The sequence below is a fragment of the Mycobacterium sp. genome, assembly GCF_046330795.1.
Classification (GTDB): domain Bacteria; phylum Actinomycetota; class Actinomycetes; order Mycobacteriales; family Mycobacteriaceae; genus Mycobacterium.
The window spans coordinates 114,309-158,340 of the sequence record NZ_JAXLSA010000007.1 but is presented as its reverse complement, the minus strand read 5'-3'; the positions used below and the strand labels follow the sequence as shown (position 1 = coordinate 158,340).

The 44,032-nt window shown below is 68.5% G+C and carries 41 protein-coding genes, 1 tRNA gene and 2 pseudogenes (1 of these 44 running past the window's edge); 25 read left to right on the top strand and 19 right to left on the bottom strand.

The window, feature by feature from the left end:
• Window positions 1–318, top strand: a pseudogene (locus U0R18_RS19670) (amino acid permease); the annotation flags it as partial.
• 102 nt (window positions 319–420) lie between these two features.
• On the opposite strand, the gene U0R18_RS19665 reads toward U0R18_RS19670, so the two are convergent.
• Window positions 421–1,647 carry a cytochrome P450 gene (locus tag U0R18_RS19665; protein ID WP_526371563.1) on the bottom strand — a complete coding sequence of 409 codons (1,227 nt, stop codon included), beginning with the start codon at window positions 1,645–1,647 and terminating at the stop codon, window positions 421–423.
• 167 nt (window positions 1,648–1,814) lie between these two features.
• On the opposite strand from U0R18_RS19665, the gene U0R18_RS19660 reads away from it, so the two are divergent.
• The gene (locus U0R18_RS19660) at window positions 1,815–2,360 is read left to right on the top strand and encodes a TetR/AcrR family transcriptional regulator (protein WP_526371579.1); all 546 of its coding nucleotides are present in this window, start codon (window positions 1,815–1,817) and stop codon (window positions 2,358–2,360) included.
• Between the two features lie 91 nt (window positions 2,361–2,451).
• Here the strand turns inward: U0R18_RS19660 and U0R18_RS19655 are convergent, their stop codons facing one another.
• Together U0R18_RS19655 and U0R18_RS19650 are read right to left on the bottom strand one after the other, a co-directional pair.
• A complete protein-coding gene (locus U0R18_RS19655) occupies window positions 2,452–4,611 on the bottom strand; it encodes an acyl-CoA dehydrogenase family protein (protein ID WP_526371561.1) in 2,160 nt (719 codons plus the stop codon).
• 46 nt (window positions 4,612–4,657) lie between these two features.
• A complete protein-coding gene (locus U0R18_RS19650) occupies window positions 4,658–5,416 on the bottom strand; it encodes an SDR family NAD(P)-dependent oxidoreductase (RefSeq protein ID WP_526371559.1) in 759 nt (252 codons plus the stop codon).
• Window positions 5,417–5,571: 155 nt separating this feature from the next.
• On the opposite strand from U0R18_RS19650, the gene U0R18_RS19645 reads away from it, so the two are divergent.
• The 7 genes and pseudogenes from U0R18_RS19645 to U0R18_RS19615 all read left to right on the top strand — a co-directional run bounded on the left by U0R18_RS19645 (window position 5,572) and on the right by U0R18_RS19615 (window position 14,668).
• Window positions 5,572–7,083, top strand: coding sequence for a molybdopterin-dependent oxidoreductase (locus U0R18_RS19645; RefSeq protein ID WP_526371557.1), 1,512 nt, complete (start codon window positions 5,572–5,574; stop codon window positions 7,081–7,083).
• A 2-nt stretch (window positions 7,084–7,085) separates the two neighbouring features.
• Window positions 7,086–8,604: pseudogene (locus tag U0R18_RS19640) on the top strand (ATP-dependent DNA ligase).
• A 22-nt stretch (window positions 8,605–8,626) separates the two neighbouring features.
• Window positions 8,627–9,538, top strand: a complete 912-nt coding sequence (locus tag U0R18_RS19635) for an alpha/beta fold hydrolase (RefSeq protein ID WP_526371555.1) — start codon at window positions 8,627–8,629, stop codon at window positions 9,536–9,538.
• 212 nt (window positions 9,539–9,750) lie between these two features.
• Window positions 9,751–12,048 carry a carbon starvation CstA family protein gene (locus tag U0R18_RS19630; RefSeq protein WP_526371553.1) on the top strand — a complete coding sequence of 766 codons (2,298 nt, stop codon included), beginning with the start codon at window positions 9,751–9,753 and terminating at the stop codon, window positions 12,046–12,048.
• Entirely contained in the window at window positions 12,048–12,185 is a 138-nt protein-coding gene (locus tag U0R18_RS19625; protein ID WP_526371551.1) for a CstA-like transporter-associated (seleno)protein, read from the top strand. Before U0R18_RS19630 ends, U0R18_RS19625 begins: the two co-directional genes overlap by 1 nt.
• Before the next feature lie 34 nt (window positions 12,186–12,219).
• A complete protein-coding gene (locus U0R18_RS19620; protein ID WP_526371549.1) occupies window positions 12,220–13,137 on the top strand; it encodes a hypothetical protein in 918 nt (305 codons plus the stop codon).
• Between the two features lie 199 nt (window positions 13,138–13,336).
• A complete protein-coding gene (locus U0R18_RS19615) occupies window positions 13,337–14,668 on the top strand; it encodes a DEAD/DEAH box helicase (protein WP_526371547.1) in 1,332 nt (443 codons plus the stop codon).
• Here U0R18_RS19615 and U0R18_RS19610 read toward each other — a convergent pair.
• Window positions 14,629–15,087 carry an SRPBCC family protein gene (locus U0R18_RS19610; RefSeq protein WP_526371545.1) on the bottom strand — a complete coding sequence of 153 codons (459 nt, stop codon included), beginning with the start codon at window positions 15,085–15,087 and terminating at the stop codon, window positions 14,629–14,631. The genes U0R18_RS19615 and U0R18_RS19610 overlap by 40 nt on opposite strands.
• Here U0R18_RS19610 and U0R18_RS19605 point away from each other — a divergent pair.
• Window positions 15,062–16,000 carry an LLM class flavin-dependent oxidoreductase gene (locus tag U0R18_RS19605; RefSeq protein ID WP_526371543.1) on the top strand — a complete coding sequence of 313 codons (939 nt, stop codon included), beginning with the start codon at window positions 15,062–15,064 and terminating at the stop codon, window positions 15,998–16,000. The genes U0R18_RS19610 and U0R18_RS19605 overlap by 26 nt on opposite strands.
• Here U0R18_RS19605 and U0R18_RS19600 read toward each other — a convergent pair whose 3' ends face one another.
• Both U0R18_RS19600 and lhgD read right to left on the bottom strand, forming a co-directional pair.
• Window positions 16,001–16,609, bottom strand: coding sequence for a hypothetical protein (locus U0R18_RS19600; RefSeq protein WP_526371541.1), 609 nt, complete (start codon window positions 16,607–16,609; stop codon window positions 16,001–16,003).
• Between the two features lie 566 nt (window positions 16,610–17,175).
• Entirely contained in the window at window positions 17,176–18,372 is a 1,197-nt protein-coding gene (gene lhgD / locus U0R18_RS19595) for an L-2-hydroxyglutarate dehydrogenase (protein WP_526371539.1), read from the bottom strand.
• Window positions 18,373–18,496: 124 nt separating this feature from the next.
• Between lhgD and U0R18_RS19590 the strand changes: the two genes are divergently transcribed.
• The 6 genes from U0R18_RS19590 to U0R18_RS19565 all read left to right on the top strand — a co-directional run bounded on the left by U0R18_RS19590 (window position 18,497) and on the right by U0R18_RS19565 (window position 24,292).
• On the top strand, window positions 18,497–19,729 hold the full coding sequence (locus U0R18_RS19590) for an acyl-CoA dehydrogenase family protein (RefSeq protein WP_526371537.1): 1,233 nt from the start codon (window positions 18,497–18,499) through the stop codon (window positions 19,727–19,729).
• 14 nt (window positions 19,730–19,743) lie between these two features.
• Entirely contained in the window at window positions 19,744–20,841 is a 1,098-nt protein-coding gene (locus U0R18_RS19585) for an acyl-CoA dehydrogenase family protein (protein WP_526371535.1), read from the top strand.
• 56 nt (window positions 20,842–20,897) lie between these two features.
• Window positions 20,898–21,716 (top strand): mycofactocin-coupled SDR family oxidoreductase, encoded by an 819-nt coding sequence (locus tag U0R18_RS19580; protein WP_526371533.1) that lies wholly within the window; start codon window positions 20,898–20,900, stop codon window positions 21,714–21,716.
• Between the two features lie 110 nt (window positions 21,717–21,826).
• Complete coding sequence (locus U0R18_RS19575) at window positions 21,827–22,618, top strand: crotonase/enoyl-CoA hydratase family protein (RefSeq protein WP_526371531.1); 792 nt, start codon at window positions 21,827–21,829, stop codon at window positions 22,616–22,618.
• Between the two features lie 78 nt (window positions 22,619–22,696).
• Window positions 22,697–23,455: an SDR family oxidoreductase gene (locus U0R18_RS19570; RefSeq protein ID WP_526371529.1), complete on the top strand. Its 759-nt coding sequence runs from the start codon at window positions 22,697–22,699 to the stop codon at window positions 23,453–23,455.
• 12 nt (window positions 23,456–23,467) lie between these two features.
• Window positions 23,468–24,292, top strand: a complete 825-nt coding sequence (locus tag U0R18_RS19565) for an SAM-dependent methyltransferase (protein WP_526371527.1) — start codon at window positions 23,468–23,470, stop codon at window positions 24,290–24,292.
• Window positions 24,293–24,308: 16 nt separating this feature from the next.
• Here the strand turns inward: U0R18_RS19565 and U0R18_RS19560 are convergent, their stop codons facing one another.
• Window positions 24,309–25,370 (bottom strand): hypothetical protein, encoded by a 1,062-nt coding sequence (locus U0R18_RS19560; RefSeq protein ID WP_526371525.1) that lies wholly within the window; start codon window positions 25,368–25,370, stop codon window positions 24,309–24,311.
• A 19-nt stretch (window positions 25,371–25,389) separates the two neighbouring features.
• The gene (locus U0R18_RS19555; protein ID WP_526371523.1) at window positions 25,390–26,019 is read right to left on the bottom strand and encodes a TetR/AcrR family transcriptional regulator; all 630 of its coding nucleotides are present in this window, start codon (window positions 26,017–26,019) and stop codon (window positions 25,390–25,392) included.
• 91 nt (window positions 26,020–26,110) lie between these two features.
• Here U0R18_RS19555 and U0R18_RS19550 point away from each other — a divergent pair, with 91 nt between their 5' ends.
• Window positions 26,111–27,082 (top strand): alpha/beta hydrolase, encoded by a 972-nt coding sequence (locus U0R18_RS19550; protein WP_526371521.1) that lies wholly within the window; start codon window positions 26,111–26,113, stop codon window positions 27,080–27,082.
• On the opposite strand, the gene U0R18_RS19545 is transcribed toward U0R18_RS19550, so the two are convergent.
• The 3 genes from U0R18_RS19545 to U0R18_RS19535 all read right to left on the bottom strand — a co-directional run bounded on the left by U0R18_RS19545 (window position 27,083) and on the right by U0R18_RS19535 (window position 29,928).
• Window positions 27,083–28,003 carry an alpha/beta hydrolase gene (locus U0R18_RS19545; RefSeq protein ID WP_526371519.1) on the bottom strand — a complete coding sequence of 307 codons (921 nt, stop codon included), beginning with the start codon at window positions 28,001–28,003 and terminating at the stop codon, window positions 27,083–27,085. It abuts the gene before it with no gap.
• Between the two features lie 168 nt (window positions 28,004–28,171).
• The gene (locus U0R18_RS19540) at window positions 28,172–28,933 is read right to left on the bottom strand and encodes an SDR family NAD(P)-dependent oxidoreductase (protein ID WP_526371517.1); all 762 of its coding nucleotides are present in this window, start codon (window positions 28,931–28,933) and stop codon (window positions 28,172–28,174) included.
• Entirely contained in the window at window positions 28,930–29,928 is a 999-nt protein-coding gene (locus tag U0R18_RS19535) for an alpha/beta fold hydrolase (RefSeq protein WP_526371515.1), read from the bottom strand. The genes U0R18_RS19540 and U0R18_RS19535 overlap by 4 nt, the downstream gene beginning before the upstream one ends.
• Before the next feature lie 231 nt (window positions 29,929–30,159).
• Between U0R18_RS19535 and U0R18_RS19530 the strand changes: the two genes are divergently transcribed.
• Window positions 30,160–31,059 (top strand): LysR substrate-binding domain-containing protein, encoded by a 900-nt coding sequence (locus U0R18_RS19530; RefSeq protein ID WP_526371513.1) that lies wholly within the window; start codon window positions 30,160–30,162, stop codon window positions 31,057–31,059.
• Window positions 31,060–31,090: 31 nt separating this feature from the next.
• On the opposite strand, the gene U0R18_RS19525 is transcribed toward U0R18_RS19530, so the two are convergent.
• Both U0R18_RS19525 and U0R18_RS19520 read right to left on the bottom strand, forming a co-directional pair.
• The gene (locus U0R18_RS19525) at window positions 31,091–31,732 is read right to left on the bottom strand and encodes a TetR/AcrR family transcriptional regulator (protein WP_526371511.1); all 642 of its coding nucleotides are present in this window, start codon (window positions 31,730–31,732) and stop codon (window positions 31,091–31,093) included.
• Entirely contained in the window at window positions 31,725–32,978 is a 1,254-nt protein-coding gene (locus U0R18_RS19520; protein ID WP_526371509.1) for a cytochrome P450, read from the bottom strand. The genes U0R18_RS19525 and U0R18_RS19520 overlap by 8 nt, the downstream gene beginning before the upstream one ends.
• 295 nt (window positions 32,979–33,273) lie before the next feature.
• Here U0R18_RS19520 and U0R18_RS19515 point away from each other — a divergent pair, with 295 nt between their 5' ends.
• The gene (locus U0R18_RS19515; RefSeq protein WP_526371507.1) at window positions 33,274–34,233 is read left to right on the top strand and encodes a DUF7159 family protein; all 960 of its coding nucleotides are present in this window, start codon (window positions 33,274–33,276) and stop codon (window positions 34,231–34,233) included.
• A gap of 29 nt (window positions 34,234–34,262) precedes the next feature.
• On the opposite strand, the gene U0R18_RS19510 is transcribed toward U0R18_RS19515, so the two are convergent.
• The 5 genes from U0R18_RS19510 to pgm all read right to left on the bottom strand — a co-directional run bounded on the left by U0R18_RS19510 (window position 34,263) and on the right by pgm (window position 38,791).
• Window positions 34,263–34,520: a DUF3297 family protein gene (locus U0R18_RS19510; RefSeq protein ID WP_526371505.1), complete on the bottom strand. Its 258-nt coding sequence runs from the start codon at window positions 34,518–34,520 to the stop codon at window positions 34,263–34,265.
• Window positions 34,521–34,664: 144 nt separating this feature from the next.
• Window positions 34,665–34,737 (bottom strand) — tRNA-Ala (locus U0R18_RS19505).
• Between the two features lie 76 nt (window positions 34,738–34,813).
• On the bottom strand, window positions 34,814–35,869 hold the full coding sequence (locus tag U0R18_RS19500) for a cupin domain-containing protein (RefSeq protein WP_526371503.1): 1,056 nt from the start codon (window positions 35,867–35,869) through the stop codon (window positions 34,814–34,816).
• Between the two features lie 31 nt (window positions 35,870–35,900).
• Window positions 35,901–37,160, bottom strand: a complete 1,260-nt coding sequence (locus U0R18_RS19495) for an MFS transporter (RefSeq protein ID WP_526371501.1) — start codon at window positions 37,158–37,160, stop codon at window positions 35,901–35,903.
• On the bottom strand, window positions 37,157–38,791 hold the full coding sequence (pgm, locus tag U0R18_RS19490) for a phosphoglucomutase (alpha-D-glucose-1,6-bisphosphate-dependent) (protein WP_526371499.1): 1,635 nt from the start codon (window positions 38,789–38,791) through the stop codon (window positions 37,157–37,159). Before pgm ends, U0R18_RS19495 begins: the two co-directional genes overlap by 4 nt.
• 66 nt (window positions 38,792–38,857) lie before the next feature.
• On the opposite strand from pgm, the gene crcB (U0R18_RS19485) reads away from it, so the two are divergent.
• The 6 genes from crcB (U0R18_RS19485) to mbtN are packed head-to-tail and all read left to right on the top strand — an operon-like array spanning window position 38,858 to window position 43,756.
• On the top strand, window positions 38,858–39,256 hold the full coding sequence (crcB, locus tag U0R18_RS19485) for a fluoride efflux transporter CrcB (RefSeq protein WP_526371497.1): 399 nt from the start codon (window positions 38,858–38,860) through the stop codon (window positions 39,254–39,256).
• Window positions 39,253–39,618 carry a fluoride efflux transporter CrcB gene (gene crcB, locus U0R18_RS19480; protein ID WP_526371495.1) on the top strand — a complete coding sequence of 122 codons (366 nt, stop codon included), beginning with the start codon at window positions 39,253–39,255 and terminating at the stop codon, window positions 39,616–39,618. Before crcB (U0R18_RS19485) ends, crcB (U0R18_RS19480) begins: the two co-directional genes overlap by 4 nt.
• Entirely contained in the window at window positions 39,615–40,655 is a 1,041-nt protein-coding gene (locus U0R18_RS19475; protein WP_526371493.1) for a putative PII-like signaling protein, read from the top strand. Before crcB (U0R18_RS19480) ends, U0R18_RS19475 begins: the two co-directional genes overlap by 4 nt.
• 40 nt (window positions 40,656–40,695) lie before the next feature.
• The gene (gene mbtL / locus U0R18_RS19470; protein ID WP_526371491.1) at window positions 40,696–40,965 is read left to right on the top strand and encodes a mycobactin biosynthesis acyl carrier protein MbtL; all 270 of its coding nucleotides are present in this window, start codon (window positions 40,696–40,698) and stop codon (window positions 40,963–40,965) included.
• On the top strand, window positions 40,962–42,548 hold the full coding sequence (gene mbtM / locus U0R18_RS19465) for a long-chain-fatty acid--ACP ligase MbtM (RefSeq protein WP_526371489.1): 1,587 nt from the start codon (window positions 40,962–40,964) through the stop codon (window positions 42,546–42,548). Before mbtL ends, mbtM begins: the two co-directional genes overlap by 4 nt.
• On the top strand, window positions 42,545–43,756 hold the full coding sequence (mbtN, locus tag U0R18_RS19460) for a mycobactin biosynthesis acyl-ACP dehydrogenase MbtN (protein WP_526371487.1): 1,212 nt from the start codon (window positions 42,545–42,547) through the stop codon (window positions 43,754–43,756). Before mbtM ends, mbtN begins: the two co-directional genes overlap by 4 nt.
• Here the strand turns inward: mbtN and U0R18_RS19455 are convergent.
• Window positions 43,681–44,032 carry the 3' portion of a hypothetical protein gene (locus U0R18_RS19455; RefSeq protein ID WP_526371485.1) on the bottom strand. The gene runs 89 nt beyond the window's last position, so only the last 352 of its 441 coding nucleotides appear in the window; its start codon lies beyond the right edge, outside the window; its stop codon occupies window positions 43,681–43,683. The two genes, mbtN and U0R18_RS19455, sit on opposite strands and share 76 nt — an antisense overlap.

The window sequence follows — 44,032 nt, the reverse complement described above, 5'->3', positions numbered from 1 at the left end:
CTGATGGTGACGGTGCCCGCGCTGATCCACCGCATGCGCGGCACCAGCCTGTCGCACGGCAAGCCGGTCATGGACCTGGGCCGGTGGGGCATCCCGGTGAACCTGATCGCCGTCGTCATGGGCACGCTGCTGGTGATCAACATCGGCTGGCCGCGCGCCGAGGTCTACAACCCCGCCGGGGACTCGTGGGTGTTGCAGTACTTCGCGCTGATCTTCGTGGCCCTGACGCTGGTGGTGGGCTACGTCTGCTACCGCGTGGTCCGCGATCGTGAGGGCGCACCCGATCCCGTCGACGCCCTGGTCGGTAGGAAGACGTAACCCGCACCGGCGCACCGCCCAATCCACCGCGAGCGTCCGTGTTTGTACCCGACACACCGATCGGCGAGGTACAAACGCGGACGCTCGCCGGGTTCGCGTGCGTCAGCTTCGGACCGTCAGCACAAGTCTGCTCCGCCGGCGCACCAGGATGCTCGACAACCACGGCCCGGCTTCCTGCGCCCCGATCCACTCCGTCCGGTCCAGGAGCAGCCGCAACACCACCGTCGCCTCCAGCCGGGCCAGCGCCGCGCCGACGCAGAAGTGCACGCCCTTCCCAAAAGTGATGTGGCCCTTGGCCGGACGGTCCAGCCGGAACTCGCCGGGGTTGTCGAACTTTGCCGGATCGCGGTTGGCCGCACCCCACAGCAGCAGCAGCCGCGAGTTGGCCGGCAGCGGCACGCCGGCGAGTTCGGTGTCGACCCGCACATGCCGGTAGTGCCCGCGGAACGGCGGCTCGAAGCGCAGGCATTCCTCGATGAACGGACCCAGCAACTGCGGATCGTCCCGCAGGCGCCGCTGGATCTCGGGCCGCTCTGCCAGGATGCCGACCGCGCTGCCCAGCAGCGACGCGGTGGACTCCCCTCCCGCGCTGAACAGGATCACCATGATCACCGCGGCGGTCACCTGATCGATGTCGCCGTGGGCGTAGGCGGTCGCCATGTCGCCGAGCAGATTGTCCTGTGCGCCTTCGTCGATCGCCCGTTGGAACTGTTCGAAGATGTACCCCGACAGCTCCACGGCGGCCCTGCCGGAGGCCGCCAGCTTGTCATCGTCGGCAATGCCGTCGAGCGTCTGCACGCTGGCGTACGCCTTGGGGATCAGCAGGTCGACATCGCCGTCGGGTACCCCGATCAACCGCGTGACCACCATCATCGGCAGCCGGTTGGCCACCGCGCTCATCCACTCGATCCGTCCGTCGCGCAGATTGTCCGACCACAACCAGTCGAAGGTCTCGGCGATGAAGGGCTCGGTCGCGCGAATTCGCTTGGCGGCCAACTGCGGAACCAGCATCCGCCGGTGCACGGCATGACCGGGATCGTCGGCCGTCGCCAGCACCTGCACCGGCCCGTCCAGCTCCCCCATCGGGAACGCCGAGACGGTGCCGTCCGAGTACAACAGCGTCGCGGTCAGATTGGCGGAGAACTCGTCGACGCGCGAGAGGGCGTCCTCGACCGCATCCCAACCGCACACCAGGTAGAAGTCGGAGTCGCCGACGCGATGGACCGGACCGCCGGCGCGCAACCGGTCGTACAGCGGATAGGGGTCCTGGATAGCGGCGTCGCCGAAGAACTCGGCCGGGTCCACCCCGGCGGCACGGGCTGTGGTCACCGCTCCAGCCTGCGCATCGACGCCACCCGGGTCAACGCCGTCCGCGCAGGTCGAGAGCCCCGCGTCGGGCGGCCCGCGACATGCCGTCTCGAGCCGGCGTTCTGATCAGCGGCGTCGTTGAAACATTAGTGTGATTTCGTCTCATGGCGAGATAAAATTGCTGAGTGATGTCACGGCACGACTGGCTGGTCGACGGGGATCGCGGCGCCGCAGCCGCCGACCGGATCTACGCCGGGGCGGCCGAATTGATCTACCGCGACGGGTATGACGCCTTCAGCCTGGAGGCGCTGGCGAACCACGTGCACTGCTCGCGGGCCACCATCTACCGGCACGCCGGCGGCAAGTCGCAGATCCGCGAACAGGTCACCATCCGGCTGGCCACCCGGATCGTGACGGTGGTGCGCGCGGCCGTGGACGGACTCTCCGGCGCCGCGCGGGTGCTGACGGCCGTCGGGGTGGCCGTGACCGAGATCAGGGCCGACCCGGCCGGACAGTTGTTCGTCGACACCATGCGCGACGGCCGCGGATCCACCTGGCTGACCGGGTCACCGGCGGTCGCCGCGTTCGCCACCGAACTCGCCGGCCTCGACGACGACCCCGAAGCCGCCCGGTGGATCGTGCGCCTCGTGCTCTCGCTGCTGATGTGGCCGGGGGACAATCCGGACGCCGAAACCGCACTGCTGCAACGGTTTGTCGCGCCGGCGTTCGACTGAGCGCCGCACTCCGGCGCGAGCGTGCATGAAAGTACGTGACACGCCGCGCGAGAGCGGGCCGACACGCACGCTCGGCGAGGAAAGCGGGCCGCTACTTGATCAGCGGGTCGCGGGGCATGCCGAGAATCCGCTCGGCGATCTGGTTGCGCGTGACCTCCGACGTGCCGCCGGCGATCGCCATTGCCCGCGCGCCCATCGCCATCATCACCGGCAGCGCGGACGGTCCGTCCACCAGCGCGGCGTCCTGCCCGTTGAGCAGGCACATGATGGCCGCCGACTCACCCATGTGCTCGGCGAGCTTGAGCTTGGTGATGTTGCCCTCCGGGCCCGGGCCGGCGCCCTCGATACTGCGCACGGCGCTGCGCAGATTCAGCAGCCGGATCGCGTGATCGTCGGCCAGGAAATTGCCGACGCGAATCTTGGCCCCCGCCAACCGATCTGCGTGCTCACCGGCGAGCGCAACCAGCGCCGCGGGGTCGACGCCGGCCACTCCGGACCCGCCGCCGATGCTCACCCGCTCGTTGCCGAGGGTCGCCCGCGCGACCGTCCAGCCGCTGTTGGGCTCGCCCACGACGTCCTCGTCGGGGACGAACACGTCGTTGAAGAACACCTCGTTGAACTCCGAGCCGCCCATGATCATCCGCAGCGGGCGCACCTCGACCCCCGGCGCATTCATGTCGATGATCACGGTGGTGATGCCCGCGTGCTTGGCCGCGTCGAAGTCGGTCCGCACGGTGGCCAGACCGCGCTGCGCGTAGTGCGCCCCCGACGTCCACACCTTCTGGCCGTTGATCTTCCAGCCGCCGTCGACGCGCACCGCGCGGGTCTTGATGGCCGCCGCATCCGATCCGGCGCCGGGCTCGGAGAACAGCTGGCACCAGACCTCGTCCTTACGCAGGGCCTTATCGACGAATCTTTCGATCTGCGATGGGGTTCCGTGCTGAACCAACGTCAGGACGACCCAGCCGGTGATGCCGTAGTCCGGCCGCTTGACGCGGGCGGACCGGAACTCCTGGTCGATCACCACCTGTTCGATGGCGCCGGCGGCCAGGCCGAACGGCTTGGGCCAATGCGGCTGCACGTAGCCGGTGCTGATCAGCCGGTCCAGCTGAGCCTGCCCGTCCAGCGCCGCGATCTCGGCGACGTCGGCACGCACACCGGCACGCAGCTCCTCGGCCGACGCCGGCAGCTCCAGGCTGTTGAGCCGGGTCACGCCGGCAGCGGAGAGCTCGAACAGGTCGGCGGCGGGCCCGTCGCCACCGAGCAGCGCCCGCAGCGTCATGGCGCGCCGCAGGTGCAGGTGCGCGTCGTGCTCCCAGGTGAACCCGATGCCGCCGTGCACCTGGATGTTCAACTCGGCGTTGCGCAGATAGGCCGGGAAGGCCGAGGCGGCGGCCGCGGCGGCCATCAACCGGAACTGGGCGGGATCGTCGTCGTCGGCGGCCCGGGCGGCGTCCCACACCAGCGCGGTGGCGCTCTCGGCGGCCACCGCCATGTTGGCGCAGTGGTGCTTGATGGCCTGGAATGTGGCGATGGTGCGGCCGAACTGCTCACGGACCTTGGCGTATTCGACGGCGGTCCGCAGGCAGTCGGCGGCCCCGCCGGCCGCTTCGGCCGCGAACAGGGTGCGCGCATGGGCCAGCGCGTCGGCCGCGGCGCCCGGCAGCACGTCGACCGGCGCGCCGTCGAGGCGTACCCGGCCGGAGCGCCGGGCCAGGTCGAGGTTCGTCGGGATCTCGACGGTGACCCCGTCGGCGGTGCGGTCGACCAGCAGCACGTCGTCGCCGGCGGCGATCAGCAGCAGATCGGCCAGGCCCGCGCCCAGCACCACCCCGGCATCGCCGGTGGCGGTCGCGCCCGAGACGGTGACCGAACCACCGAAACCGACCCCGGCGGCGGTGCTGCCGTCGGTGAGTCCACTGAGCAGCCGGGACTTCTGATCATCCGACCCGTGCCGGGCCAGCACCGCGGAGGTCACCACCGTCGGGACGAACGGGCCGGGCGCGACGGCGCTGCCGAGGGCCTCGATCACCACCACGAGTTCGGGCAGCCCGAATCCCGAGCCGCCGTGCGCTTCGTCGATGTGCAGCCCGAGCCAGCCGAGTTCGGCGATACCCGTCCAGAACGGCGGCCGCTCCTCGGCGGGGGCCTCGAGCAGGTCGCGCGCCGCGGCGCGGGCCTTCTGCGCGGCGAGGAAGTCCTCGGCTACCTTGCCGAGTTCCCGATGGTCATCTGTGAGTGCGATCGCCATGAAAAGTCATAGTGCCGGGAGTCACAGGAACTCCCGGCACCGGGTGTCACTTCGGGGCGAAGCGCTGCCCGGCGTCCAGCCGGATGCACTGCCCGTTGAGCATCGGGTTGTCCACGATGGCGTAGACCAGCTTGGCGAACTCCTCCGGCCGGCCCAGCCGCTTCGGGAACGCCGCGTCCTTGGTCAGCATGGCCGCGAACTCGTCGGGGATACCCTTGGTCAGACCGGTAGCGAACAGGCTCGGCGCGATGGCCAGCGCCCGGATCCCCAGGGGTCCGAGGTCGCGCGCCATGGTCAGGCACATGCCGGCGATGCCGGCCTTGGCCGCGGTGTAGGCGACCTGGCCGATCTGGCCCTCGAACGCCGCGATGGACGCGGTGTTGATGATGACGCCGCGCTCCTCGTCCTCCGGCTCGTTCTTGGACATGTGCTCGGCGGCCAGGCGGCTGATGTTGAAGGACGCGATGAGGTTCAGGTTGATCGTGTTCTGGAAGGTCTCCAGGCTGTGCGGGCCGTTCTTGCCGAACGTCTTCTCGGCGACGCCGCCGCCGGCGGTGGTCAGCACCACGTGCAGGCCGCCGAGCTCGTTGACAGCCGCGGCCAGGGTGTCGCCGGTGCCGGCGAAATCGGTGACGTCGACGGGCAGGAAGGTTCCGCCGATGGCGCTGGCCACGTCCTTGCCGTCGGTGCCCTCGCGGTCGAGGACGGCCACCTTGGCGCCCTTGCTGGCGAGCAGCTCCGCCGAGGCCCGGCCGAACCCGGACGCACCGCCGATGACGACGACCTTCTTGCCGTTGATCTCCATGTTCCAATTCCTCCCAAGACTTGTGTGCTTGCATGACAAAATACCGCGCCGATGTAAACCCCGGTCGTCCGGGTTCGGCGAGCGGTGCAGTCCCGCGAGCACGAGGCCCGGCGCCACCAGCCCCGCCGGGTCCCGAAGTGCGTACCTTGGACGGCATGGCCTCCCGGGCGGCTGCGGGTATCGCGGCGGCGGCGGTTGCCCTGGGTGTGACGCAGCTGCTCGCGGCGCCGCTGGGGTCCGGGGCCGACGCCCGCACCGCGGTGGGTTCGACGATCATCGACCTGACGCCGGGTGCGGTGAAGGAATGGGCCATCCAGACCTTCGGCACGCACGACAAACTGTTCCTGACCATCACGGTGTTGGCGGTGATCCTGCTGGTGGCGGCAATCGCCGCCCGGTGGGAGACGAGGCGCCGCCCGGTGGGCAGCGTGGTGCTCGCGCTGGCCGGTGCCGCCGGGGCCGTCGCGGTGCTGTCGCGGCCCGGTGGCGGCGTCGTCGACATCCTGCCCGTCCTGGTCGGCGCGGGGTGCGGCATCGCCGTGCTGCGGCGCCTCACCTCCCGGCGATCCCCGACGGCGACGCCCGGGCCGGGCCGGCGCGACGCATTGTTGACGCTGGGGCTCACGGGTGCCGGGGCCCTGGCGGGTCTGGCCGGCAGCGCGTGGAGCCGGCGGTGGCATTCGGTGGCCCCGGACCGGCAGGCATTCAGCGCCCCATCCGTGCAGGTGCCCGCTCCCCCGATTCCCGCACAGGTCCAGCCCGCCAACGTCGCACTACCCCCGTTCGTTACCCCCAACGACGAGTTCTACCGGATCGACACGGCGCTCAGTGTCCCGCAACTCGCCCGCCAGGACTGGCGCCTACGGGTGCACGGCATGGTGGACCGGGAGATCACCTTCGACATGGCCACACTGGCGGCCCTGCCGGTGGTGGAAAAGGTGGTGACGCTGACCTGCGTGTCCAATCCCGTTGGCGGAGAACTGATCTCGAACGCAAGGTGGACGGGCTACCGGGTCCGGGACATCCTCGCCGGGGTCGGCGTGCACCCCGACGCCGACATGGTGCTCTCGAAGTCGATCGACGGGTTCACCGCGGGCACTCCGGTGGAGGCGCTGACCGACGGTCGCGACGCCCTGCTGGCCATCACCATGAACGGGCAGCCGCTGCCCGCCGAGCACGGCTACCCGGCCCGTCTGGTGGTGCCGGGTCTGTACGGCTACGTGTCGGCCACCAAGTGGGTCGTCGATCTCGAGCTCACCCGGTTCGACCGGGCGCAGGGGTACTGGACCGGGCTGGGCTGGTCGGCGCGCGGTCCGATCAAGACCGGGTCCCGAATCGACGTGCCGCGCGACAGCGCCGAGATCGACCGCGGGCCAGTCACCTTCGGCGGGGTCGCATGGGCGCAGAACCGCGGTGTGCGCAACGTCGAGGTGCGCATCGACTCACCCGCTGGGTCCGGGGTGTGGCAGCCCGCCGACCTGGGCGCCAGCTACACCGGCGACACTTGGCGGCTGTGGCGTTTCCCTTGGCGGGCAACCGAATCCGGTCTGCACACCATCACCGTCCGGGCCACCGACAACACCGGCGCCGTCCAGACCGAGGACAGTGCGCCGCCGCCTCCCGACGGCGCCACGGGCTGGCACCAGGTCGAATTCTCGGTGCGGTGACGCTGCCCCTGTCGGCAGTGGCCGCCGCGTCGGCCGATGTCGGCGCCGAACGTTCGCGGCTGGCCAAGATCGGGCGCATCGCCGATCTACTGACGCAGGCGGCCGACGATGCGGACCAGATCGCGGTCGCCGTCGCCTGGTTGTCCGGCGAACTCCCCCAACGCCAGATCGGGGTGGGATGGGCCGCGCTTCGCGCGCTGCCCGCACCCGCCGATACGCCGATGCTGACGGTGCCCGGTGTTGATGCCACCCTGACCGAGATCGGGGCGTGCGCCGGACCTGGATCTCAGAACCGCCGGGCCGCACTGCTTTCCACGCTGTTCGGCTCGGCCACCGTCGACGAGCAGACGTTCCTGCGCCGACTGCTCGGCGGTGAGCTGCGCCAGGGCGCACTGGCCGGAGTGATGGCCGACGCAGTGGCCCGCGCCGCGGGGATCCCGGCCGCGGACATCCGGCGCGCGGCAATGCTCGGCGGAGATCTGCCGTCCGTCGCGGCGGTGGCACTGACCCGCGGCGCCGACGGGCTCGCGAATTTCCGGCTGCGGGTCGGCACCCCCGTGGGCCCGATGCTGGCACAGACCGCCGGCGGGGTCGGCGAAGCACTCGAAAAGCTCAGCGGCACCGCGATTTTCGAGGCCAAGCTGGACGGCGCCCGAGTACAGGTCCATCGCAGCGGCAGCGACGTGCGACTGTTCACCCGCAGCCTCGACGACGTCACCGACCGGCTCCCCGACGTGGTCGACGCCGCCCTGGCGCTGCCGGCGCGTGAGCTGATCGCCGATGCGGAGGCCATTGCGCTGCGCGCCGACGGCCGGCCCGAGCCGTTCCAGGTCACTGCGTCGCGGTTCGGCCGGCACGCCGGGGACCAACCCGCTATCGGCGTTCGTGTTCGACCTGCTGTCGCTCGACGGCGACGAGCTGCTCGATCAACCCACCACGACGCGCCTGGCGGCGCTGGATTCCGTGGTGCCCGCGCAGCAGCGGCCGGACCGGTTGCACACCTCCGATCCGGTTGTCGCCCAACGATTTCTGGACGTGACGCTGGCCGCCGGGCACGAGGGCGTGATGGCCAAGGATCCGGCTGCTTCCTATGCCGCCGGGCGGCGCGGGGCCGGCTGGCTCAAGGTCAAGCCGGTGCACACGCTCGACCTGGTGGTGCTCGCCGTCGAGTGGGGTTCGGGCCGGCGCACCGGCAAGCTGTCCAATATCCACCTGGGTGCCCGCGATACGTCCGGCGGCGGATTCGTCATGCTGGGCAAGACGTTCAAGGGCATGACCGATGCGATGCTGGACTGGCAGACGGCCCGGTTCGGCGAATTGGCCGACGGTCCGACGGATGGATATGTGGTGCGGGTGCGCCCCGAGCAGGTGGTCGAGATCGCGTTCGACGGGGTCCAGCGTTCCACCCGATATCCCGGCGGTCTGGCCCTGCGGTTCGCCCGGGTGGTGCGCTACCGCGACGACAAACCCGCAGCCGAAGCCGACACCATCGACGCCGTGCGCGCGCTCTACGCGCACTGACCGCTGTCGTATGGTCGAAGCCGTGAGCTCCGCAGCCGGTCCCCGCGAGATCGTCCTCGGCCTGCCCGAACTGACGATGACCGCCCTGGAATGGGGTTCACCGGACGGCCGGCTGGCGCTGTGCGCGCACGGATTCCCCGACAGCGCACACGGATGGAAATCGCTGGCTCCACTGCTGGCGGCCAACGGTTTCCGCGTCGTGGCACCGTTCATGCGGGGCTATGCGCCGACCGGACCGGCCGCGGACGGTGACTACACGATCGGCGCGCTGATGAGCGATCTGATCGCGGCGCACAAAGCCCTGGGCGCCCCGCCGGATGCGGTGCTCATCGGACACGACTGGGGCGGGTGGGCCACCGGGTCGATCGCGGGCTACGGCGGATCACCGTTCGCCGCACACGTTTCGCTGGCACTGGCACCGGTGGGGGCGATAACGCCGCCCCGCGGGCTGGGGGTGGGCGGCGGCGTCCGGTTGGCCCGGCGGCAGCTGCGTAACAGCTGGTACATCATGTTCTTCCAAACCCCCTGGCTGCCGCAGCGGCTGCTGCCCCGGGTCATCCCACGGCTATGGCGGGACTGGGAGCCGGCGGGCACCGATGTGCGCGACGACGTCGCCGCCACCCTGGCCGCCCTGCCCGACACCGCGCACCGCACGGCCGCGGTGTCCTACTACCGCCACAACATGCAGGCCCGGCGCGGCGTCCGACAGCACCGGAAGCTGAACCGGTCCCGGTACGGGAAGCCGCGGTTTCCGCTCCTGGTGGTCTACGGGGACAGCGACGGCGCGCTGGACGCGGCGCTGCATTCCGACGTGCTGGCGGCGCTGCCGCCGGGGAGTCGATCGGTGGTGATCGCCGGCGCCGGTCACTTCATCCAGATCGAGCGACCGCAGGAGGTCTGTGACGCCATTCTGGGATACCTCGACGGTCGCTGAGGACCCCTTCCGATGTTCAGCACTGCATGCGACGTTTTTGCGGGTGGGTCTGGCAGCCGACGCTGAGCAGATCGAAAAAGGCTCGAGGACCGGCATGATCGCGCGAATCGCCGGGGTTGTCCCCGCGAATGTCCGCATGGGCGGCCGAACCGGTGACAGGATCGGCAGTGCTTCCCCTATGCCGAGTCACCCCCGACCCGAAGGACTGCACCGTGGCCACACCCGCCGCTGCGCCAACCGAAGAGACCGTCGGCCACATCACCTACATCCGGACCGATGCCGACCTGCCCCCGGTCGCCGTCATCGACCGGTCGCCGATCGGTGCGCGGCACCGGACGATCTTCGGGCTGATCGCGGTGCTAGGGGCCGTCGCCTGGGCGATCATCGCGTTCTTCCGCGGCGAGACCGTCAATGCGGTGTGGTTCGTGGTGGCGGCCATCTGCACGTACGTCATCGGCTTCCGGTTCTACGCCCGGCTGATCGAGATGAAGATCGTGCAGCCCCGCGACGACCACGCCACACCCGCGGAGATCTTCGAGAACGGCACCGACTACATGCCGACCGACCGCCGGGTGCTGTTCGGGCATCACTTCGCGGCCATCGCGGGCGCCGGCCCCCTGGTGGGTCCGGTGCTGGCCACCCAGATGGGGTATCTGCCCGGGACCATCTGGATCATCATCGGCGCCGTGGTCGCCGGCTGCGTGCAGGACTATCTGGTACTGGCGATCTCGACCCGGCGACGCGGGCGGTCCCTGGGCCAGATGGCCCGCGACGAGCTCGGCGCCGTCGGCGGCGTCGCCGCGATCGTCGGGGTGCTGGTGATCATGGTGATCCTGCTGGCCGTGCTCGCCCTGGTAGTGGTAAACGCCCTGGCCGAAAGCCCGTGGGGCGTCTTCTCCATCGCGATGACCATCCCGATCGCCGTCTTCATGGGCCTGTATCTGCGGTTCCTGCGCCCGGGCCGGGTGTCGGAGGTTTCGCTGTTCGGTGTGGTGCTGCTACTGGGGGCGGTGATCTCCGGCGGTTGGGTGGCCCAAACCGATTGGGGCGCAGACTGGTTCACCCTCTCGAAGGTCACCCTGTCGTGGTGCATCATCATCTACGGGCTGGCGGCGTCCATTCTGCCGGTGTGGCTGCTGCTGGCCCCCCGCGACTATCTGTCGACGTTCATGAAGGTCGGCACCATCGCCCTGCTGGCGCTGGGCATTCTGCTGGCCCGCCCGGTCATGGAAGCCCCGGCCGTCTCCCAGTTCGCCACCCGCGGCGACGGGCCGGTGTTCGCCGGGTCGCTGTTCCCGTTCCTGTTCATCACCATCGCCTGCGGCGCCCTCTCGGGCTTCCACTCCCTGATCTCCTCGGGCACCACGCCCAAGCTGCTGGAGAAGGAGAGCCAGATGCGGCTGATCGGCTACGGCGGCATGTTGACCGAATCGTTCGTCGCGATCATGGCCCTGATCACCGCGTCGATCCTCAACCAGCATCTGTACTTCGTGATGAACGCGCCGGCGGCCGCCACCGGGGGCGCGGCCGCATCGGCGGCCGAGTACGCCAATGGCCTGGGGCTGTCGGGCGCCCCGATCACCCCCGAGCAGATCACCGCGGCCGCCGACGCCGTCGGCGAGCATTCCATCGTGTCCCGCACCGGCGGTGCGCCCACTTTGGCCATCGGAATGGCCGAGGTTCTGCATCAGGCGTTCGGCGGTCCCAGCGTCAAGGCGTTCTGGTACCACTTCGCGATCATGTTCGAGGCGCTGTTCATCCTGACCACCGTCGATGCCGGAACCCGCGTGGCGCGGTTCATGCTGTCCGACGGTCTGGGCAATCTCGGCGGGCCGCTGAAGAAGCTGCGCGATCCCAGCTGGCGGGTCGGCGCCTGGGTGTGCAGCCTGATCGTCGTCGCCGCGTGGGGCTCGATCCTGCTGATGGGGGTTACCGACCCGCTGGGCGGCATCAACACGCTATTCCCCCTGTTCGGCATCGCCAACCAGCTGCTGGCCGCGATCGCGCTCACGGTGGTCACCGTGGTGGTGATCAAGAAGGGCCTGCTGCGCTGGGCGTGGATCCCGGCGGTCCCGCTGCTGTGGGATCTGACGGTGACCATGACGGCGTCGTGGCAGAAGATCTTCTCCGCCGACCCGAAACTGGGCTACTGGAAACAACATTCGCAGTACGTGGCGGCCAAGGAGGCCGGCAAGTCCGCGTTCGGCGCAGCCAAGACCCCACAGCAGATCGACGAGGTCATTCGCAACACGTTCATCCAGGGCACGTTGTCGATCGTGTTCGCGGTCCTGGTGCTGATCGTGTTCGTCACGGGCCTGATCGTCGCGCTGCGCGCCATCCGGGGCGAGGGCCCACCGCTGGCCGAGGAGCAACCCGTGCCGTCGAGACTGTTCGCCCCGTCGGGGCTGATCGTCTCCGCCGCCGAGAAGGAGGTGCAGGAACAATGGGACGCTTCATCCGTCGCGCACGCGACATCGCGCGCGAGATCCGTTGGTACTGCTCATCATTGATGGGCGACAACCACTACCACCGGTACGTCGACCACCGCAACCGCGCCCATCCGGGTGAGCCGGTGTGCAGTGAGGCCGAGTACTGGCGGATGCGCCATGCCGCCGCCGACGCCGACCCGGGCGCGCGCTGCTGCTGAAACCGCCTGACCCGAGGGAAAATCGAGGTATCCCGTGGACGCCCGGATCACCTACCGCACACTGCGGATCACAATGGTCGCACTGGCCGTGATGCTGGGGGTGTCCATCGGCCTGCTCAGGTGGTCGGGGTCACGGCAGGTCCTCGGTTCGATCAGCGCCTACTACTTCACCCCGGCGCATGCCGTATTCGTCGCGGCGGTATGTGGTTTGGGCATCTGCCTGGTCGCCTATCGCGGCAACACCACCCCCGAAGAGGTTCTGCTCGACGTGGCCGGCATCCTGGCCTTCGTCGTCGCGTTCGTGCCGACGAGTCCCGGGCCGCCACCGTATCCGGCCATGCCCAGTGCCGAATCTCCCTATGTCGGCACACCCAACAACATCGTCGCCGTGTTGGGCGGCCTGGCCGCCGGGTGGGTGACCTATGGACTCATCATCGTTCTCCGAAATGCCCTGCAGCCCCCGACGGAGTCCGATCGGGACTCCTCGCTCGATCGCACCGTGCAGACCTGCGCCACCCAACTCCAGCGACTTGGCGACGCACATCCGCCGACACGGTGGATCCTGCCCGCCCTCTCGGCGATCTACCTGTTGATCGGTGGCGTTCTGCTGCTGTCCTGGCACCGCCCGTATCAGGATTGGGTGCATCTGTATGCGGCGGTCGGAATGTTCGGCGGGATCGTGCTGGTCGCCCTCTACTACGCCGTCCACGCGGCGTCCAACAACGACACCATGCGGGCCCGGGTCGGATTCGCCGGCGCCTACACGACCATCGCCGTCGTCATGGGCGCACTCATCGTCTACATCGCGGCGCGCATCTTCCTGACCCACGAAGGCGTCAACGTGTTCTGGGCCGAGGTGGCCGTCATCGTCCTGTTCACCTTGTTCTGGTTCATCCAGACCCTGGATCTGTGGGACGAGGAGGACAAGTACCGCGACGCCGAGGCACCGTGACGGTGAATGTGACGATGGCCACGCCGTTCCCGGCGCGGGACCGCCATGCGCTAGACTTCGGACCAGGTTGGCACGCACACAGCTGAGCCAACGCGTCGTGGATCATCTTCCCAAGACTTTCTCGCGGCGATCGATATTGCCCACCGGCAGTCTCGCCCTACGAGCTCCGAAAGTAGCTGTACGAAACGTGAATACACCCATGCCCAACGAAACCCCTTCGGGCTTCGCCGATCTCGGCGTGCCGGCCGCGCTGGTCAACAGCCTGACGGCGCGCGGGATCGACGCACCGTTCCCCATCCAGACCAAGACCCTGCCGGACACCCTGGCCGGTCGTGACGTGCTGGGCCGCGGGAAGACCGGCAGCGGTAAGACGCTGGCGTTCGCGCTCCCCCTGGTAGCCCGACTGCACGGAATCCGGACGGCGCCCAACCGGCCCACCGGCCTGGTGCTGGCGCCCACCCGTGAACTGGCCACCCAGATCACCGCGACGGTCGAACCGCTCGCCAGGGCCAGCGGCTTGACCGTCACCACCATCTTCGGCGGGGTCGCGCAGTCCCGTCAGGTCAGCGCGCTGCGGGCCGGTGCCGACATCGTCGTCGCCTGCCCCGGCCGGCTCGAAGATCTGATGCGCCAGAAGCTGATCAGCCTCGACGCGGTGCGCGTCACCGTCATCGACGAGGCCGACCACATGGCCGATCTCGGCTTCCTGCCCGGCGTCACCCGCATCCTGGCCGCCACCCCGGCCGATGCGCAGCGGCTGCTGTTCTCCGCGACGCTGGACAACGGCGTCGACAAGCTGGTCAAGCGTTTCCTGCGCAACGAGGTGCTGCACTCCACCGAGGAGGCCAACTCCCCTGTCGCCGCGATGACGCACCACGTCTTCCACGTCGGCAGCGCCGAGGCGAAGAAGGCACTGGTGCACAACCTCGCCTCGGGTAGCGGACGGCGAATCCTGTTCATGCGCACCAAGCATCACGCCCGCAAGCTGGCCAAGCAGCTGACCGACGCGGGTGTCCCGTCGGTCGACTTGCACGGCAATCTGTCGCAGCCGGCCCGCGACCGCAACCTGGCCGCGTTCAGCAGCGGACAGGCCCGGGTGCTGGTGGCCACCGACATCGCCGCGCGCGGGGTGCACGTCGATGACGTCGAACTCGTCGTGCACGTCGACCCGCCGGCCGAACACAAGGCCTATCTGCACCGTTCGGGCCGCACCGCCCGGGCCGGCAGCGCCGGCGACGTCGTCACACTCGTGCTGCCCGAGCAGCGCAAGGACGCGGCCGCACTGCTGCGCCGGGCCGGCATCAACGCCAAACCCCAAGAGGTGTCGGCGGATTCGGCTCAGGTTCAGGCACTGGTCGGCGAACGCGCGCCGTATCAGGCCCCGACCGCCAAGCCGGTGCAGCCCGTCAAGGCGCAGGGGCCCAAGCGGACGCCAGCGCCACGATCCGGCGGCCAGCCCCGCCGCGGTGGTGGCCGACGCGGGTCGCGCGGTCAGGCGCGCTCGGGATCCTCGAGGGCAGCCCGCACGTAGTCCAGGTTCGCGCGCATCCCCTGCTCCCAGTCGCCCAGGCGCCGGGAGACGATGCGGCCCTCGAGTTCAGGCCGGGCCGCGATCGCCAGGCTGAGCCCCGACGGATCCGGGCCCATCCGGCCCCATTGCCGGATCAGCACGCCGTCCCGGGCCGGCTCGATCTCGAAGGCCCACGTGGCGCCGACGCCCTCGGGGACCAGCACGTTCCACACCCAGCGCCGGACGTCGCCGTCGGCCTCCACCTCGACGATCTCGCACTCGGCTTCCCAGGTGCCCAACGCATCGTTGCGGTTGGTGCCCTGGAAGCGGGCACCGACGCGCACCGCGTCGGCGTCACCGAGCCACCGCACGGACTGCAGCTCCGGCGAGCACCGGGCCGGTAGCTCGATGTCGGTGACCAGCCGCCAGGCGGTGTCCACGTCACATTGCACCCTGGCGTACCTGGCGGCCGCGACCTCCTCGATCGGACTGGGAACCTTTGTGGTGCAACTGGGTTCACGCTCGCCGGCCCTGCTGGCCACTTCGGCCTCGAGTCTGCAGGCCCTGTCCGGCGGACGATTCCGGCTGGGCATCGGAACGTCGGGTCCGCGGGTGATGGAGGGCTGGCACGGCGTGCGATTCAGCAAGCCGGTGCAGACCACGCGGGAGACCATCGAGATCATCCGGACGGTCAGCCGGGGTGAGCGCCTGGTGCACGACGGGGAGATCTACCCGTTGCCGCTGCCCGACAGCGATGGCGCCGCGCTGGTGCCGATGGTTGCCCCGGCGCACGTGCCGGTCTACAACGCGGCGATGGGACCGGCCGACCTCGCGCTCACCGGCGAGCTTGCCGACGGGTGGCTGGGCAACGCGTTCATCCCCGAGGCCGCCGAGGTGTTCCTCGAACCGATCCGGGCGGGCGCGGCCCGGGCCGGACGCACACTCACCGACCTCGACCTGGTGGCGCCCGTCGCGGTCGAATTCTGTTCCAGTACAGCCGAAACCGAGGATGCGGTACGCCGCCACGCCGACGGCTACGCGTTCACCATCGGCGCGATGGGTTCGCGCGGTTCGGGTGGGCGCAATTTCTACAACGACGCGTTCACCCGGCTCGGCTACGGCGATGCGGTGACGCAGGTGGCCGGGCTGTGGCAGGCCGGCAAGCGCGACGAGGCCCGAGCCGGCGTACCGGTCGACCTCGGCCGGCTGACCAATCTCGTGGGAAGCGACAGCTGGATCGCCGATCGCATTGGCGCGTATGCCGATACCGGGATCACGACGCTGCTGGCGAAACTCGACGGCGACTTCGCCGCCCAGTTGACGACCTTGGAGCACTTGTTGGCCCTGCGGTAGCTAACAGGCGTGTGGCAGCCGCTGCATCCGGAGCCGGCGACCGGCCAGTGCGTCTACCGGGAGAGCGCCCAACTGTGGGTCCTGGTCCCCGGGAGCGTCCACCGCATCGACCGCGCTGTCGACTCCCGGCCCGTAGATGGCCGTCCATCCGACCGCGCGGGTCGGGTCGCAGTAGGCCACCACCACAGCGTCGGTGGCGGTCATCTGCTCGAGCACCGTGTCGACCGTGTCCTGCGGGTCCGCCAATACCACCACGGGTTCGACACCCGCATCGCACGCCCTGTCCAGGTAGGCACGCAACTCCTGCTGCGCTTGGCCCTCGGCGAGCAAAGTTTGCAGCAGCATCCGGTCCGACGAGACATCGCGGTGCACCGCACCCACCTTCTCGCGCACCAGGATTCCGTGCACCTTGGTTTCGACATGCTCGACGACCGGCGGCAGATCCCGCCGACCGACGCGCAGCAGACCGGACAGATCGGAGCGGTACGCCGCGCGAGCTTCGGCCAGTGTCTCGGCTGCGCCGGCGCACGACGACGGGATGGCGCGGTACCGGATTGCGGGTGTGAACTCCGGCGAATAGTTGTAGACGACGTTCTCCCTCGCGCTCATCGGCACCTCCCGAGAGTGAAGGTGACTCGGTGGCCACCGAGTAGGAATAGTTCGAACCGGATCATGTGAGCACCTCCTTCCGTTGCCACGCAACCGAAATGGCGAGTAGGTCCACGCCGGCGACAGCCAGGGCAGAGCACACGGCTGCTGGTGTGGGGTGGCTCAGACCGCTGGTGCGTCTGTCGCGTTGCGATGTTGAGCGCGGCATGGTTCGGCTTGTCGGTTCAGGTCAGCACTCGCGCCGTTGCAATTACCTCAGACAACCCTAGCGAGACCCCGGCCGGGCTTCCAACCGAGTTTCGCGCCGATCGACCGAAATCGGTCAACCATCACCATGTGCTGTTCGAACGCCCAGCATGCCTTTCACGCAAAGATGCCGGTCGCCTGGGGCTGACCTGACAAAGCGCTCACCTTTGCACACAGCAGGTTTTCATTGATCCGTGACGCAATTGTGACCACGGCCTGGGGGCTCCCCGAGCCAGCACGGCACCTCAGAGTCTCCTTCACAGCAAAGTCACTGCCGCACAGGAACTTCCGCGCAGCGCACGTGGGCGCAGCCCCGTCGGTCACGGAGCAATAGCCAGACTGGCCAGATGCTCACCGATCGGCAGCGCGGCCGTCGCCGCTGGTGACGGCGAATTCAGCACATGGATCATCCGCACGGTCTGCGCAATCGCAAAGTCATGGATGAGCGTGCCGTCTCGGCCCACCGCCTGCGCCCTGATCCCGGCCTCGGCGGGAATCAGGTCCGAAAGCTCCAGCGCTGGAGCGTATTTGCGGCAGGCACGCAGATAGCCACGCCGCCAGAGGGAATCGCGGACCTCGCGCAGTCCGGTGGGGATGTTGTCCGCCGCCACCCGCCACGTCCCGGGGAACGCGGCCATCCGCGCGATGTCGCGGATGTTCACCGAATACTTCCGGTAGCCCTCCCGCGCCAGGCCCAGCACGGCATTGGGCCCGACGGTGATGTCGCCGCCGACCGTCGGACTCAGATGCACCCCCAGGAACGGCAGTTCGGGATCCGGCACCGGATAGATCAGCCGCTGCACGAACCCTTTCCGCACCGGTGGCAGCTTGAAGTACTCGCCGCGGAACGGCACGATCTGGACATCGGTGCGCAGCCCCGCCAATTCGGCCAGGCGGTCGGCCTGCAGCCCGGCGCACACCACCAGCCGGTCACAGCTCAGCTCGTCATGCGCGGTGGAAACCGTTACCCGCGTGCGCGTTTCGGCAATGGACAGAACCCGGGCTCCGGTCCGTACCAGTCCCCGGGCGCCGCCGATCAGATCGGCCAGTGTCCGGGCGATGTGCGGGTAGTCCACGATTCCGGTCGCCGGTAGATGCAGAGCGCCCAGACCGGCGACGTTCGGTTCGAGGTCGGTCAGCTCGGACGCGTCGATGCGCCGGCACACGATGGCGTTGACCTCTGCCCGTCGCTCGAGTGCGCCCATCCGGTCGAGCTCGACGGGCGTCGTCGCGACGATCAGCTTTCCGCACTCGGCGAATGCGATGCCGTGCTCGCGACAGAAGTCCTTGGTGGCGCGTTCACCGGCCCGGCTGAATCTGGCCTTCAGGCTTCCCGGCTCGTAGTAGATCCCGGAGTGGATGACGCCGCTGTTGTGACCGGTCTGGTGCCGCCCGACGCTGTCCTCGGCCTCGAGCACCACCACGGTGGCGCCGGGATCGCGGGCCAGCAGCCGGTGCGCGGTCGCCAATCCGACAATGCCCGCGCCGACGACGGCATGGGTGAAGTGTGTGCCCACCCGACCAGTGTGGCCAGCCCCCGGCACGAGCGCTCGTTCACGTACGCCCGGCGGGCTCGAACCGTACGTGGCTGCGTGGACCGCGGGTGGACATGACTCGGGCAGATTTGATCAAATATCAGGTATGGATCTCAACTGGTCGGCCGAAGATCTGGCATTCCGGGACGAAGTTCGCACGTTCCTCGACACGAAACTCACCGATGACCTGCGCGGAGCGGGCCGACTGATGACCAGCGTGTACGCCGAGCACGAGGCCAGCATGGCCTGGCAGGCGATCCTGCACGAGCGCGGCTGGGCCGCCCCGGCGTGGCCCGTCGAGCACGGCGGCTGCGACTGGACGCTGCCGCAGCACTACATCTTCAGCCGGGAATGCCAGCTGGCGGGCGCGCCGAGCCTCTCCCCGATGGGCATCCGGATGGTGTCGCACGCCATCATGAAATTCGGCACCAAGGAGCAGAAGGACTTCTTCCTGCCCGGCATTCTCACCGGCGAGGTGTTCTTCTGCCAGGGCTACTCGGAGCCCGAGTCTGGCTCCGACCTCGCCTCCCTGCAGATGGCCGCCGTCGAGGACGGCGACGACCTGATCCTGACCGGCTCCAAGATCTGGACCACCCACGCCGTCGAGGCGAACTGGATGTTCGCACTGGTTCGCACCACCCGGTCCGAACGCAAGCAACAGGGCATCACGTTCATCCTCTTCGAGATGGACACCCCCGGCATCGAGGTCCACCCACTGGTCATGACCTCCGGCGAGGAGGTCCAGGCCCAGGTGTTCTTCGACGGGGTGCGCGTGCCCAGGACCAACATCCTCGGCAACATCGACGAGGGCTGGACCGTCGCCAAGTACCTGCTCGAATTCGAGCGCGGCGGCAGTGTCACCGCGCCCGCGCTGCAGGTGATGGCCGAGGAGATCGGCGCCGCCGCGGCGCAGCAACCCGGCCCGTCGGGCGGCCGGCTGATCGATGATCCGGCGTTCGCCCGCAAGCTGGCCGACGCCCGGATCCGCACCGAGGTGCTCGAGATCCTGGAGTTCCGCACGCTGGCCATCGTCGCCGCGGGCGGCAACCCGGGCCCGGCATCATCGATGCTCAAGATCATCTCCACCGAACTCAGCCAGGCGTTGACCGAACTCACCCTCGAGGCGGCCGGCCCGCGCGGGCGGGTGTACCAGCCGCACGGCACCCGACCGGGTGGGCCGATCGCCGAATTCACCCCGCCCGCAGACGATTACGTCAGCGGCGAACCCTGGCAGGCGGTGGCGCCGCTGCGCTACTTCAACGACCGCGCGGGCTCGATCTACGCGGGCAGCAACGAGATCCAGCGCAACATCCTGGCCAAAGCGGCCCTGGGCCTGTAGGGAGACCGGAGAAAATGGACTTCAACCTGACCGGTGAGCAAGAGCTGCTGCGCGACGGGCTCACCAAATTCCTGGCCGCCCGCTACGACCTGGCCGAGAGCCGTTCGGCCGCCAAGACCGGCGCCGGGTGGCAGCCGGAGATCTGGCGCGCGTTCGCCGAGGAGCTCGGCATCCTCGGTGCCACCTTCCCCGAGGACATCGGCGGAATCGGCGGCGGCCCAACCGAACTCATGGTCATCTCGGAGGCACTGGGGCACGCCCTGGTGATCGAACCGTATGTCGGCACGGTGGTCCTGGCGGGCGGTCTGCTGGCCCGCGCGGACACCGACGCCGCGCGCACCCTGCTGGAAAGGATCACGGAGGGCACCGCGATCGTCGCACTGGCCCAGGGACCGGGGATCACCGCCACCGCTGACGGCGCCGGCTGGACGCTGACCGGTGAGGCGGCCGTCGTCGCCGACGCTCCCCTGGCCACCCACCTGCTGATCGCCGCCGACACCGACCGTGGCGTCGGCCTGTTCCTCACCGAGTTCGACGCGGCGACACCACCGGCCGGGCTGACCGTGCACGCCTACCGGACCATCGACGACCGGCGCGCCGCCGACCTCGAACTGGACGGGCTCACCGTGAGCACCCGCCTGTTCGAGGACGCCACCGCCGAACTGGCACGCGCCCGCGACGAGGCGGCCGCAGCGGTGTGCGCCGAGGCCGTCGGCGGAATGCGAAAGGTGCTCGCCGATACGGTCGAATACTGCAAGCAGCGCCAGCAGTTCGGCCAGCCGATCGGCAGCTTCCAGGTGCTGCAGCACCGGATGGTCGACATGTCGATCGAGGTCGAACAGGCCGTGGCGGCCGTGTACCTGGCGATCCTCAACCTCGGGGCCGACGCCCCCGAAGATCGGGCGCGGGCCGTGTCGGCGGCCAAGGCCACCGTCGGGCGCGCCGCCCGCTTCGTCGGCCAGAACGCCGTCCAGCTGCACGGCGGCATGGGAATGACCGAGGAACTCGCCATCGGTCACTACTTCAAGCGCCTCACCGCCGTGCAGTACGAGTTCGGCTCCACCGACTACCACCTGTCGCGCTACGCCACCATCACCCGCCCGGGGGCCTGAGTCCCGTTTCGGGCGATGCGCCCACCGGCGATGTCCGGATTCGCTAACTTGCCGGTATGACAACCGATCTCACCGGCCGGGTCGCCTACGTCACGGGTGCGGCGCGGGGCCAGGGCCGATCCCACTGCGTCCGGCTGGCCCGCGCGGGCGCCGACGTCGTCGCGCTCGATGCCTGCGCACCGGTGGCTGCCCACAACGGGTATCCGGCGTCGACGCCGGAGGATCTGGCCGAGACCGTCCGGCTGGTCGAGAACGAGGGCCGCAAGGTGCTGGCCGCCGAGGTCGACGTGCGCGACGCCGCCGGGCAGCAGCGCGTCGTCGACGACGCCGTGGCTTGGTTCGGCCGGCTCGACATCGTCGTCGCCAACGCCGGTGTGCTCAATTGGGGCCGGCTGTGGGAGATTTCGGCCCAACAGTGGCAGGAGACCATCGACACCAACCTGACCGGGTTGTTCAACACGATCAAGGCATGCGTGCCGGCGATGATCGAGGCCGGCAACGGCGGCTCGATCATCAACATCAGTTCGGCCGCGGGCATCAAGGCGGTGCCCGGCTGCGGGCACTATTGCGCCACCAAGTTCGGCGTCGTCGGGCTGACGAATTCGCTTGCCGTGGAGCTGGGCCCCTACGGCATCCGAGTGAACTCGGTGCACCCGTACGGGACCGACACCCCGATGGGCAACGACACCGCGATGTACCAGATGTTCGCCGACCATCAGACCTACATCCACAGCTTCTCCCCCGGCGCGCTGCCGACCGATTCGCTGGCCGCGCCCGATCTGGTGTCCGACATCGTGCTGTGGCTGGCCGGCGACGAGTCGTCGCTGGTGACCGCCGCGCAGATCCCCGCCGACAAGGGCTACCTGAAGATCTGATCTTTCTCTCGGCCGAGTGTGCAGCCATATGCATTTACGGGCCCGGAAATGCATATGGCTGCACACTCGACCTGGGTTGGGCGAAAACTAGAACGTGTTACAGTCCGCTGATGACCGAGGAACAGCCGCACGCCCTCATCGAACAGCGCGGGCACACCCTGATCGTCACGATGAACCGGCCCGAACGCCGCAACGCGCTCAGCGGCGAGATGATGGCGCTGATGGTCGAGGCATGGGACCGCGTCGACAACGACGACGACATCCGCTGCTGCATCCTGACGGGTGCCGGCAACGCGTTCTGCGCGGGCATGGACCTCAAGAACGCCACCAAACAGGCGCCGGGCGACAGCTTCAAGGCCGGTTTCGACCCGACCAAGATCGAGGCTCTGCTCAAGGGCCGGCGGCTGACCAAGCCGCTGATCGCCGCTGTCGAGGGCGCCGCGATCGCCGGTGGCACCGAGATCCTGCAGGGCACCGACATCCGGGTAGCCGGCGAGAGCGCGAAATTCGGTATCTCCGAGGCCAAGTGGAGCCTGTATCCGATGGGTGGTTCGGCGGTCCGACTGGTCCGCCAGATCCCGTACACCATCGCCTGCGATCTGCTCCTGACCGGCCGGCACATCACCGCCGCCGAGGCGCTGCAGTACGGACTGATCGGGCACGTGGTGCCCGACGGTCAGGCACTGGCCAAGGCGCTCGAGATCGCGCAGGTGATCGAGAACAACGGCCCGCTGGCGGTCCAGGCCATCCTCAAGACCATTCGCGAGACCGAGGGCATGCACGAGGAGGAGGCCTTCAAGCCCGACACCGCCAACGGCATCCCCGTCTTCCTGTCCGACGACTCCAAGGAAGGTCCGCGCGCGTTCGCCGAAAAGCGGACGCCGGTATTCAAGGGCCGGTGAGCACAGCCCCCGCTACGGGCGGTAATCTCATTACCGCCCGTAAGGATGGCCTAAGAAGCCAACGATGAAGGGGGTCCCGTGAGCGATCCACGCACCGATGCCAACGGCCTGCGCCTGCTCGTGGTCGGCGCCTCCTCCGGGATCGGTCACGCCGTCGCCGAGAGCGCTGCCGCCTCCGGGGCCAAGGTCGCCGTCGCCGCGCGCCGCATCGACCTGCTCCAGGAATTGGCCGACAAGATCGGCGGGCGCGCCTTCGAACTCGACGTGGAGAGTTCGTCGGCCATCGAGCGGGTGGTCGGCGAGGCCGCCGCGGCGCTGGGCGGCGGTCTGGACGCCGTCGTGTTCACCAGCACCGTGGTCCCGTTCGCCTACGTCCAGGACACCGAGGTGTCGACCTGGCTGCACGCCTTCGCGGTCAACACCGTGGGCGCCAACAACGTGCTGCGCGCCGCGCTACCGCACCTCTCCGAGAACGGCGTGGTGCTGATCGCCTCCAGCCGCGACGTCGGCCGGCCCCGGGCGGGTGTCGCGGCCTACGACGCCAGCAAGGCCGCCCTCGACGAGATCCTGCATTCATGGCGCAGTGAGCATCCCGACCTGTCGATCATCCGCGTCGGCATGGGCCCCACCAAGGACACCGAGATCCTGCGCGGCGCCGACCGGGATCTGCTCAACGAGATGTTCGAGTCATGGGTTGCCAACGGGCAGTTGCCCGCTCAGATGTCGGCGCTGGCCGACGTGGCCAACACCCTGGTCTCGTTGGTCACGACGGCCTACGCGAATCCCACGGTGGTGCCCGAGGTGGTCCAGTTGGCACCCCGGATCCGGAACGTCTGAACCGCGGTCGGCATGGACGGTTCGCGCGACGCAGTGGCCGGCACCGGAGTACTGGTCGCCGCGATCCGCGCCCGGGAATCCACGCGGCCCGACCGACTGTTCGAGGATCCGTTCGCCGCGCAGCTGGCCGGCCCGGACGGCATGAGCATGCTGGAAGCTGCCATCGCCACGGGCGGTGAACAATCCACCGCCGAGATTGTCATTCGCACAAGGTTTTTCGACGAGAAACTGCTTGGCGCGACGGCCACCGCACGACAGGTCGTCATCCTGGCGGCCGGCCTCGATGCCCGCGCCTACCGGCTGGCCTGGCCCGCCGGAACCTCGGTCTACGAACTGGACCAACCGCAGGTGATCGCGGCGAAGGATGTCCTGCTGGCCGACGCCGAACCCACCGCCCGGCGGGCGCCGATCGGTGTCGACCTGACCACCGACTGGTCCGCCGGGCTGCTCGACGCCGGGTTCGACCCGCACGCCCCATCGGTGTGGTTGATCGAAGGCCTGCTGCAGTACCTCGACGAGACCGCCGTCCGAATCCTGTTCGACCGCGTATCCACGTTGTCGGCCTCCGGATCGGTGGCCCTCTACGACGTCGTCGGTAAGGTTCTGCTCGAATCACCCGTCATGGCACCGCTTCTGGAATCGATGGCCGCCCGGGGCGCGCCGTGGCTGTTCGGCACCGACGAACCCGGCGAACTGCTGCAGCGGCACGGCTGGGCCGCCACCGTGACCGACGTCGGCGAACTCGGCACCGCATGGAATCGTTGGTCGGCTCCCACAGCACCGCTGAGTGTTCCCGGACTACCGCGCGGCTATCTCGTGGCTGCAACCGCGCCCTGACCTCAGGCGTGGGGAATCATCGGCCGTTCTGGCCGCTGACACCGTTCGTGCCGAACATACCGGTGCCCGCTGCGCCACCGTTGCCGGTCGTGGCGTCGTCGCCGGACGCGTTCCCTCCCGCGCCGCCGTCGCCGCCGGTCGTACCGAAGCCGAACTTCCCACCGGCGCCACCGTTGCCGCCCTTGGCAATCGGTCCCGTGGCGTTGCCGCCGGCACCCCCGTCACCGGCCGGGCCTCCGGTGGACACCACCAGACCGCCCTGGCCGCCCGACCCGCCCGCGGCGGTTCCGCTGGGTGTGTTCGCGGACCCGCCGTTGCCGCCGCCGGCGGCGGTGCCGTAGAACACGCTGCCACCCTCGCCGCCGGTGCCCGCGGTGGCGTCGCCGGATCCGGTGACGGTGGCGGATCCGCCGTCACCGCCGGGTTGGGCGGAGTGCCATTTGCCATGTCCCCCATAGCCGCCCGCGCCGCCGACGGCCGCGCCGGTGACGGTCGTTGCCGTTCCGCCGTTTCCGCCGCCGCCCGAGTCTCCGGCAAAGTTCAGGTCCGAGACCCGCGAGCCGCTGTCGCCGCCGTTGCCCGCGGTGGCGGATCCGACGGTGGTTGCGGCGTTTCCGCCGTCGCCGCCGCGGCCCGGGTTTCCGCCGAAGAGCCCGCTGCTGCCGCCGACGGCGCCGCTGCCCGCGGTGACGTCACCGTCGGGCGCAGTGGCATTACCGCCATTGCCGCCGTGGCCGCCGCCGCCCGTCACGAGTCCGCCGTTGCCACCGGCCCCACCGCCGGTGGCCGGCGTGACCACCTTCCCGTCCGCGTCGTACCCCGCACCCACACCGTCACCTCCGCGACCGCCGTTGCCGTACAACCAGGCGTTGCCACCCTTGCCCCCGAAGGCTCCGTCACCACCGTCGCCGCCGAAGAATCCGCCGTCCTCGCCGTCGCACAGATGGGTGCACGAGGGGTTCAGCTCGAGTGCGTCGCGACCATCACGGTGCGGGCCCAGATAGGGCAGGATCACCGCCAGGCCGGCCAGGACAAGCATCGCCAGGGCAAGGAACTTCAGGACCTTGCGGATCTTCAAAGCTCGTCTCCTCTGCGCGTTATCGCGGCATGAGGCCGTTGACGATGACCGAAAACGCAAAGCCGGTCAACGTGTCGAGTGCCGCGTCATCAGGGTTCTTGCGGTCTGTACGCCATCCGAGCACGAGGACCCCCTCCATCATCGCCCACAGTCCTGTCGCCGCGACCGAAGGATCGACATGGGTGACGAAGCTGCCGTCGGCGATGCCGTCGGCGATGATGTCGGCGAGTCTGCCGATCTGTTGATCAACCTTGACCGCGATCCGCGCCAACGCGTCGGGTTCGTCGGGTGGCGTGTTCAACAGTTCGAACTGCCGGGGTCGCTCCTGCGCGAAGGCGACGTACGCGCGGGCCACTGCGGCGAGGCGGTCCAGCGGTGTCCCGGCCAATGCGAACGCCGGTGCCATGTAGAGCCAGTTCTCCTCGATGGCACGCTCGGCCACGGCCACCAGCACTTCGGGACGACGTCCGACCCGGTTGTACACGGTCTGGATCGCCACATCGGCCCGCTCGGCCACCGCCTCGACCGTGACGGCGCCGAGGCCGCCCTCCATCAACAGCGCCTCGGCGACGTCGATGATGGCCTCTCGATTCGCGGCGGCGCGACGCGTCGTCCTGGTCGGGCCAGAAGTGGGCCCCGTCTCGGTCACGCACTCGAGTTTAAGCGACTCCAGACTTGGAATAGACTCCAAATATGGAGTTGGATCCAACTCCGTCGCGTTCACAAGGAGTTCTCTGATCATGACCAGGCACACCGATCTTCTCTACCGCGATCAGCGCGCGTGGCGAGAGTTGCAGTCGTACCTGCCCGACCGGCTGCGACTCACCGACGCCACGGCGCCGACCGAGGAGTTCTGGGCACACCGCGGACACCGCGTACACCTGGACCGCTACGTCAACCGGGATGCACCGGCGAAGGTGGTGTTGCACCACGGCGTCGGCACCAACGGACGGCAGATGAGCCTGATCGTCGGCGCGCCGCTGGCCCGACGCGGATTCGAAACCGTCGCGCTGGACAACCTCGGCTACGGACTCACCCAGGTCGCACCGGGGACCGTGCCGTCGTATGACGATTGGGTCGATCTGGTGGTGGACTTTCTCGCCTACGAACAGGCGCGCGACGATCGTCCGATCATCTTGTACGGGCTCAGCGCCGGGGGAATGCTCACGTACCACGTCGCCGCGAAAGCCCCGAAGGGAACACTGCGGGGAATCGTCGGCATGACATTCCTGGATCAGCGCGACCAGAAGGTCCGCGATGACACCGCCCACGACAAGTTCATCTCGCGCGTTGGCGCACCCGTCATGCGGGCGTTCGCCGGCACCCCCGTAGCGGGAATGCGCTTCCCGATGACAGTGGCATCCAAGATGTCCGCACTGGTCAATGATGAAGGCGCACTGAGAGTTATGACCGCCGACCGAACATCGGGTGGCAACTGGGTTCCGATCAAGTTCCTCGACAGCTACTTGAACTACTCCCCCGCAGTGCAACCGGACGACTTCGACGCCTGCCCGATCCTGCTCACGCAGCCCGCCGAGGATCGCTGGTCCCCGCTGGAGCTGAGCCAACCGGTCCTCTCCCGGATCGGGAAAGTTCCGGTGACCACCGTGCTGCTCACCAACGCCGGTCACTACCCCATCGAGGAGCCCGGATTGCGCCAGATGGAAGATGCCATCGCCGATTTCGTCACCGCGAACACTACGAAGTCGTGACTACCCACACCCCCGGGTGACGGCACGGACGTGGTCGACGATGCGGTCGTAGGTTTGCCGGGTTATCTCGACGGAATCGCTCATGATGTTGTAGCCGTGATCGACATCCGGGACCTCGTAGTACTCGATCAGCGCTCCCACCTCATCGAGTGCCACCGCGTACCTTTGGGCTTCGCCGCGCAACCGGTCGTGTTCGGCGGCGATGATCAACGCCGGAGCGATCCCGTGCAACCCGTCGGCGTTGTCGCCCCACACGGGCGATGCCAATGGGTCACCTCGCCGGGCCGGGTCGGGGATGTAGGCGGTGTCGAACACCTCACCCATCCACGGCTTCATGATCGCGCGGCTTCCCACCGTCGACGGCTTGTCACCGGTGGGAGTCACCAGGTCCAGCGGGGCGTAGTGCAGTACTTGCAGCGAAATCACCGGACCACCGTTGACCAGGGCGAGGCGGGCCGCGGCGGCGCTGAGGTTGCCCCCTGCGCTCTGGCCACCGACGCACAATCTCGTGCCGTCCCAGTCCCGCTCGGGTTCGGCGGCCCACCGGACGACGTCATAGATCTGTTCGGGCGCAGCGGGGAAACGATGTCGTGGTGCCAGCACATAGTCGGGGTTGATCACCGCCACACCCGCGTGCGTAGCCAGGTACCGGCACCACGGCTCGTCCTGTTCGGGATGGCCGACGACGAAACCGCCGCCATGCACATTGACATAGACGGCAGCAGCCGACGAATCCCCGGCCTGGGTCTGCGGGTGGTAGACGGCGGCAGTCACCGGTCCGTGGTGTGTGGGGACGCTGACCGTGGTTGTCCGACAAGTGAACTCGGGAAAGCGGACCGCCGACTTCGCCGCGGGTCTGACCGTCGACGCGAACAGGCGTGCGACGGCGTCGGCGATCAGCGGGCGGGACAGGATGGACATTGACCTCCTCCAGTATGAGTGAGCGTGCACAGGAGCGGCGAAACTACCCCTCATCGACCCGGGAACGAGATCGGCAACGGGGCCGATTCCCTGGACCGCCATGAGGGCCGGCAGAGAGAGACATAGCGAGTGTCTTTCGCTGAGAACAGGATACGGGTCGGGCGGTGTTCAGATCGCGGCCCAGCCCCCGTCAATGGACAGGATCGAGCCGTGGACGTTGGCTGCGTCCGGTCCGGCCAGGAACACCACTGCCGCGGCGACTTCGGCGACGCTGCTCATCCGGCCCGACGGCAGTCGAGCCAGGACGGGCGCTATCGCCTCGGCGTACTCGTCGCTGCGGTCGGTCGCGATCGGGCCGGGTGCCACCGTGTTGACCCGGACCCCACTGGGGCCGTACTCGGCTGCCCACGCCCTGGTCAGCTGGTGAACACTCGCCTTGGTGGCGCCGTACAACGCCGAACCGCTGGCACCGACGAGACCGGCGATCGAGCCGATGTTGACGATTGCGCCGTCGCCACGCTGCACCATCGCGGGGGCCAACAGTCCGGTCAGCAGGAACGGCGCGACGACGCTGACGCCGAACGCGGCGGTGATCTGCTCGGCGGTGACGTCGGCGGTAGGTGCGGGCTGAATCAGTGTGGCGACGTTGTTCACGAGAATGTCGAGTCGTCCGCCTACGCCTTCGGTGGCCGACGCCGCCAAACCAGCGATCGCATCGGCACCGGCGGAGAAGTCCACCGGAATGAAAGTGGCTCGGCCTCCTTCGGATTCGATCCGCGCGACGACCTGGTCCCCACGATCTCGGGTTCGGCCGGTAATGACCACGTGCGCACCGGCGGCGGCGAGTGCGGTGGCAATGCCGGCCCCGAGTCCGGAGGTGGACCCCGTCACCAGCGCGGTGCGGCCGATCAGAGTGCTGTCCGTCGTCATCGTGTTCCCTTCTGTCGGTGCACGTCGGTGATCGCCGAGGCGAAGGCATCGGGCGCCTCCTGGGGCACGTTGTGGCCGATGCCGTCGAGCAGGCGATGCTGGTACCAGCCGGTGTATCGGTCGCGGTAGGCGGCGCCGTCCTTGGCGGCGCCGTCGAAGTCGCTGGCGATGGTGATGGTCGGCACGGCGATCGCGGGTCTGGCCGCCAGTCGCCGTTCATCGTCGTCATACCGTGGTTCGCCGGGTGCGAGACTCTGCCGCCAGCGGTAGTTGTGCACGACGATGTCGACGTGGTCGGGATTGTCGAACGACGCCGCGGACAATTCGTACGTTTCATCGGCGAAATGCCAGTCGGGAGAGGCCAACTGCCAGATCAGCCTGTTGAAGTCACCGGTGTTGCGGCGGTATCCCATTTCCCCGCGCGCGGTGGCGAAATAGTACTGGTACCACCAACCGTGCTCGGCTGCCGGCGGTAACGGTTCGCGGTTGGCGGCGAGGTCGACGATGAGGTAGCCGCTGACCGCGACCAGGCCGGAGCAGCGTTGGGGCCAGAGTGCGGCGACGACGTTGGCGGTCCGGCCGCCCCAGTCGTAGCCGCCGAGGATCGCGCTGGGGATGCGCAGCGCATCCATCAGGTCGATGACGTCGTGGGCGAGTGCGGACTGCTGGCCGTTGCGGACGGCGTCGGCCGACCGAAAGTGCGTCGATCCGAAGCCGCGAAGATGCGGGATGATGACCCGAAAGCCGTTGTCGACCAATGCAGCTGACACGTCGGCATAGCTGTGAATGTCGTACGGCCAGCCATGCAGCAGGATGACGGGCGGTCCATCGGCCGGTCCAGCGTCGACGTAGCCGACGTTGAGTGCGCCCGCATCCACGTGCTGGACCGGACCGAGGTCGTGCGCGGGAGCAGCGGGCATCGCGGTGGTCGGTGTCGACGTGGACGTGGACGTGCAGGCGGTGAGGGCTGCGATCCCGGCGCCCAATGCGGCCATACGGCCGAAAGATCTTCTGTCCACGGTATTCACCGCGCGTGTTCCGTTCGGATCATGTCGGCGGTGCGCTCACCGATGACCACGGAGGTGCCGGACCCACCGGCGGTGAGATCGTCGTGCGGTCGGATGGAATCGATTGCTTTCACGGCTTCCATTGCACACTCGCGAGAAGATCGCGTCCAACGATGATTTTTGATATCTATCATCTATGAATTAGATAGACTTGCGGGCATGGAACTCCGCCAGCTCGAGCACTTCGTGGCGGTTGCCGACGAACTGAACTTCACCCGCGCCGCGGCGCGGATCCACGTCGTGCAATCCGCGCTGTCGACCTCGATAGCGAAGCTCGAGCGCGAACTCGGTGTCGCACTGTTCGACCGGACCCGGCAGCAGATCAGGCTGACGCCGGCGGGCGAACGCTTTCGTAGCCACGCCCAGGAGGTACGCCGCAGCGTGCGCGCGGCCGTCGGATCGGTCGGAGAGTTTCGCGAAACCCTCTCCGGCACTGTCGAGTTCGGTTCGCTGATCTCGTTCGGCCCGTTGAACGTCGCTCGTGCTCTCGGGGATTTCCACCGCCTGCATCCCTATGTGCGCCTTCGCTTGCGGCTGAGCCAATCGGGCGCGTCGGCCTATTTGGCGGCACTCATCGAAGGCTCGCTGGATCTGGCGTTGGTGTCGGTGCCCGACCGCTTCCCGCCGCAACTGGACATGCGGTTGTTGTTCGAGGAATCGATGGTGTTCGTCTGCGGTCGCGATCACCCACTGGCGCGGCGAAAGACGGTGCATATCGCCGATCTCGCAGAAGAAGATCTCGTGGGGTTCCCGCCCGGGTTCGGGTTGCGACGTCTCGTCGACGACGCGTTCCGCGCCGTCGGCGCCGACCCGCACACGCGCTACGAGGCGCCGGCCGGGTTTGCCGCGATCGCCGAGCTGGTCGGCAACGGCCTGGGTGCCGCGTTCATGCCGGCATCGGAGGCCGCAAGATTCCGCGGGCTGCGGTCGGTGGAGTTGAGTGATCCGGTGATGTGGCAGGTGTTCCTCGCATCGCCATCGTCGGCCCGGATGGCACCCGCGACCGTCGCCCTGGCCGACCTCCTGCTGGACGCGGCAGTGCGCGCCCGGGGGCGATGACGCCCGCAATCCCGTGGCGCCGTCGAATCCCCTATCGAGGTGCGGGGTGATTCGCATGGATGGACAGCGACGCCACCCGTGGATAGAGGATCGCCGGCCCCAGCCATCGGGAAACGAAGTGGCGCAGTGCAAGCCCGCTGCGCGGCGCCTGTCCAGGGTCGGTCAGGAGTGACTGCACTGTGCGCAACGTCATTTCGGCGAGCTCTTTGAGGGCGGTCGCGTCGTAGCCGTGCAGTTTCCAATCGACGTCGAGGCGGTGGAAAACCGACAAGCAGAATGCGATCGCCGTATCGGAGGTCATCGAAATGACGGCTTCGCCCTCCTGCCGGCCCGTCAGTAGGCTCTCCAGCTGCGGATCACCGACGAGGTGCTCGACTCCGAACGACATGCTCTCGACCAGTGCAGTGACCGGGTCGTTGAGGCCACGCACGTGTTCTACAAGTTGGTCGATGAACCCGTTGACTGCACGCATCGAGCTCGCGATGAGCAGCGCATCGGCATTGGGAAAGTAGCGGTACACCGTTTGGCGGGTGACACCGAGCCGGCGGGCGACGTCGGCGAGGCGGATCGCCGGACCGTGCTCGGCGACCTGTTCGTCCACCGCCGTCAGAATCCGCGAAATTGCTTCCTCGTCCGACGCGGGTGTGACGCCCGCCCAACCACGACTACGCATCCGCGGACACAAGCCGCTCGCTGGTGAATTCGATCGGAAGAGTTGTCGGACCGGTCATCCCCAGCAGAGATTTCCATGGGGCCGGACCGGCGCGATGGGCGACGGGAAGACGACGGGTGAGGACTGCGAGCGCTTCGGCCAGTTCTCGTCGCGCGAGATTGGCGCCAAGGCAGTAGTGCGCGCCACCGCCGAAGGTCAGGATCGCGGGTGCGTCATTGCGTGCGATGTCGAAGCGGTCAGCATCGGCGTAGATCGCTGGATCTCTGTTGGCCGCGAAGGTGTTTGCGAATACGAAGGTTCCCGCTGGGAACAGGTAGCCACCGAACTCGACGTCCTCGATGGCGGCTCGCGGCACGATAGCGGCGGCGGGCGAGTGGCGCATGCTCTCCTCGACCGCCTGCATCGCCAGTTCAGGATGGTCGCGCAGCTTCGCCCATTGATCGGGATGCTCGCAGAGCACCTGCACCGACGCCGCCAGTTGGTTGCGGGTGGTATCCGTTCCCGCCATGAGGAAGCCCGCTACCAGCATGCGGAGTTCGTCGAGATTCAGCCGGTCCCCGTCGCTCTCGGCGCGAATGAGTTCCGACAGCAGATCATCCGTGAGATCGTCTCGACGGGCGGCCACCATGTCGTCGACGTAGGCGTCGAGTTCACTCCATGCGCTCATGATCGCGGACTCATCGAAAGTGACATCCGGCTGAAAGTTGAAGGCCTTGAAGATCTCTTCGGTCCAGTCGGCGAACAGCTGCCAGTCCTCGCGGGGCGCACCGAGCAGCGCGCAGATGATCGGCGTGGGATAAGGACGCGCGATGTCGGTGACGACGTCACACCGGCCGGCATCGGCCACCCGATCGATCAGGCCGTTCACCACCTCATGGATCGTCTCCTGCAGACGCGACGTCGCGCGGGGAGTGAACGCCTTGGAAACCAACTTGCGCAGCCGGACATGTGGTGCCCCGTCCAGGCCCAGAAGACTGCTCGCCAGCTTGTCGTACAACGGGCCTGACGTGATGCCCTGCGCCGCAAGGGTGACGCCAGGGGGAAGACGGAACCTGTTGTCGCGCAATATCTCCCGAGCCAGGTTGTAGGTCAGGATCTCGGGGCCGAGGGGCCCGATGGCGATGGGCGCGCGCGATTGCGCCAGTCGGACGTCCTCGAGGATGTCATGCGGAGTGGCCTCGAGGCCGTACGTGAAGGTGGGCAGGCCGGCGTCGAAGACGTTGGGAGCGGTGCTGTTGACGTTCATCGAAACTTCCCGTGTTCTCGACAGACCCAGAGTGGACGCCTTTTCGGACATTCTCATCTGGAGCGTATGACCACTACGGCCGCTCGTCAACGATCTGACCGCTTTCCACCCGATTCAGCAAGTGTGATTTAACGGTGATCATACGACATTTCGGAATCCGTCCGATTGACGCGGCCCGAATGAGAATTCACTGAGGTTTTGCCGGGACACTGAACCTCACATCGCCCCATGCATACCGTCTGACACTTACGCAACGACAACAGGGCCGCCGCCGGCGGTCGTCGAGGGGTTGGCTATGCGCAAGGTACTCGGTCTGTCACTGACAGCGACCAGCGTGGCATGGACGCTCGTCGACCTCGGGGACGGCGCAATCGTCGCCAATGACGTCATCACGGTCGATTCGGCCGAGAACGTGGCGACCGTGGCGGCCCGCAGCGTCGAGACATTCATGCTGAAGGAACGGGACATCGACGCTGTTCGAATAGCGTGGACCGAGGGTACGGCCGGGTCAGCCTTACGACTGACATCAAAGCTGCGGCTACTGGGGTTCGACGATATCGACGTCATCGCCGAGGAAGCGGCGCGGCATGGCCGCAACCGGACGGCCCGCTACATCGCTCCCGATCTGGAGCTCGCATACGGAGCGGCACGAACCGTTTCCGCCGATGACCGCGACGGGCTGTTGCGGCGGCTGGCCGCGCGGGTACCCATTCCCCCCACGCGGCTGCAGATTCCTGTGCCGGCCATCGCGTCGCGGGTGTCCATGAAGGTGGCTGTGGCGTCGAGCGTCGTGGTGGTGGCCGTGGGTGCTGCGGTTGCCGTGTACTCGCTGTTGGGCGGGACACGGTCACAGCCGGTCGACCGCAACGCCGAGCCGCTTGCCTCAGCCCCGACGCCCGACGGTCCCCTGGTCATTTCCGTGCGCAGTGCGGCACCTCCACTGTCACCTCCCGCACCGGAGGCCACCGTGGCTCCGACCCTCCTGCCCGCGCTCGACGAGGCCGAGGCGGCACCGATGGTCACCGACGAAGCAGAGCTCGCGACGGTACCTGAGACCGCCGCACTGCCCGAAAGTGCAACGGCGCCCGTGCCGGCCGCCACCATGGTCGGCCAACCGCATCTCACCGCAGAGGGACTGTCGGCGGCGCTGCTCCCCGGTCCGGTTCCGCCCACACCCGCTGCGATTGTGCCCACACCCCTTGCGGCGCCACCGCCCGTGCCGAATTCGTTCGACATTTTCGACGCATTGCCCTGAGGGCCGCGACAGTAATCCACGGGTGTGTGCTATTCCGCGAAGCGGAAATAAGGCTCTACCGTGCCGTTGAGCTTGACGACCATCGGATTTCCGCGGCGGTCCTTGGCGGTGGGGACTTCAACACGCACCCAACCCTCGGCCACGTTGTATTCGTGAACATTGGTTTTCTCGACGCCATTGAAGCGAATACCGACGTCGCGGCGGAGCACCTCTTCGCTGTAGAAGGCGCTGCGGGGGTCAATGGAGAGGTGATTCGGTGGAACGTCTGCGTTCTGGTCCTCAGGCATGGTGGCTCTCGTTGAATGCTGGGTTGGGTTCTCGGGCTTGATTCTCTACGAACCTACGCGACCCCTGCGGAGGGGGTTACGCATGACGTTCTCACGAACAAAAACCCGCTCTGACTGCGAGGTCAGAGCGGGTTTTCTCAGGAGTGGAGCTAAGGGGATTCGAACCCCTGACCCCCACACTGCCAGTGTGGTGCGCTACCAACTGCGCCATAGCCCCTGAGGGCGTGCTGTACGAAGTTACACCACGCTACCCGCGCGCCTCAAAACTGCTGGTCAGACAGGTGTCGAGAGCCTTATACCCGGGGGTCCAAGGGGTTCACCCGGCCCACGATCAGCGGATCGGAGTTGGTGAACGGGAAGTCGGGCAGGTCGTCGATGTGGACGTTGAACGTCGCGGCCAGCACCTCCCGCGAGTACGCGCTGATCGAGGCGCGATAGCCGATATCCCCGGGGGTCGGCTGGTCGAAGAAGATCGCGAAGTGCAGGTCCGGCGCGTCGACCACCTCGATGTGGTGCGGGTAGGCCCGCGGGATGAAGTACATGTCGCCCTGGTTCAGATACCAGGTGTCCAGACTGCCGTCAGGATCCATGACCGTCATCCGGGAGCTGCCGGTCGCGACGTAGCCCATCTCGGCGGTGATGGGATGCCAATGTGGTTCGCGCATACCGTCTTCCCGGATCCGCAGCGAGTACATCGACAGGTCCTTCAGCGCCGGCCAGTACTGCACCCGCGCCAGCCGTGCCGACCCGACCGCGCTGCCCAACGGCGGACTCTGGGCCTCCACGGCGAACTTGTGCGGATCGTTGAAATACGCCGATGCCGGGACGACAGGATCGCCGGTGCGGGCGGCCAGCCGGCGGTCGGTGGTGTCGCGCCGGATCTTCGCGAAGTCCGAGGCCGGCAGATCGTAGGTGTTGCCCAGCACGGCGTCGGTCATCGCGCCGAACGCGGCGCCGAAGCCGAAATCCTCTGGGCGTTCGTGCCGGAATGCCAGGATGAACTCGGCAGCGTCCTCCCCGATGTTCTCGATGTGGTGCAGCGATCCCGAGTCGATGTGGAACATCTCCCCCGGACCGACGGTGAACGACGAGAACACGCTGTAGCTGTCGAGCACGGACACCAGCGAGGTGCCGGAGATGCAGTAGGTCAGCTCGTTGGCATTGGCATGCCAGTGCGGGGTACGCATCGCGCCGGGGTTGAGCACCAAGCGTTTGATGGACAGCCCCGACAGGATGGGCAGCTGATCGGCGGTCACCCGCTGGATCGAACCGAGGTCGGATTCCTCCACCAGTTCGCCGTCGGCCAGCAGTGAGAGGGAATGCGCGTGGGGATCGAGCTTCGGAGTCATGCCCGACATCCTTCCCGAAAATAGCCCGCTGCTAAGGCAATTCGTCGGCGCAGTCCGGCCCCAGTGGTCGCATCGGGGTGTGCTCGACAGAGGAGGCCGGCCGGGTTTCCGGGGCGAACACCCACCCGACGGCGGCCGCCAGCATGATCGCGCCCGTCACGACGAACGCCGTCCCGAAGCTCAGATGCTGCGCGATCTGGCCCACGGCGAACGAACCGACGATCCCGCCGAGGTCCGACATCATCTGGAACCCGGCCACCGCGGTTCCCCCGCGCGCCTTGTTCCCTACCACGTCGGCGACGGCCGCCTGCTGCGGTGAGATGAACATGCCGGTGGCGGCGCCCGTCACATAGGCGGCCACCAGGAAGACGGGCATGGACCCGAACAGCGGAGTGAAGCCCACCGCCACCGTCGACAGCGCCGACACCGTCAGACCCACGATGACCAGCAGGCGCCGGCCCACCCGGTCGGACAGATAGCCACTGGGCACCACCGCCGAGACGTTGCCGATCGCGAACGTCGCCAGCGCCACCCCGGCCATCCGCGCGTTCTGTCCCAGGGCGTCGACGACGAACAGCGGAACCAGCGCGATCCGCAACCCGATCGACGACCAGCCCGTGGCGAAGTTCGAGAACAACGCGGCGACGTAGGCGCGGTTGCGCAGGACGGTGCGCATCGACACCGTCGGCTCGTCGCTGATCTCGGGCGCGGCCACCGCCGAATGCCGCAGGCTGACGAACACCACGGCCGCGGCCACCAGCAGCGCCGCGCCGTAGATGAGGAACGGCGCGGCCAGGCCCAGCCCGGCGGTCAGCGAGCCCAGCACCGGGCCGCCGACCGAACCCACCAGGAACCCCGAGGCGAACAGTCCCGCGACGCGGCCACGGGCATCCGGCGGTGAGATCCGGATCATCAGGCCCAGTGAGGACACCGTGAACATGGCCGAACCGATCCCGCCCGCCGACCGGAACACCAGCAGTTGGGCATAGGTCTGCGCGAATGCACATGCCCCGGTCGAGACCGCGACGATCAGCAGTCCGCTGATGTAGATCCGCCGCTCCCCCAGCCGTTGCACCAGGTAGCCCGCGGGCGGCGCACCGACCAGTCGCATGACGGCGAACGCCGTGATCACGAACGTCGCCGCGGAGACACTCACCCCGAAGTGGCGGGCGTAGGACGGCAGGACCGGCGCCACCACGCCGTAGCCGAGCGCGACGACGACGTTGGCGCACACCAGCAGCCAGACCTCGCTCGGCAGTTCAGGCCTGGCCGACGAGGTTGTGGTGGTCACGCGATGACTGTATTCACCACCTCGCGGGCGGCGTCCTGCACCTGCGCCAAGTGCTCGGGGCCCTTGAAGGATTCGGCGTAGATCTTGTAGACGTCCTCGGTGCCCGACGGCCGCGCGGCGAACCACGCGTTCTCGGTGGTGACCTTCAGCCCGCCCAGCGGGGCGCCGTTGCCCGGCGCGGTGGTCAGCTTGGCCGTGATCGGCTCGCCGGCCAGTTCGGTGGCGCTGACCTGATCCGGGGACAGCTTGGCCAGCCGGGCCTTCTGCTCCCGGTTGGCCGGGGCGTCGATGCGGGCATACGTCGGCGCACCGTACTCGGCGGCCAGTTCGGCGTACCGCTGCGAGGGCGATGTGCCGGTGACGGCCTGGATCTCCGAGGCCAGCAGCGCCAGGATGATGCCGTCCTTGTCGGTGGTCCAGGTGGTGCCGTCGTTGCGCAGGAATGATGCGCCGGCCGACTCCTCGCCGCCGAATCCAATTGTGCCACTGATCAATCCGTCGACGAACCACTTGAAGCCGACGGGCACCTCGACCAGTTTGCGGCCGAGTCCGGCCACCACCCGGTCGATGATCGACGACGACACCGCGGTCTTGCCGACGGCCACGTCCCCGGGCCAGTCCGGCCGATGGGTGTACAGGTAGTCGATGGCCACGGCCAGGTAGTGGTTCGGGTTCATCAGCCCACCGTCGGGGGTGACGATGCCGTGCCGGTCGGAGTCGGCGTCGTTGCCGGTGGCGATCTGGTAGTCGCCAATCTTCCCGATGAGGCTCGCCATGGCGTTCGGTGAGCTGCAGTCCATCCGGATCTTGCCGTCGGTGTCCAGGGTCATGAACCGCCAGGTGGCATCCACCAGGGGGTTGACGACGGTGAGCTTCAGATTGTGCCGCTCAGCAATGGCCCCCCAGTAGTCGACGCTGGCCCCGCCCAGCGGGTCGGCGCCGATCCGGATGCCCTCGGCGCGGATGGCGTGGATGTCCACGACGTTGGGCAGATCGGACACGTAGGCGTCCAGATAGTCATGGCGCTGGGCGGTTTCCAGCGCGCGGGCCAGCGGGACCCGTTTCACGTCGCGCAGGCCGTCGCGCAGAATGTCGTTGGCGCGCTTGGCGATAACGCTGGTGGCATCGGTATCGGCCGGGCCGCCGTTGGGCGGGTTGTACTTGAAACCGCCGTCGCGCGGCGGGTTGTGTGACGGCGTGACGACGATCCCGTCGGCCAGGTCCGCGTCGCGGCCGCGGTTGAACGCCAGGATCGCGTGGCTCACGGCAGGTGTAGGGGTGTACCGGTCGGCCGAATCGATCATCGCCACAACATCGTTGGCGGCCAGCACCTCGAGCGCGGATACCCACGCCGGCTCGGACAGGCCGTGGGTGTCGCGGCCGATGAACAGCGGACCGGTGGTGCCCTGCGCGGCCCGGTACTCGACGATGGCCTGCGTGGTGGCCAGGATGTGGTCCTCGTTGAACGCGGCGTCCAGGCTGGATCCCCGGTGGCCCGACGTGCCGAACACCACCTGCTGGTCGACGTTCTCCGGATCGGGCTGCACGCTGTAGTACGCGGTCACCAGATGTGCGAGGTCGATGAGGTCTTCGGGTTGTGCCGGTTGCCCGGCGCGCGGGTTGGCTGCCATGCGTCGATTCTGCTCTCCCGCGGTGTCGCTGTCCGGTCGACAGGTTGAACGTTCATAATTTCCAGCGTGTTCGGTCACGACAATCGGGAACTGGCGGCGATCTTCGTCGGCGGCGCAATCGGTACCGCGGCGCGCGCGGCACTGGCGACGCTGACGGTGCCGAACCCCGCCCACTGGCCGTGGCCGACGTTCGTGGTCAACATCGTCGGCGCCTTCGTGTTGGGCTACGTCAGCACCCGCCTGCTCGAGCGGCTGCCGCAGTCCAGTTATCGCCGGCCCCTGCTGGGCACCGGGTTCTGCGGTGGCCTGACCACCTTCTCGACCATGCAGGTCGAGACGGTCCGCATGCTCGAGCACGGCCACTTCGGTCTGGCGGCGGCCTACACGGTCGTCAGCCTGGTCGCCGGGCTGGCCGCCGTGCACCTCGCGACGGGTCTGGTGCGCCGGGCCAGGGTGCGCGGATGAGTTACCTGGTGTGGGGTGCGGTGTTCGCCATCGGGGGTATCGGAGCGGTCACCCGGTTTGTGGTCGATCGGGCGGTGGCCGGCCGCGTCGTGCGACCGTTCCCGTTCGGCACGCTGGCGGTGAACCTCTCCGGCGCGGTGTTGTTGGGTTTCCTGAGCGCATCGGCCCTCGGCCACACGGCCGCGCTGTTGGCCGGCACCGCGTTCGTCGGGGCCTACACCACGTTCTCCACGTGGATGTTCGAGACCCAGCGCCTGGCCGAGGAACGCCAGTTCGCCCCGGCGGCCGCCAATATCGTCGTCAGCGTCGTGCTCGGGGTGGCGGCGGCGGGCCTGGGAATCTGGCTGGCGGGGCTGACATGACCGACATCCTCGAGCTGAGCGCCTACTTCGCCGAGCGGGAACGGGTCGGCAAGGTCTTCCTGGCCGACGCGCTGCTGGACCTCTACGCGACCCGCGGCGTGGCCACCAGCATCGCGCTGCGCGGGATCGCGAGCTTCGGCCCCCATCGCATCGTGCGCACCGACGAGTCGCTGAGTCTGTCGGAGAATCTGCCCATCACGCTGATGGCCACCGATACCGCCGAGCGGATCAGCGCGCTGGCCGACGATGCCGTGGGGCTGATCCGTCGCGGTCTGGTGACCCTCGAGCGCGCCCGGCTCCAGCCCGCCGCGGACGGGGCGGTGCGGCTGAGCGTCTTCCTGGGCCGCCAGCAGCGCATCGACGGCGCGCCCGCCGGCGTGGCCACCACGGCACTGCTGCACCGGCTCGGCTTCGCCGCGGTGGTGGTCCACCTCGGCGTGGACGGGACGGCCGACGGCCAGCGGCGCCGCGCGACGTTCTTCAGTCGCAACTCCGATGTCCCGGTCCTGGTGCTCGGGATCGGGACCGCCGAACAGGCCGCGGCTGCCATCGCCGCGCTGGACGGGCTGCGGGTCATCGCGGGACGGGCGACCATCTGCAAGCGGGCCGGGCAGCTGCTGGCCCCACCCCCGGCTCTGCCCCCGATGGATGGCGACGGACTGCACCTGTTCCAGAAGCTGACGGTGTTCACCGACGAGGACGCCCGTCACCGTGGCCGGCCGATCCACCGGGCGCTGGTGCAGCAGCTGCGCGAGGGCCGGTACGCCAGCGGCGCGACGGTGCAGCGCGGTATTTGGGGCTACCCGGGGCCGGGAGATCCGCACGGCGATCGGATGTTCGCCCTCGGGCGCCGTGTCCCGGTGACCACGGTGTTGATCGACACTCCGGAAGCGATCGGACGCAGCTTTTCGATCGTCGACGAACTGACCGCCGAACAGGGGCTGGTCACCTGCGAAACGGTGCCGGCGATGGTGGCCCTGGATGGCGACGAACGCTACGGCGGGACCAGGCCGGGCCGGCCCTTCACGACGGGGTAAGCCTAGCCTAGGCTTACTACCCGGTGTACCGTGCCTGGCCATGGAGACCACATCATCCGTGCCCGCGAGCACCGTGAGCGCCGCCCTCGAAGAGATCCTGCGCGACGATCTCAATGTCGACGTGAGCCGCGTGACCCGGGACTCGCACCTGATCGACGAGGTGGGCCTGGACTCCGTCGCGTTCGCCGTCGGCATGGTCGCCATCGAGGACAAGCTCGGCGTCGCGCTGTCCGAAGAGGATCTGTTGAGCTGCAACACCGTCGGTGACCTGGAGAACGCGATCCTGGCGAAGGTCCCGGATACCGCGTGAACGCGCTCGCGACCGCGCTGTCGCGCACGCTGACCACATCCAGCCGCGATCTGGTGGTGCTCGACCGTGCCAGCGGTGACTGGATCCGGCACCCCTGGGCCGAGGTGCACGCGCGGGGCCAGTCCGTCGCCGCCCGCATCCTCGACGACCACGCGGGAGCCATCGGTCTCGTGGGGGAGCCAACGGTGGAATTCGTCGCCGCGATCTTCGGCACCTGGTTCGCCGACCGGTCGCTGTCGATCCTGCCCGGGCCGGTGCGCGGGGCGGACGTGGACCACTGGGCCCGCAGCACCCTGACCCGGTTCACCGAGATCGGCGTCGGCACCGTGTTCACGCACGGACCGACACTGAAACCATTGCAGGACAATGCTTTTCCGGGATCCACCCCGGCGGTCCACGACGTGCGGGCCGTCGCCCAGCCGGGCCGCCACTCGCCCATGCCGGCTCCGGGCACCGGCGCCCCGGCCGTACTGCAGGGCACCGCGGGCTCGACCGGTTCGCCCCGGACCGCGCTGCTGAGCCCGGACGCCGTGCACCACAACGTCACTGCCCTGCTGAGGCACACGCGCGTCGACGGCGGTACCGACGTCGGCTGCACCTGGCTGCCGCTCTACCACGACATGGGACTGTCCTTCCTGTTGTCCGGGGCGCTGTCGGGCGCCGAGCAGTGGCTGGCGCCCACCGCGGCGTTCTCCGCTTCCCCGTTCCGATGGCTACATTGGCTCTCCGAGAGCCGCGCGACCATGACGGCGGCACCCAACTTCGCCTACAACGTGCTGGGCAGGTACGCCCGGCGGGTGTCCGACGTCGACCTCGGTGCGTTGCGGTTCGCCCTCAACGGCGGTGAACCGATCGACTGCGACGGCTTTGCCACCTTCCTCACCGAGATGGGCCGGTTCGGGCTGGATCCACACGCCGCCGCACCCTCCTACGGACTGGCCGAATCCACGTGTGCGGTCACCGCACCGCGACCGGGCACCGGACTACGCATCGACGAGATCCACCACCCGGCAACGGATTCGGTGCACAAGCATGCCGTGCTGGGTGAACCGGTCGACGGTATGGAGCTCCGCCTGGCACCCCCGGAGAACGCGGCGGCGCAGGTGCCCGGGCGCGACGTGGGCGAGATCGAGATCCGCGGCAGCTCGATGATGTCGGGCTACCTGGGCGCCGAACCACACGACCCCGAGAGCTGGTTCCGCACCGGCGATCTGGGCTATCTCACCGACGGCGGACTGGTGGTGTGCGGCCGCGTCAAGGAGCTCATCACGGTGGCCGGACGCAACGTGTTCCCCACGGAGGTCGAACGCGTGGCCGCCCAGGTTCGCGGGGTGCGGGAGGGCGCGGTGGTGGCCGTCGGCGCCGACGGCGGCTCGGCGCGGCCCGGTCTGGTGATCACCGCCGAGTTCCGCGGACCCGACGAAGCCGGCGCCCGCAGCGAGTTGGTCGCCCTGGTGGCCTCCGAGTGCGGAGTGGTTCCCGCCGACGTCGTGTTCGTATCCCCCGGCACGCTGCCCCGAACGTCGTCGGGCAAGCTGCGCCGGCTCGAAGTCAAACGAAACCTGGAGGCAGCCAACCCATGACGGACATCGACGGCTTCCGCGCACTGCTCGACGAGGCGTTCGACGAGCGGGTGGTCACGTGGACCGCGGAAGCCGAAGCCAGCGAACGCTTTCCGCGCAAGCTGATCGAACATCTCGGCACCTCCGGCGTGTTCGCCGCCAAGTGGGCCGATGACGTGCAGCCGGATGTGGGCAAGCTGCTCGAATTGGCCTACCACTTGGGCCATCTCGGCTCGGCGGGCATCGGGGTGGGCGTCAGCCTGCACGACTCGGCGATCGCGATCCTGCGCCGGTTCGGCAGGTCCGATCACCTGAAGCGCATCGCCGACGCCGCGATCGCCGGGGACGCGGTGTTGTGCATCGGCGCGTCCGAGGAGTCCGGCGGTTCGGACCTGCAGATCTGCGAGACCGAAGTGCGTTCCACGCGTGACGGTTTCGAGGTCCGCGGGATCAAGAAGTTCGTCTCGCTGTCCCCCATCGCCGACCACATCGTGGTGGTGGCCCGCAGCGTCGACCACGACGCCACCAGCCGGCACGGCAACGTCGCGCTCGTCGCGATCCCCACCGCCCAGACCGAGATCCAGCCGCCCTACCGCAAGGTCGGCGCCGGACCACTGGACACCGCGGCGGTACACATCGACACCTGGGTGCCCGCCGACGCGCTGATCGCCCGTGCCGGAACGGGTCTGGCCGCGATCTCCTGGGGACTGGCGCACGAACGCATGTCGATCGCCGGTCAGGTGGCGTCGTCGTCGCAGCGAGTACTGGGCATCACGCACGCCCGGATGGTCAACCGCCGCCAGTTCGGCAGCACGCTGTTCGAACATCAGGCACTGCGGATGCGGATGGCCGACCTGCAGGCCCGCGTCGACCTACTTCGCCACGGCCTCAACGGCATCGCCGCGCAGGGCAGGCTCGACCTGCGCGCGGCCGCCGCGGTCAAGGTCACCGCCGCGCGCCTCGGCGAGGAAGTGCTCTCCGAGTGCATGCACATCTTCGGTGGCGCAGGCTATCTCGTCGACGAGACACCGTTGGGGCGGTGGTGGCGGGATATGAAGCTGGCCCGGGTGGGCGGCGGCACCGACGAGGTGCTGTGGGAACTGGTGGCCGCGGCCATGCGACCCGACCACGACGGCTACGCCGCGCTGATCGGTCAGCCCACCCCGCCGAACAACAGCAGCCCGGTCACCACCAGCGCGACCACCTTGATCGCCTCCAGCGCGACGTAGTACAGGTGCGCGCTCGACCGCTGGTGCCCTTCGCCGGGCGCACTGGCCAGCACGGCATCCGAGCGCCGGCTCAGCGCGGGCCGAACCGCGAGCAGCTGCACCGCCAGCGCGGCGGCCGCGACCGCGAAGGCCGCCCACCGGCCGGCCGAGGCCTGCGAACCGTACAGCCCGGCGGCGACCACCAGAGCGAGAACCACCTCGCAGGTGTTGAGCGCGCGGAACACCAGCCGACCGATTCCGAGGCCCAGCGCCAGCGTCACTCCCGGGGCCCGGAAC

Coding starts and splice junctions, on each gene's coding strand:
- U0R18_RS19515 (WP_526371507.1), top strand. CDS start 33,274: ATGCGCAAGGTACTCGGTCTGTCACTGACAGCGACCAGCGTGGCATGG.
- U0R18_RS19580 (WP_526371533.1), top strand. CDS start 20,898: ATGACAACCGATCTCACCGGCCGGGTCGCCTACGTCACGGGTGCGGCG.
- mbtN (WP_526371487.1), top strand. CDS start 42,545: ATGACGGACATCGACGGCTTCCGCGCACTGCTCGACGAGGCGTTCGAC.
- U0R18_RS19600 (WP_526371541.1), bottom strand. CDS start 16,609: ATGAGCGCGAGGGAGAACGTCGTCTACAACTATTCGCCGGAGTTCACA.
- U0R18_RS19540 (WP_526371517.1), bottom strand. CDS start 28,933: ATGACGACGGACAGCACTCTGATCGGCCGCACCGCGCTGGTGACGGGG.
- U0R18_RS19645 (WP_526371557.1), top strand. CDS start 5,572: ATGGCCTCCCGGGCGGCTGCGGGTATCGCGGCGGCGGCGGTTGCCCTG.
- U0R18_RS19500 (WP_526371503.1), bottom strand. CDS start 35,869: ATGACTCCGAAGCTCGATCCCCACGCGCATTCCCTCTCACTGCTGGCC.
- U0R18_RS19510 (WP_526371505.1), bottom strand. CDS start 34,520: ATGCCTGAGGACCAGAACGCAGACGTTCCACCGAATCACCTCTCCATT.
- U0R18_RS19530 (WP_526371513.1), top strand. CDS start 30,160: ATGGAACTCCGCCAGCTCGAGCACTTCGTGGCGGTTGCCGACGAACTG.
- U0R18_RS19585 (WP_526371535.1), top strand. CDS start 19,744: ATGGACTTCAACCTGACCGGTGAGCAAGAGCTGCTGCGCGACGGGCTC.
- crcB (WP_526371495.1), top strand. CDS start 39,253: ATGAGTTACCTGGTGTGGGGTGCGGTGTTCGCCATCGGGGGTATCGGA.
- U0R18_RS19575 (WP_526371531.1), top strand. CDS start 21,827: ATGACCGAGGAACAGCCGCACGCCCTCATCGAACAGCGCGGGCACACC.
- U0R18_RS19565 (WP_526371527.1), top strand. CDS start 23,468: ATGGACGGTTCGCGCGACGCAGTGGCCGGCACCGGAGTACTGGTCGCC.
- U0R18_RS19545 (WP_526371519.1), bottom strand. CDS start 28,003: ATGTCCATCCTGTCCCGCCCGCTGATCGCCGACGCCGTCGCACGCCTG.
- U0R18_RS19525 (WP_526371511.1), bottom strand. CDS start 31,732: ATGCGTAGTCGTGGTTGGGCGGGCGTCACACCCGCGTCGGACGAGGAA.
- U0R18_RS19535 (WP_526371515.1), bottom strand. CDS start 29,928: ATGGCCGCATTGGGCGCCGGGATCGCAGCCCTCACCGCCTGCACGTCC.
- U0R18_RS19650 (WP_526371559.1), bottom strand. CDS start 5,416: ATGGAGATCAACGGCAAGAAGGTCGTCGTCATCGGCGGTGCGTCCGGG.
- U0R18_RS19615 (WP_526371547.1), top strand. CDS start 13,337: ATGCCCAACGAAACCCCTTCGGGCTTCGCCGATCTCGGCGTGCCGGCC.
- U0R18_RS19625 (WP_526371551.1), top strand. CDS start 12,048: ATGGGCGACAACCACTACCACCGGTACGTCGACCACCGCAACCGCGCC.
- mbtL (WP_526371491.1), top strand. CDS start 40,696: ATGGAGACCACATCATCCGTGCCCGCGAGCACCGTGAGCGCCGCCCTC.
- U0R18_RS19475 (WP_526371493.1), top strand. CDS start 39,615: ATGACCGACATCCTCGAGCTGAGCGCCTACTTCGCCGAGCGGGAACGG.
- pgm (WP_526371499.1), bottom strand. CDS start 38,791: ATGGCAGCCAACCCGCGCGCCGGGCAACCGGCACAACCCGAAGACCTC.
- U0R18_RS19520 (WP_526371509.1), bottom strand. CDS start 32,978: ATGAACGTCAACAGCACCGCTCCCAACGTCTTCGACGCCGGCCTGCCC.
- U0R18_RS19655 (WP_526371561.1), bottom strand. CDS start 4,611: ATGGCGATCGCACTCACAGATGACCATCGGGAACTCGGCAAGGTAGCC.
- U0R18_RS19590 (WP_526371537.1), top strand. CDS start 18,497: ATGGATCTCAACTGGTCGGCCGAAGATCTGGCATTCCGGGACGAAGTT.
- U0R18_RS19550 (WP_526371521.1), top strand. CDS start 26,111: ATGACCAGGCACACCGATCTTCTCTACCGCGATCAGCGCGCGTGGCGA.
- U0R18_RS19660 (WP_526371579.1), top strand. CDS start 1,815: ATGTCACGGCACGACTGGCTGGTCGACGGGGATCGCGGCGCCGCAGCC.